The sequence below is a fragment of the Marinobacter sp. genome, assembly GCF_034669625.1.
In the GTDB taxonomy this organism is placed as follows: domain Bacteria; phylum Pseudomonadota; class Gammaproteobacteria; order Pseudomonadales; family Oleiphilaceae; genus Marinobacter.
Window position 1 is genome coordinate 115,344 of record NZ_JAXMOY010000005.1, and the last position, 57,671, is coordinate 173,014.

A 57,671-nucleotide genomic window follows, 5' to 3' on the forward strand; every position below is an offset into this window, starting at 1 on the left:
CATCCTTAGCTTTCAACTCATTTTCATGACATCCGAGTTTCTGACCGTTTTTTTTAAATGGATACTCTTCGACAAGACGAAATCATTCAGCCCCCCCCACAGCTCTTAGACTATGCGTTAAAACGTAGGACGACATATCTTAGACGCCCACTTTCGGATCATTTGAAGCAGTGCGCTTTGCGATTAAGCGTAAATTGAATCTTTGAGGTACTTACAAGTTGGTTATAGTATATCCATTCTTATGCTTCAAATTACCTGTAAACAATAAAAGGAATCATCTACATGTTCACGCTCCGGAACACCGCTTTAATTGTCGCGTTAGCTATTCCCGTCGCGACTACGGCATCTCAAAAGTTTCCATCACAGTACAGCAGCCTTGGCATTGAAGCCGGCTACGTGGACTCTGGAAACTCAGACAACAAATCCGGCGCCACCGACGATCTAAAAAACTACGGGGAATTTGGCCTCAATTTTACCCACCAGTTTAATCCTCGCGTGAGCATGCTCGTCCAGGCCAGTTATTCAGAACCGGAAACCCGCAACTTCGATCAGGATTTAGACATACTCAGAGGTTCGGTCGGGGCCAGGTTCCACCCAAGCTTATATCGACTAGGTAGCTGGCGCCCTTTTGCAGGGATCGGCTACAGCCACGCAGATATTGACCTGGAATCTTACGGCTCGAAAGGTGAGGACATGCTGTATGGCGAGGCTGGTCTGCAGAGAATGATTGCACCACGCTTTATCGCGGAAGCCGGTCTTCGGGGGCGGGTTGAAATCGAAGATCAATTTGTTGATGCACAAGCATTTGTTGGCCTGCACTACGTGTTCGGTCGCGAGTTCCCTGCTGCCCCGGTCAATCGACAGCCATTGGACTTTTCAACCCTCTCTGCTCCGCTAGCCGACTCAGACGGCGACGGAGTTCCGGATCAACAAGATAAATGCCCTGACACCCCCCATGGCGCATTGGTCGATGAAGACGGCTGCGCTCAAGAACTCACCCGAGAGATCAAAGAAACGCTCTACGTAGAGTTCCAGCACGATAAAACAGAAGTCAGACGATCCTTTTACCCAAAGATCGAAGACCTCGCCACAACCCTTAAACAGTACCCAACATCACGCATCCTTTTGGAAGGCCACACTGACAGCACCGGCCCCTCCTCTTACAACCAAAAACTGTCGAAGAGCCGAGCCGATGCCGTCATGAAAGTACTCATCGACCACTTCGGCATCAATGCTGACCGAATCCGCACCACGGGCATGGGCGAATCACAACCCATAGCGTCGAATGAAACCGAAGAAGGTCGCGCACAAAACCGGAGAGTCGAGGCAATCGTTTCCGGTGAACATACGGAAATCCTAAAAAAGACTGGAAAATAAAATCCTAGCCTTTGCATATATCGAAACGGAGTATTCACCATGTTAAAGCTAACCCGAAATCTACTATTAATGTTTCTTGCATCTGCATTGATCGTAGGCTGCCGGAGCGACGATAGCGACGGACGAGTCATCCCTCAAGTAAGCGGATATTCTTTCGACCCGTTCAACCTCAAACCAAACGACAAAGATTTTGACGGCGACGGTGTACTGAACAGTAAAGATGCCTGCCTTTATGTTCCTGGTAACGAACCGGAACTGTGCGGCAGCAAAGTCGACTCTGATGGCGACGGCATTCCCGATAAATACCCGGCCATTGAACCATACATTTTCAAAGATATGGTCAATAAACCCTGGGACAACTGCACTGACGCACCCAACGCAAATCAAGAAGACCTCGACGGTGATGGCGTAGGCGATGCTTGTGACCCCGACATTGACGGGGACGGCACAGTAAACGACCAAGACCTATGCCCTGAAGACGCCAATGATAAGTGCGACCCCGACACAGGCTTTCCGGAATACGACCCAGACAACCTCAATCCCTCAGAAGACGACTTGGACGGGGATGGCGTTAATAATGACGAAGACCCCTGCCCGCGCGTACCTGGGTTTAACCCGGCCCACTGCGATGCAACGGCCGACCCGGATGGCGACGGAATCCCTACCGTTTATCCTTCCATTGAACCCTTCCTATCCGGAAACAAAGCTGGCAACGCATGGGACAACTGCGCTGATACGGCAAACCCGGGGCAAGAAGATTTCAACAATAACGGGATAGGCGACGCTTGCGAAGATAGCGATAGCGATGGCACGAACGACATTAGTGACCCTTGCCCAACTGATCCAACCAATGCATGTTCCGTCGAAGTGCCTGAAGATGTAGTTTTTGCGTGTACGACCGATGGCTCATCCAGCTTTTCACCCATGCTAGCAACCGACAGTGTTGCGCCTGCGGCAACCTACACCCTCTTAGAGAACTGCCTACTGAACGAGGTACTTTGTGGTATTAACAACCCTGCCTATACAATTGACGGAAATTCGAACAGTTCAGCAGAGATCTACAATACGAATCTGCTGGGCATTTCATCGGTCACCCTGGGAGTGCAAGTAGCGCCCTCATCGGATTTCGTATACCCCGGAGCAAACCAGATCGGAATTTTGTTCGAGGACGCGCCTCAGCTGCTTGAACTAGGACTACTTAACAATGGGGGCATTCAAGTCCGCACACTTCTCAACGGCGAGGTTCAGCAAGACAGCGGCGGCGAATTGGGAGTAGCACTTGACCTATTAGGCTTGTCGCAGATCTTTGGAGCGGATGATCCCCAGTATTTGTTGTTTAACACCACAGAGGCGTTTGATGCGATCGAAATCTACAGTGGTGGATTTAAGCTTGTATCACTGTTGGAGCGTTTTAAAGTGACCCAAATTTGCACATCGCAAACACCGCTAGCAACTCCTTAGCCTGCACTCTGACCTCGTGTATGTTTGCACGGGGTCTCACCCACCTGAGCATCCCGGATGCCATTAAAAAACCCGCAACGCTGATGATTACTCACCAGCGCTGCGGGTTTGTTTTTACCGGTTCTACTTAGTTAACGGATTTAAAGATACTAACACCGTCACCACAGGCATCAGCATTCTCGTAGTCGTCGTCAACGACGTTGGCAATCCAGCTATTAAGCAGCGCCACGCCTTCTTCATGCACAACACTCTTGGCGATGGGCGGCATGTTTTTCTGCGGATCATCAGCGCTTCCGACACGGCAGGATACGATTGAGCTATCCGGCTCTCCGGGCACGACCACATGCTGCCTGCCACAAGAACCACCACCCGTCGCGGTGGGCTTCTTGCAAATGCCATAGCCGGCGTCGATTTTACGGTAGTGATCCAGGTAATAACCCGTGTTGGACGCCGCACCCTTGTCGTTATGGCAGTGCTGACAATTCACCTCCAGATAGGCGCGCAGTCGGGCTTCGACGTCGGCATTCGAACCTGCCGCTTCACCACTGTCACCCGGCACACTCCAATGAGGTAGACGCTCAAGATTAGTCGCCACACCATCAACAATGGCGCCGTAGTCAGGAACGTTGGTCAGTAGTCCACGATCGACCCAAGCCTTAAGCTGGTTTTCCGGATTAGCGACACCCTGCCCTTGGTTACCCATAAAGCTGGACTCAGGCTTGTAGTCGCGGTTCATATTTCGTGGCTTTGGCCCAATGGGTGCCGCACCTGCTTCCAAATCATCATTGGAGTGACAGGTTATGCACTGGTTTTGATTGGGGATTGCGTAGCTATCAGAAGAACCCGCCAACACGTTACCCGTATACTGATCCTGGTAGTGCCAACTAACGCTGCGCGTTTCTCCACCCGGGACTAGCGTGGCGACTTTCTTACCAGTCTCATCGGTGCCCCAGCTGTATGCTGGGCCGCTCCAAACGGCTTTTCCACTTTGTGAGATTCGTTTGATGAGCAAACGTGTTTCCACCAACTCCTCGGTACCTTTGCTTTCATCTGTGAACGCGAAGGTTTTGGCGATAACCGTGCCATTCGGGAAGTGGATAGAACCGTTCAGGTTACCGCCGCCCTGGCCGTCCTTATAAACCGCTTTGGTTCCCGGTGGGATAAACGCAACCCGGTATTTGGTGGCATAGTCAGAGAACAACTTGGAGTTAAGCACATACGGGATGCCGCCTTCGTTGGTCTCGCCGCGTGGTTCCTGATCATCCGCAAACAGGTTGTACTGATCCAGACGCGGGCAATCCACAACAAGCGCCTCACGGTTAATTTCACCCGGATTCACAGGCGTTTCGCACAATTGATTGATGTACTCCTGGCTCGGAGCCGGATCAATACCACCACTGCGCTCAAACGGTGGAATCGTCACTCTGGGCAAGCTCGGAAGAGTACAATTGTGATCTTCCAAAGAGGTGTCTCTGACGGTGTCCAAAGAACCTGACACGGTTTGCTCAAGGATATCCTGCAATCCACCGTCCAACAGATCCCCCCAACCATCCAAGGTCGTTAAATCATAATCTGGAAGGGTCAGAAGTCCTGCCAACGGTTTTAGGCCCTGGAAGTTCATGTAAGCCTGACTGTCTGAATCCATCTCATTATTTACAAAGCATGAGCCCCATTCAGGCAATTTACGCTCACCCTCATCATCAAACTTATAAGCGTTGTAATGGCACTCTGGATTCGGATGCTGGTTTGTATGGATCGGTTTACCATTTTCATCTTTAGGTACAGGCTGTCCGTTCGCATCTTCCGGGTACGCACACTCACTGTCGTAGTCATCCAACAAGCCATCCCAGACAATATGGGCGCCCTTACCCGGGTTTTTAAAGTTCTTTAGGCCTATCAATGTCGGCAGGAGCGTTTCGACTTCACCTTCGGCAACCTTTTCCATATTTGGCTTCGGTAAGTCATAGCCCGAGTTTTTCATTACGTTGTTATGGATATGCAGCCCTTCGGTATAGGGGTCCAACTTTTTGTCTGTTGTTTTACCTTTACCGTCCAGCAGCTCATAACTAGTGTAGATAATCGCCGCGGTGCTGTTGTCCTCAAAGACATTATCGTAGATCTCAATATTGTCGTAGCCGAGGGTGATAAACCCTGTACCCCGAGGAATTGCAGACACGATGCCGCTGTGAGCGAAGTTGTAGGTGTTGTTGTTACGAGAGATGTTGTTCAACATCACCGAGGTGTCGCCATACTGGGTAATGTTTTCCAAATCGTAGATCAGGAAACCACCGGTATTACACTCGGCAACGTTGGTGTCGTACTCACCACCCTGAACGTTCTCAATCTCGAAGCCCATAACGTTGTAGGCCGCACGACTGTTCTTGATAATCGCGTTATTGGTCTGGCCAACATAAATACCGGCATCCGAAGCACCGATGGATTCGACGTTATCCACCAAAATATTCTCGGATTCAACCGGATAAATGCCATAGCGGCCGGCCGATGAACTGGGAGTATAATCTGGCGTCGGGTCGCCTTCGTTCATTGGTGGCGCTGTACACTCAACATGAAGACGCGAAGCGTAGTTTTCTTCCGTGATCGGCGCGTCGCCACCGGACCAGATGGCCCTCACGTTCAGCAAGGTGCCCCAATTCACACCTTTCAACTTGAAGGCGTCACCCGGGGAATCGAGAATGGTCAAATCTCTTACGGTAATGCCACGGACGTTCAGGGCCTCAAGACCGGTCACGTTGTCGCTTTCACGGAAGTTCAATACGGTTTCATCTTTACCACAACCGCGTATTTCAACATCCTCCGTGGCCTGAATGAGCAGGCCGTGATACAGCTCGAAATAACCGCAACCAAACTCCAGCGTATCGCCCGGACGAAGCTGAATCATGGCCGTGACCATTTCGTCGGTTGCAAATTCACCGGGGTTTACCTGAAACGTGCGTCCTTCGCTGAATTGATCTACCTGCTCTTGGTCGTCTTTTGAACCCTCCGCTTGGCTCGATGATTTATCCGACCCGCCCGAACCGCCAAAACACCCTGCCATCGAAAGCATGGCCGTCATGCCGAGCACCGCCATCCCACCCCTCCAGGGGGTGGGCATTATATTTATCGTTTTCATAAAGGCTACTTTCCTTCTGGTTGCTAGTTGCCAGGTTTGCTACAGACTACAAAGGAGCACTCTCGATCCGCTCCCACATTCGGAGATAGGCCTCCGCAGAGGTGAACAACTGGTTCACCGCTTCGTCGACACTTTCTTTTGGTCGGTCGGCATTCATAACCATGTCCGCAATCTGGTCCGGGTAGAGTCCGTAGTGGGCAATGCCACGACCGTCATAGAGACCGAACTCACGATCACCGGTTTTTTGCTTGTCGAAGATCACTCGGCCGTCCACAGACTCAAACGGGTACAAGCGAGCATCCTCTTCAGCCGTGCCCGGATTGCCGGGAAGCGTGGCGATGCCGTTAACATCGGAAGCGAAGCCGGCACCACCAAAGGGCCCGACCTTGAAACGGTCAGGGCGCGGACGGTTGCCGTTCTGCAATAACGAATCCACCCAGCCTTCACGGGTGCCACCGAATGAAGCTGCTATGCCGCCCTGTTCAGCAATACGGTCACGCAGTGCTTCAGTACCGCCCCAACCGCCATGACTATTGATCACGGGGTAATCCAGTCGACCTGTGATATCGAGGATACGAGCAGCTGCTTTGCGGCTGATATGATCGGTCTCGATCATCATCTTTCGGCGAACAAGCTCCTGGATCAGAAAGTCACCCAGATCCGTCAGACCGCGTCGATTACACAGATGCTCCGTCCCCCGACGCGGATCCATTTCCTGCATTTCTTCCGGGGTTTCCGGGAAACGGTCACCCAAGTAATCCAGCTGGAAAAGCAACTGATCAATAATTCCGAAGGGTTGCATAGCAGCATTCTGATCCGGTTCATCTCCCACAAATTCTGTGCCTTCCGGGCATTCTTCAAATTCGATGGGGTGACCGGTTTCTATGAAATTACCGGCGTACAGAATGGGGCCAATACCTACACCTGAGCTAAGGTCTGGCAAGTGACCGCCAAAGGCATTGTCGAACTTGTGCACCGGAAAGACGTTGCGCACTCCCAGCAGGTAAAGCTGATCCAGGCGTTCAACAATGTCCTCTTTGGTGCATTCGGCAACCCCAAGAAACTCGCCGCAGCGGAATATCTTGGACATTTCGACCCCGAGCACAACGGCCAGCTTGCCATCGGCAATGACACTCCGCGCCTGGTCAGGGCTGACCACAATCTGGAACCAACCTTCACCCGGGCCACCGTGCTGGGCATCGATGTAATCCTGCATCTCGTACATGCGCTGAATCTGCAACAAGATGGCTTCCATCGGATCGCAGTCGTTCTTCTTCTGGGGATTGATCCGGCAGAGCACTTCGTTATGAACCAGATGGTTGACCAGAATCTTCATGCCGGACAGATGCGCCCGCTCTAGCCAACGGTAATAACTCTGATGGTGTTGCAGTGAGTCGCGGCGTGGCCAGTCATTGAAGCTTGGCCAGCCCTTGGTGTCATGAAGGCCGGCGCCGGATGTGGCTAACTCAACGAATCCAGTCGCGCCCCAGGGGCCATGTACGGCTTCGCAGTCCTCCAGGGCATGGGTGACTCCAAACCGATGAAAGGGGGCACCGTAGTTAACACGCCCACCAATAAACTCGTAGGCGGAGATATGGGAGTGGGTATCGACATAACCGTAGATATCGTCTTTATCGAGACCCTTTACATGCTTGAAGCGGTCGACGTCTTTGAGAAAGATCGCCGGGCCACGCTCATCGACAACATTCAGGTTCAGACCAGCCTCGGGATACGCCTGGCAGCCTTTCGCTTCTTTCAACACAAACGTATTCGATGTGCCGCGCAGGGATGGTGATGTCAGCGTTAAGCCATTTTCAGAAGCCGTGAGCAGCAATCCGGTTACTGCCGAAGCCAGCGTGTACTGATCGGTATCTTCGTGCTTGTTGAGGTTCCAAACGGCAAGATCGCTCGGGCTGTCCACCGCCGCTAACGTGGGCTGCACATCTGTATTCCCCAGCTGACCGCCGGTGAAATCCAGGCTCTCGCCTACGTCACGGAGAATACCGCCGAGAGGCGCAACCGGATCCAGCACCAGATTCAGCGTGTCTCCGAGACCCGACACCAAGTAACTGAGTTCACCAATAAACTGCCCACTGGCATCCAAAAATTCACCCACCGGATCGCTGATACCCAGCAGCTCAAACCGCCCCGTCTCGCCATCGTCACGAGTATAATCCGACATCAAGAGATAAGAGCCGAGCTTGGTAGGCCGCATCGTGAAGCTGGCAGCCTCGGCGGGGTTCGTAGTGACACCGTATTGGCCGCCATCCACGTCTGACACATAAACCCCATCGGATTCGAGGCTGTAACAACCATTTGCAAACTGGTAACGAGTGTTTTGCCACTGATAAACCACGTCACGAGGCTCATCCACTTCAGGCGCCACTTGCTCGTCTATCGGACTATCGCTCGACCCTCCCGCTCCGGCGCTGCGTTCATCACCGCCACACCCGGATAGAGTCAAAGCAAAACTTGCAAACGCAAGACATGCCAGCTTTCGCTGGCGAAAGTTCTCAGCCACTGCACGCTCCTAATTAAGGGAAACCACTTATTGTTTTTATTTAACACTACGAAGTGTCAGCTTTCAGCCCAGTATAATGTGACTAACTTATGTATTCTTTATATTTGTCTATCATTCTTTAGTCATATAGGGCCTTTTTAAGTGAAAGGCCCTGGTTTTTGATAACCAGTCGATAGAAAAACTCTTGAAAATAAGAATTTAAAGCGGGAGGGAGTGCAAAGCAGGTAATGGTGACACGCTCAGGCAGGAGGAATGGCCTGAGCGTGCTAAATCATCGGGCGATGACTTTGTAGACGGGGCGAAGTCGAGGAATCTGCTTGAGAACTACTTGTATAACGGTCATCAGCGGGACAGCGAGAAGAACCCCAACCGGTCCCCACAACCAGCCCCAAAAGAAAATAGAGATGAAAATAATGACCGGATTAATGGCCATACGAAAACCGTGAATCCACGGCTCGAGGAAAAATCCGACAATCGTGGTGAGGAGAATAAAACTCAAAGGAGCCAGCGCCATCATCCACAAGGTATCGAGCGTGACCGCCGAAACCAAGGTTAACAACGCAATGGTCAGCATGTTACCCAAGTATGGAATAAATCTGGCCAGCCCCGCCACCAGCCCCCACATTGCGGGGTCAGGCAAACCAACAACCCAACAAATCAACGCCGTGAGCACTCCAACAGAGGTGTTGCTCACACCCAAAACCGCCAGATACTGAGCAATTTCACGCTGGGAGTAATGGGTAATTCGCAGCACCGTTCTGCGCTGAGGGTTCGGAAGTTGTTTGGCAAAATTCCGAATCAACCGATCGCCACTGACCAGCAGAAAATAGGTTAGAGCCAATGCCAACGCCAACCCTGCGACACCATCTCTGACCTTGGAGACCATTTGACTGCGCCATGAATCTGTCGCCAACACCACGGTTTCGGGTTTTTCTTTACCACTGTCCGACAAGCCTTCTACCGACTTTTCGACCTGCTCGGCAGAGCGATTCACCTTGTCGATCTGGCGCTTGATTTGACTGTCCCCGACCAACAAGCGCGAAATACCTTCCGGTGCTTTCTGCGCCCACTCCAATGCCGGCGTTGCCACAGCAGCGCCAACGCCAACAATACCCGCCAAAACAAGCAGTACCAGGAACAAAGAACTGACGGCTTTCGGTATGTGGAACTTCAGGTAGGCCCGCTGAACAAAAGGAGATAAAAACAAACTGGCAAGCACCGCCAACACAATCGGTAATATGATTTGGTGCGCAATGTACAGCGTGTAAAGAATACCCAGTGCGAACAGCCCATAAATAGGCGTGGACAAACCAACCAAAGCGCTGTTTTTCTGCTGAGGCTCAGCGGCATTGCCCGTATGTGACGACTCCTCCATGAAACACTGTCTCCTGTAGTGGATTCCGGATGAAAAACACAGTCTAACGCCCCCGGTCACTCAGCGCATTGTTGATTTTGGCGAGCGGCCAACTTCTGAAGGGCTGGCACATCTATCCAGAGATTATCACTGCGGAAAGGATGAACTTTCTGTGCTTGGGGACACTTCCGCCGAGTCAGCGTGCGGTGATCATAGGAATGCGGAGCTGCAGTTACTGTGTGGCTAGCAAGCGAATAGCACTGGCTGCAGCAGAGGTTCGGTTTTCAACGCCCAGCTTTCGGAACACTTGCTCCAGATGCTTGTTCACAGTGCGGGGGCTCATCTCCAGAATTTGCGCTATCTCCCGGTTGGTCTTGCCATTAGCTATCCACAACAGCACGTCGGACTCTCTCAGTGTCAGCTGGAAACGCTCTCTCAAGGCTGCGGTAGCGCTGGATTGGTTCTGCGGTGTTTTCAGCCGAAGCAGGTACTCCCGGCCATCCACCAACGCCAGGTACTCTACCGAATGCTGGGCATCCAGAACCTGTAACGGCATCTGATGCCCAGCTTCCAGGTTGTGACTGAGCCATTCTGCGAGTTTGGTGCGGATCGCTTGGAAGTCCGGGTGGCCGATGTCGGGCAGGCATCGACATACATGGGGAGTCCCCCAAAGCAAATTGCCCTCCTGATCCACTGCAAACAGGTTCTGGCCGGCCGTATCCAGCGCAGTCCGCGCGCTTCGTGTCATCCGTGCGTTGGCCAGATGCACATCCATGCGTGCCAGTAGCTCAGTGGTGTTGATGGGTTTGGTGGCGTAGTCGACTCCCCCGGCTTTCAAGCCCATTACCACATGCTCGGTATCACTCAGGCCGGTCATAAAAATGATTGGAATATCGGTGAAAGCCGGATTTTCTTTCAGTCGCCTGCAAGTTTCGAAGCCGTCCATGTGCGGCATGAGTGCATCCATGAGCACGACATCCGGAGTGATGTTCTGACTGATGGTCAGGGCTTGGTTGCCTTCCAGCGCCACCAGCACAGTCATACCCGCTTCCTCAAGCGCATCGCTGATCATTCGGATGGAATCGATCGCGTCATCCACGACCATCACCACGGTTTTCCGGTCATCATGAGATTTCATGTTCGGTTACCTTAAGAAGTTCTAAAATTTTCTCAAACTGGAAATCATTGGTGAGCCCGGCCAGCTCATGAGTAAAACGCTCGTCAGCCTCACCGCTGTGTTTAAGCTCATGCAAGCATTCCAGCAGGCCCTTGCGGTGGCCTATTCGAGCCAGGCTCGCAAGTTTTATTCGGTGCGCTATGTCGGGAAGCGGTAGAACACCATCTTCGGAGAGGGGAATCGGCGCCAGCGGTTCGGCACTTTTTTCAAACCGCCAGTCCAGCCCCAGCACGCGAGCAATAGTCTCCAGTAAAAGGTTCAGACGCACCGGTTTGATAATGTAGCCATCGTGCAGAGGGGTGGATTCCACCGAGTGATGCCCCTCGTTGGCATCGGCAGATACCATAACCACAGGCATCGTATGTTTGTCGGCACGCAACTGTTCCAGTGCCTGCCAACCTGTTTGGCCAGGCATAGAGACATCCATAAGCACTAGGTCCGGTCGTTCTGCTTCAACGGTAGCCAGCACCTTGAGAGCATTGCCGATGTCAATAATCTCGAAGCCCAAGGGCGATAACATGGCGCGGATCACCTGGCGATGTGAAGAGTCGTCGTCGACCAGCAGGACTTTACGCCTGACGCCCTGATAGCCGTATATCCGGCGCGCTGGCGCGGAATTGGAGCGTGGCGGGGAGCTGTGAACACTGGACAGCATAAGACTGACTTTGAACGTGCTGCCATGGCCGAGCTTGCTATCCACGCTGATATCGCCCCCCATGATGTCTGTGAGCAAGCGAGTAATAGTCAGCCCAAGGCCGGTGCCAATACGACTCTCCCCGGGGAGGCGGATACGCTCGAAGGGCCGAAAAATACGCTCCAGATTTTCCTCTGCAACCCCCTCACCTGAATCCCGAACAGTAAATTCCGCTACCTGACTGCGGTAGCGCAATGTCAGCGAAACGCTTCCGCGATCGGTGTACTTAATGGCGTTGGAGAGCAGGTTGATCAGGATCTGGCGCAGGCGCTTTTCATCCGTGGTCACCACTTCCGGCAGTGGATACGGACAATGGTAATCAAAGGCCAAGCCCTTCTCTTCAGCCTGTAACCGGAACATGGTAACCAGTTGTTCCATGAGTAACCCGATACGCACCTGATCCCGATGCAGATCGAGCCGCCCGGCTTCGATCTTGGAAATGTCCAACAGCCCCTCAATCAGATCGGCCAGATATTCGCCGCTATGACGGATCACTCCCACAGCCTCTTTGCGGTGAGCGGGAATGGCCTCATCGTTTTCCATGAGCTGGGCATAGCCCAGAATCGAATTGAGCGGTGACCGTAGTTCGTGGCTGATTCCCGTCAGGTAGCGACTTTTTGCCCCATTAGCGGCTTCCGCCTGCTCTTTGGCCTGCTGCAAAGCCTGATCAGTCCGTTCGTGCGCAACGATTTCTTCCATCAACAGGCGGGTTTGCCGTCTGGATTCTTCCTCAGCCACGACTCGGCTGTCATGGGCCAGCACAAACAGCCAGCAGATCACCCCGGTGACGATCAAAAGAATAAAAAAGACCTTCCACAAGGTCGCAGACAACAGCAGGGCCTCGGGTGTCGAGGCGACGGGAGTCTTAAAGTGGATCAGTGACAGCAGAAGGCCGGACAACCCGTTGATCACGAACAGGAGCGTCAAAAAATGGCCCAGTCGCGAGCGCAGATGATTCAATACCGATTGGGGAATCAGCTTGCCCAGAAACTGCTGAAGCTGTTCCTTATAGCTGGCGCCTGGCTTGCAGGCGTCACCGCAGCGGGCATCAAGTGAGCAGCACAATGAGCAAATGATGCCGGCATAAGCCGGGCAACTGGTAACGTCTTCGGGTTCGAATGCGTACTCACAGATGGTGCACTGCACCAACTGGTGATCTGTGGAGAGAGGCACGAACGGGCGAGCCGTATAAAATCGCCCCCCTGTCTTCCAGGCGATGAATGGCGCGGTTATAAGGGCTATGCCCAGAGCAATGAAGTGAGACAGAGCCTGGGGGTAGTCACCAAGAACACCGGTATGGCAGATGACCCCAACGACGGAGGCGGTGAACATAGCCCCAACACCAACAGGGTTGATGTCGTACAGGTGAGCCCGCTTGAACTCGATATGTCTGGGGCTGAGACCGAGCGGCTTGTTGATCACAAGGTCGGCCGCCAATGCGCCAACCCAGGCGATGGCAATGATGCCGTAGAAACCTAACGTTTCCTCGAGTGCCCGATATACGCCCAACTCCATAACCAGCAACGCAATCGCCACGTTGAAGAACAGCCAGACCACGCGCCCCGGGTGGCTGTGGGTGAGGCGGGAGAAGAAGTTTGACCAGGCAATAGAGCCGGCGTAGGCGTTCGTCACATTGATTTTCAATTGGCATAAAATCACGAAAATGCCCGCCATGGCCAAAGCAACTTCCGGAGAATCCGTGACGTAATTAAATGCCACCAGGTACATCTGAGTTGGGTCGGCCGCCTCTGTTGCGGAAACGCCGTGATTTAGTGCCAATACCGCCAAAAATGAACCGGCCAGAATCTTGATCATCCCGATGACAATCCAACCTGGCCCACCGGCCATGACGGCTAACCACCAGCGACGCTTCTCCTGGGGATTTTTCGGCTCTGGAATAAAACGAAGAAAGTCCACCTGTTCGCCAACCTGTGCGATCAACGAAAAAACAACCGCCGCGGCCGCACCGAACGAGATGATATTGAGCCCTTGTCCGGCGACCGTGTTCAGCCCCTCGAACCGAGTCCAGTCGCTGACGGAGGAGGCGTCTGCATAGATGATGAATACGAACGGCGTCAGTTGTAACAGGATCCATACGGGCTGGGTCCAGACCTGAAATCGGCTGATCGTGGTAATGCCGTGTATGACCAGGGGAATAATTACCACAGCGCAGATCAGATAGCCGAACACCAAGGGAATATCGAACAGCATTTCCAGAGCCATGGCCATGATGGCGGCTTCAATGGCGAAAAATATGAACGTGAAACTGGCGTATATAAGCGATGTGATGGTTGATCCGATATAGCCAAACCCGGCACCCCGAGTGAGCAGGTCAATATCCACCCCGTAGCGTGCCGCGTAGTAGCTGATCGGGATGACCGTCAGAAAGATCACGAGACTGACCGCAAGAATGGCAGCCACCGCATTATCAAAGCCGTAGTACAAGGTGATGGAGCCGCCAATGGCTTCCATGGCCAGGAACGAAATTGCGCCCAGAGCGGTATTGGAGACCCGTGCTGCGGACCAGCGCCGGGCACTCTTGGCGGTAAAGCGCAGAGCGTAGTCCTCGAGGGTCTGATTGGCGACCCATTGGTTGTATCGGCGCCTAACCCGGAAAATATTTTGTCTTGCGGCCATTGGTACCTTGCCCGGTTTTGGTGCGGTTCTGTGGTTCGGTGTGCCGGAACTGAAAGTCACTTCAAGTTCCGTGCCATAGCCTGCTGCACCGAAAAAACGGTCACGTTTGTTTTGCGCACCTGCGTTTTAGCCTGTGTTGTCCGACACCGGAATGCGTCAAATGACGTAGTTCGCTGGGGCGATTGCCGAATGGGCGCTTATAAAGGGGCCAAGCAGAATGTTTGGGGTAGGCGCTGTGCTTCCGAATGGATGCGCAGCACCGGCTTTTCAAACACTGTGAGGATTCACCATGGGTACGACAGATACAACCGCCACCGGGCGGTCAGATGGGAAGGGGTCAGGGTTTCGAAAGAGCCTGATGACACTGGCGGCGTCCGTCATGCTGGCCACATCTGTACAAGCGGCAACTCCAAGCACCGCTGAGGTCAACACCACAGGACTAGCGGTTACGGATGACACGGTCACGGTCGGCATACTGCACTCGATTACCGGCACAATGGCAATCAGCGAGATTGGCTCAGTGCAGGCGGAAAAGCTCGCCATTGACCAGATTAACGCCTCCGGCGGTGTACTCGGTCGCCAGATTGAATTTGTCCAGGAAGACGGGGCCAGTGACTGGCCTACTTTTGCAGAAAAAACCCGTAAGTTGCTGCGTCAGGACAATGTAGCGGCTATTTTCGGTGCTTGGACCTCCGCATCCCGTAAAGCCATCCTGCCAGTGATTGAGCAGTTCAACGGTATGCTGTACTACCCCACTTTCTACGAGGGCCTGGAACAGTCCCCCAACGTTGTCTACACCGGGCAGGAAGCTACTCAGCAGATTCTCGCGAGCATCGACTGGGCAGTTGAAACCAAAGGTGCCAAGACATTCTATCTGTTGGGCTCGGATTATATCTGGCCACGTACCTCCAACAAGATTGCCCGCAAGCACATCGACAAGCTGGGCCTGAAAGTTGTGGGTGAAGAGTATTACCCACTGGGCCACACCCAGTTCAACTCGGTTATCAACAAGATCAAGCTCAAGAAGCCGGACGTTATCTTTGCGTCAGTCGTGGGCGGCTCCAACGTGGCTTTCTACAAGCAAATGAAAGCCGCTGGTGTTGATTTCACCGATGAGAAGCCTCTGCTGCTGACCATCTCTGTGACCGAGGACGAAATCCGCGGTATCGGCGGTGAGAACGTCGAAGGTATCTACGCCTCCATGAAGTACTTCCAGAGCCTGGACAACGCCAACAACAAAGACTTCGTAGCAGCCTTCAAGGAAGCCTACGGCGATGACATGGTGATCGGTGATGTTACCCAGGCAGCTTACCTCGGCCCATGGTTGTGGAAAGCAGCGGTTGAAAAGGCCGGTTCCTTCGATATCGACAAGATCCGCGAAGAGTTCGCTGGCATTGAATTCGACAAGGCGCCAGAAGGCTATGTGCGTATCCACGAGAACCATCACCTATGGTCCAAGACCCGCATCGGTCAGGCCCAGCTTGATGGCCAGTACAAAGTGGTTCACGAGACTGAAGAGCTGATGGAACCCGACCCGTTCCCTGAAGGTTACCAGTAAGTTTGGATAGCCGGCGCCCTTAGGCGCCGGCATCTATTGCCTCTAAAACGTTAAGCATATTGGTTTGATCGGGGAGTAAGCGTCATGTTCGATGGCTACACCAGCAGTGAATTGATGTCGATATTTGCCATGCAGGGGTTTGCCGGGCTCTCCCTGTTTTCAGTGTTCGTGCTGATGGCTTTGGGCCTTGCGATCATCTTTGGACAGATGGGGGTGATCAACATGGCCCACGGGGAGTTCATGATCCTCGGTGCCTACACAACCTATCTGACATCCGGATTTTTCCAATCCTATCTGCCAGGTTTTTTCGGCGGGTACTTCTTTATCGCCATGGTTCTGGCCTTCCTGATTTGTGCCGCATTGGGAGCACTCGTTGAGTGGCTCATGATAAGGCATCTCTACCACCGACCACTCGACACTCTGCTCGCCACATGGGGCCTGAGCCTGATCATGCAGCAGGCTTACCGCTCCATCTTTGGCGCCCGGGAAGTGGGCGTTGATCTACCGGAGTGGATGATGGGTGCTATTCAGGTGACCGACATGGTCGACCTGCCAATTAACGGACTGTTCGTCATGGTCATTGCCCTGTCGGTTGCCGTGGGTGTGTATCTGCTTATGTACCGCTCCGGCTATGGCAAAAAGGTTCGCGCCGTGGTCCAGAATCGGCCGATGGCAGAATCCGTGGGCATCAACAGCGCAGGCATAGACCGGGCCACCTTCGCTCTCGGCTGTGGCATCGCCGGTATTGCCGGTGCCGCATTCACCATGATCGGGTCGACTGGCCCTTCATCAGGCCAGGCTTACATCGTCGATACATTCCTCGTTGTGGTATTTGGCGGCGCCCAAAGCCTGATCGGCACAATCATATCTGCCTTCGGTATCTCACAGGCTCAGTCCACCATGGAGTTCTTCCTCAGTGGTTCCATGGCCAAGGTACTCACCCTGCTGGTTGTGATCGGAATTCTGATGATACGTCCGGAAGGACTCATGGCCTTGAAGGTCCGTCGCTAGGAGATTGTCATGAAGCATTCATCCCTTATGAAGTGGTTTGTTTCCCGAGAGGGGCTGTATTACCTCGCACTGGCTTTCCTGCTGGTGGTTATCCTGCCGCTGGCTCTGGACCCGTTCCGACTGAATATGGTGGGCAAATACCTGACCTACGCCTTCGTCGCGATTGGCCTTGTCATGTGCTGGGGTAAAGCTGGCATCCTCAGTCTTGGCCAGGGTGTGTTCTTTGGCCTGGGCGGATACTGCATGGCCATGTTCCTGAAGCTGGAGGCCTCCACGCCGGAGGCCACGGCTATTCAGTCCACGCCCGGCATTCCGGACTTTATGGACTGGAACCAGCTCACCGAGCTGCCGTGGTTTTGGGAGCCGTTCCACAGCTTCTCGTTCACCTTGTTGGCGGTTATTGGTGTGCCGGTTCTGCTGGCGTTCGTCATCGGCATTGCCATGTTCACCCGGCGGGTGGGCGGCGTTTATTTCGCCATCATCACTCAGGCCATTGCAGCGGTGCTGACCATCCTGATTATCGGGCAACAGGGCTATACCGGTGGCGTGAATGGCATTACCGACTTGCAGACTTTGATGGGCTGGGACATCCGTACCGATGAGGCCAGGAATATTCTGTATTTCGTCTGCGTCGGCATGCTCTTTCTTTGCCTGTTCGCAGCGCGCCTTGTTCAGAACCGGAAGCTGGGCCGCATCCTCGTCGCCATGAACGCACAGGAAATGCGGGTGCGCTTCTCCGGCTATGACGTGGCGGCCTTCAAGATCTTTGTCTTCTGTCTGGCGGCAGCCTTCGCTGGCATCGGCGGCGCGTTGTTCACACTATTGGTGGGCTTCATGTCTCCATCATTCATCGGCATCGTTGCCTCCATCGAGATGGTCATCTTCTGTGCCCTTGGCGGCCGCTTGTCCATCCTGGGTGCTGTCTACGGCGCTCTGCTGGTCAATGCCGCCAAGAGTGGTTTCTCCGAATCCTTCCCAGAGCTTTGGCCTTTTGCCATGGGCGCCCTGTTCATCGGTGTGGTGCTGGCTTTCCCGAACGGCCTGGCGGGGCTCTACAAGAGCTACGTGATGCCTCTGGAAAATAAGGTCTTCAAACGCAGCAAGAGTAAAGCCGCACCTGTGGTGGCCAAGCCGGCTGCTGAACAGGCCGAGGGTTTTAGTCCGATGGCAGGCACCTACAGTCCGGAGAAATCGTGATGAGCACAAGCAAGAGCAACAGCGGGGATTTTCTACTGGCGGTTGAGGGCCTGACCGTCTCCTTCGATGGCTTCAAGGCAGTCGACGACTTGTCCTTCTACCTCGACCCTAAGGAAATCAGGGTCATCATTGGCCCCAACGGCGCGGGCAAGACGACGGTGCTGGATCTGATCTGCGGAAAAACCAAGGCGACGTCCGGTTCCATCAAGTTTGCGGGCAAGGAGCTGACCAAACTCAAAGAGCACCAGATTGTCCATTCGGGCGTGGGCCGGAAATTCCAGACTCCGTCTGTCTTCGAGGACCTGACGGTGTTTGAGAACCTTGAGGTGTCTTATCCCCAAGGCCACAGCGTTATGGGTGCACTGGCTTTTAAGCGGGATGAGGCGGTTATTGAGGCGGTGGAAGATGTGGCGAAAACCATCTTCCTCACCGAAGCCCTACATGAGCCTGCCGCGCTGCTCAGCCACGGCCAGAAACAGTGGCTGGAAATCGGGATGCTACTGATTCAGAAACCGGATTTGTTAATGCTGGATGAACCAGTGGCCGGCATGTCTGTGGCGGAAAGGAAGAAGACGGCGGAACTGCTCCGGGTGATAACCCAGAGCCATACGGTTCTGGTGATTGAGCATGACATGCAGTTTGTCGGCGACATCGCCGACCGGGTCACCGTCATGCATCAGGGCAAGGTTCTCTCGGAAGGGTCCATCGATCATGTGAAATCGGACCCTAAAGTCATCGAAGTCTATCTGGGGCACTGATCATGTTGAGCATCAAACATCATTTGGTGGCTTACGGCCAAAGTACCATCATCCAGGACCTGAACCTGGATGTGAAAAAGAACGAAATTGTGGCTGTGGTTGGCCGCAATGGCATGGGTAAAACCACGCTGATGAAGTCCCTTATTGGCATGACCCCAACCAAAGGTGGCGAAGTCAGCCTGGATGGCACGGATCTGACCCGACTTAAAAGTTATCAGCGTGTACGCGCTGGTCTCGGCTTTGTCCCTCAGGGGCGGATGATCTTCCCGACCCTCACGGTGAGGGAAAACATTGAAACCGGCCTCGCCGCGGTCGGGGAGAAGAAGGTGCCAGAAGATCTGTACGAGATGTTCCCGGTGCTCAAGGAAATGCAAAACCGACGCGGCGGCAACCTGTCTGGTGGCCAGCAGCAACAGCTGGCCATTGCCCGCGCACTGGCCACCCGACCCAAGGTGCTGCTGCTTGATGAACCTACTGAAGGCATTCAGCCCAACATCATCAAGGAAATCGCGCAGACGCTGCGGCGCATCCGCGATGAACGAGGGCTGTCGATTGTGGTGTCAGAGCAGGTATTGAGTTTTGTGATGGATGCTGCGGACCGGATTCTGGTGATCGAGAAAGGCGCCATCGTCCACGAAGAGAGCCGGGCCGAGGCGGATCAGGAGAAGATTGCCAGTTATCTGGCCGTTTAGTTTGATGCATGCCGCTGCGGCCCAAAATTCTGAGTAAAATTTTCGAGAGAGTAACTTATGAGACACGGTGATATTTCCAGCAGTAACGATACCGTCGGCGTGGCGGTAGTGAATTACAAGATGCCCCGGCTACACACCAAAGCCGAGGTGTTAGACAACGCCCGTAATATTGCGGAAATGATCAAGGGTATGAAACTTGGTTTGCCCGGCATGGATTTGGTGGTGTTTCCGGAATACAGCACCATGGGCATCATGTACGACAACGACGAGATGATGGAAACCGCGGCCACGATTCCCGGTGACGAAACGGCCATTTTCTCCGCCGCCTGCCGTGAGGCCAATACCTGGGGCATCTTTTCCCTGACCGGTGAGCGCCATGAGGATCACCCGAACAAGGCGCCTTACAACACTCTGATTCTCATCAATAACGAAGGTGAGATTGTTCAGAAATACCGCAAGTGTGTGCCTTGGTGCCCGATTGAGGGCTGGTATCCGGGTGATACCACTTACGTCAGCGAAGGTCCGAAGGGTATGAAGATCAGCCTGATCATCTGTGATGACGGCAACTACCCGGAAATCTGGCGGGATTGCGCCATGAAGGGTGCCGAGCTGATCGTCCGTTGCCAGGGCTACATGTATCCGGCCAAGGAGCAGCAGGTGCTGATGTCCAAGAGCATGGCTTGGGCGAACAACTGCTACGTAGCTGTAGCAAACGCATCCGGCTTTGACGGGGTTTACTCCTACTTTGGCCACTCCGCAATCATCGGCTTCGACGGTCGCACGCTGGGTGAGTGTGGTGAGGAAGACATGGGGATTCAGTATGCCCAGCTTTCGATCAGCCAGATTCGCGATGCCCGCGCCAATGATCAGTCCCAGAACCACCTGTTCAAACTGCTGCACCGGGGTTACACCGGTGTTCACAACTCCGGTGACGGCGACAAAGGAGTTGCAGACTGCCCGTTTGATTTTTACCGCACTTGGGTGATGGATGCCCAGAAAGCCCAGGAAAATGTCGAGGCGATGACGAGGAAAACCGTCGGCACCGCTGAATGTCCGGTGGGTTCCCTACCGGTCGATGGCAAGGAAAAATCTGCAGGGGCTTAAAGCCGGGAGAAGCTGATGCCGTGTATCAATGATCGGCTGGAAGCCAATCGGGAAGCCATTGACAAGAACCGGGCCGCCTCAGGCCCGGTTCGTGCTTCTCGGTTCCGCTTTGAGCCCGATACTGTTATGTCCCGTTTGCGGGAGAACATTGTGGGCCAGGATGAGGCATTGGCCGCAATGGAATCCATGCTGGTACGGGTAAAAGCCGATATCGGCGAGGAAAACCGACCACTGGCAGTACATCTTTTCCTTGGCCCCACCGGAGTCGGTAAAACCGAAACCGTACGGCTAATCGCCGAAGCCATCCACGGCAACCGGGATGGCCTATGCCGCATCGATATGAACACTCTGGCCCAGGAGCACTACGCTGCCGCACTCACCGGCGCACCGCCCGGCTATGTGGGTAGTAAGGAAGGCCACAGCCTGTTTGACCTGGATAAGGTGCAGGGCTCATTCAGCAAACCGGGCATAGTGCTGTTCGATGAAATCGAGAAAGCCAGCAAAGAGGTGGTCCGCACCCTGCTTAACGTCCTGGACACCGGCCGGCTGGTACTCCCCTCTGGTAATCGGGAGATCGATTTTCGCAACACTCTGATTTTCATGACCAGCAACGCTGGGGCACTGGATGCCGAGGCTCATCAACAACGTTATCAAAAGGGCTGGCGCCGTTGGTTCGGATTATCACCCGGTCAGGGTGAGTCCCTGCGTGATACCGCCCTGCGTCGGCATTTTGATCCTGAGTTTCTGAACCGGATTGATCAGATTCTTACGTTCAACAGTCTTACTGATAACTGGCTAGAAGCTTTGCTGGACATCGAATTGGCGGGTCTTAATCGGCGGTTGGGTAAGAAACACGCGGAGTTGTCTCTTTCGACGGAGCTTCGGACCGAATTGTCCCGTGGCTACGATGCCCGTTACGGCGCCCGGGAGATGTTGCGGGCTTTTCGCCAGCGTCTGGAACCGGCGGTAGCCAGAGCCCTACTGGAGAATCCTGACTGCAAACGATTTGAGGCCAACGTACAGAACAGGAGCGTTACTGTGCACCAATACGTCGAATGACGTAGGCGCTGGGGGCATTTCGCGAATACCACCGCAGGCAGCGATCGCCGATAGTGGATTACGTCAGCGCAGAAGCCATCAGGCACTGCGCATCACCGCTTTGAACCCTGAAGTCAAGAAACTAGGAGCGCCCGTTATGGCCGAAACCCTTATCAAGATCGACAGAAGCAAATCCGCTTACGAGAATGAGCAAATTCATAACCGTTGGCACCCGGACATCCCCATGGCGGCGACGGTCAAGCCGGGGGACGATTTCGTTCTGGAATGCTACGACTGGACGGGTGGGCAGATCAAAAACGACGACTGCGCTGACGACATCCGGGACGTGGACCTGACTCAGGTGCATTTCCTGTCCGGACCTGTTGCCGTCGAAGGGGCTGAGCCGGGCGATTTGTTAGAAGTGGACATTCTGGACATTGGTGCGTTCCAGGACAGCCAATGGGGCTTTAACGGCTTCTTCGCCAAGAAAAATGGTGGAGGCTTCCTGACAGAGCATTTTCCAGAGGCCCAGAAATCCATCTGGGACTTCAACGGCATGTTCACTAAATCCCGCCACATCCCGAATGTGGAATTCGCCGGCATGATCCACCCCGGCCTGATCGGTTGTCTGCCGTCCAAAGAAATGTTGATGGAATGGAACCGTCGGGAGAAAGAACTCTACGACACCGAGCCAAATCGCGTACCCGGTCTGGCCAACATGCCATTCGCCGATACTGCTCACCTGGGCAAACTTGCCGGTGACGCCGCCAAGGAAGCCGCAACCGAAGCCGCCCGTACCGTTCCGCCTCGCGAGCACGGTGGTAACTGTGACATCAAGGATTTGTCCCGGGGCTCCAAGGCCTACTTCCCGGTGTATGTGAAAGGTGCCGGCTTGTCAGTGGGCGATCTGCACTTCAGCCAGGGCGACGGTGAAATTACTTTCTGTGGTGCGATTGAGATGGCCGGCTGGATTCACCTGCGGGTTAATCTGATTAAAGATGGCATGTCCAAGTACGGCATCAAGAACCCGGTATTCAAGCCCAGTACCATCAAGCCCCGCTACGAAGACTATGTCATCTTTGAAGGCATTTCGGTGGATGAGGAAGGCCAGCAGCATTACCTGGATGTGCAGGTAGCCTATCGCCAGGCCTGTCTGAATGCCATCGAATACCTGACCAAATTTGGTTATACACCGGCCCAAGGCTATGCACTGCTCGGCTGCGCACCGGTAGAAGGCCATATCAGTGGTGTGGTGGACGTACCCAATGCCTGTGCAACCTTGTGGCTGCCAACGGAAATCTTCGACTTCGACATCAACCCCACGGCTGAAGGCCCGAAGAAGATGGTTACCCCGGGCACCGACGTACCTCTGTCACCAGACAAGGAGTAATAAACCATGCCGTTGTACGACTACAAATGCCAGGAGCACGGTTTATTCCAGGAACTGGGCACCATGGCAGAAGCCGGACATCCGGCAAACTGTCCTGAATGCAAGGTGCTGTCACCACGGGTGATTGTGTTGCCTCCGGAGATACTGGCCATGGACCCGGCTCGGCGCAAGGCTCAGGCCCGCAATGAGAAAGCCAGTCATGAGCCGATCATCTCCACTGCCGACCAGCGTGCACGGGACGCGGAGCATCGGAAAAGTTGCGGTTGCAAGAAGAAGTCAGACGGCAAACACATGCTATTTTATACCGCTGACGGGAAAAAGATGTTCCCTTCCATGCGCCCCTGGATGATCAGTCACTGATTGATCGCGTGTAATCGACCACTTAATTAGCCCCTTCGGGGGCTTTTTTGCCAGTGGCGGTCGAAACGACGCTGGGTGCTTGTGGCGTTTGTGCAGCGACCGAACTCCCAGCCCCAGCCGACCCACCTGAATTCATCCGCACCAACGGTCCGGACACTGTCACCCCACTCGGGTCCACCTTCACAAAACTGCCTCCAGCCTTCAGCGTCACCTCTGCACCCGCTTCAATCACAATTTTCATACCCGCTTTGTGATGAATCTCGGTACCCGCATCTACAAGCTGACTCTTCCCCTGTTGGCTGTGGTGGCTGCCGTTTACGGTCAGGCTGTAGTCCACGCCGATGCTTTCCCTATGTTCGCCATCAGTAGTGTGGTGGACGTTGCCTTTGGTGTGGCTGAAACGGTTGTTTTCGAGCGCCAGGTGGCTGTCGTTTTTGATGACTTCGGTGCGGTTGTTTTCAGTGAGCAGATCCTGATCTTTCTCGGCGTGAACGTAGACCTGCTCTTCGCCCGCTTCGTCTTCAAAGCGCAATTCGTTGCTGCCCTCACCCTTGTGAGTTTTGGTTTTTAACGTGGAGCGGGTTTTGTGTTCCGGCAGCGTGCGCACAATGGCATCGGTAGTTTGGGTTTGAAAATACGGCTGTTGTGCATCAGGCTCAAGCGCCATACCGGCTGCTGAATCACCACTTCATAATGGGTCCGGGATGGCCGGTGTTGCCCCGAACGAACTCGCTCACCACGCCGGTAAAACGGAGCAAAGGCTGGCAACCACGAAGTGGTCTGAGGGGAATTCGCCAACACGGGCGGTAAACTGCAATCCGCTTGCCTAGGGCATGACTTCGATCCCTGAAGAGTATGATTTTGATCCGGCTCATCCTGAGCACGACGAATTATAACGACAGCAACCACCAAGACCAACCATGCACTCGGCCCATCAAGCATCTTTTGTTAAACACTGTGAACCGTTACTCTTGGGCCAAAACCTTAGAACAAGAGATACAACATGGCTGTTTACAACATTGAGATAAATGAAACCTTTAACGTACCCCGCAAGAAGGTGTTTGAATTATTCGCAGACCACCATCGTTTCGGCAAAATGATGGGTGCACCGGTCAAGCGCATTAAAGACAGCGATCAGGCAGACCCCAATGGGGCGGGTTCGGTTCGCAAGATTGGTTTGGGGCCGTTGAGCCTCGAAGAAACCGTCCTTGAGTTTGAGCCCTATACCCTGATTGAATACGCAATCACTAGCGCTGGCCCGATCAAAAACCATTTGGGCCGCATGCATTTCAGCGACACCAGCGACGGCCAAACACGCCTTCGATACACCATCAGCTTTGAAGATATTGTTCCGTTTTCCGGCAAGCTGATTCGTGCCTCATTGGAGTCTGGTCTTCGCCGTGGGATCCGACGAGTTCCTGAACTGGCATAACAAAGCTGTCGCATTGCTCTCAGGTTCAGTAAAATCACGCTCTTTATAGCAAGCAAGGGGCACAGAACTATGGGCAGAGCCTATCAGAATCGCAAAGAGTCCATGGCCAAAACGGCTGCGGCAAAAACCAAGGTTTACAGTAAGTACGGTCGAGAAATTTACATGGCGGCCAAATCTGGTGGCGTCGACCCTCAGGCCAACCTGTCTCTGCGAGGGCTGATTGAGCGCGCGAAGAAAGACCAGGTTCCCACCCATGTTATTGAAAAGGCCATTGATAAAGCCAAAGGTGGCGCGGGCGAAGACTATTCCACCGCTCGCTACGAAGGTTACGGTCCCGGCAACTGCATGGTTATTGTTGACTGCCTGACCGATAACCCGAACCGCACCTTTGGTGATGTTCGTCTGGCTTTCACCAAAACCAAATGCAAAATCGGCACGCCCGGCGCCGTCGCTCACATGTTCGATCACTGCGCCATTTTCGTATTTAAAGGCCAGGACGAAGAAGCCGTTCTTGAAGCTTTGATGGAAGCGGATGTCGATGTCACCGACATCGAAAATGAAGACGAAACCATCACTGTTTTCACCGCGAACACCGAATACGCTAAAGCCAAGCAAGCCTTGGATGAAGCCTTCGAAGGGATTGAGTTCGAAGTAGACGAAATCCAGTTCCTGCCGAAAACCACCACACCGGTGGAAGGCGATGACATCCCGATGTTCGAAAAGTTTATGGATATGCTGAACGACCTCGACGATGTTCAAAACGTTTTCCACAACGCCGAATTGCCGCAGGAATAATCGGCGCGAGGCTTTAGTATCAAATGAGGTGCCGTATGGCTGGTACAGATGAGGGAGTAAAACCCCGCGTAGTGATCCTGAAAACGGGCACTACCTACCCTCAGATCAGAGATCAGTTTGGAGATTTTGAAGACTGGTTTGTGAGCAAGCTGTCCAGCCAACTGGACCTCACCGTCGCCGACGTTACTCAAGCGCCCCCACCCGGCCGACCGGATGGTTGGCACGGCGTGGTCGTTACCGGTTCTCCCGCCATGGTTAGCGATCGTGAACCTTGGAGTGAGCATGCGGCAGGCTGGTTAAAAGATGCGGTGCAGGCCAACATTCCAACCTTCGGCGTCTGCTATGGCCATCAACTACTTGCCCATGCTCTGGGCGGCAAGGTCGGCTATCATCCGAAGGGACGGGAGACCGGCACGCACAGCGTCACTCTGCTAGAGAGTGCTCAGACAGACCCGCTGTTCCGCCATCTGCCTCAACAGTTTTCGGCGCAATTAACCCACAAACAGTCCGTTCTGGAACTACCTCCCGGAGCCGTGTTGCTCGGCGCGACCGATTTCGAACCTCATCAAGCATTTCGGATTGGCGAGAATGCCTGGGGCGTTCAGTTCCATCCGGAGTTCTCCGATGATGTGATGAGAAGTTATCTTCACGTCCAGCAGCCCGAACTTGAAAAAGAAGGGTGGGAGCTGGGATCACTTCTAAACTTGGTGAAGCCGGCCCCTCAAGCCACCAAGCTTCTTGAACTTTTCTCCGCGTGGGTTCTCGACAAACAACGTCAGTAAACCGCCCGATCGCGGCCTGATTCGACGGATCGAATGAATGATGACGATGAAGTTAGTAGCCTGTGCGTTGCTGTTGATATTGATATTGATCGGCCTCGGGGCTTGGCATACTTACAAACCCCTCCCCGAAGGCATTCGTTACTCCGGAAACCCGGCTCCTCTCGCGTCTCCCCGCATACTGACCGACACCACCCGGCACCTTCCGACTGGTGAAACAACGCTGGACCACGAGATCTTTGATGAAGTCTTCAGGCTGATTTCTCAAGCCAGGCAATTCATCCTCATCGACATGTTTCTGTATAACGGCACAGGCCCGAAAAATGCGGAACTTCGACGCCTATCAAGCCAGCTGACACAGGCACTGATCGAAAAGAAGCGCGACAACCCTGGCATGGATATAGTGGTAATTTCAGACCCACTGAACACGTTTTACGGTGGCACCCGTTCCGCCGCCTTCGAAGCATTGAAAGAAGCCGGAGTTGAATTGGTCATCACAAAGCTGGAGCCTCTTAGGGACAGTAACCCCGCCTGGTCAGCCCTCTGGAGAATATGCTGCCAATGGCTCGGGAACAATCCCGACGGCGGCTGGCTACCAAACGCTCTCGGCACTGAGAAAACCACACTGCGCAGCTATCTGGCACTCCCCAACTTCAAAGCCAATCACCGTAAAATTCTGGTCGCTGACGCAGGCAATCAGTTCCATGCGCTCGTTACCTCTGCCAACCCCCACGATGGCAGCAGCCGACATAGCAACATCGGGCTAACGTTCAGCGGACCGGCTGTAGAAGATGTGATTCGGAGTGAGCGAGCGGTTGCCATGATGTCCGGCGCCAACACCCAAACGTTCGACCGCTGGCTCAACCGAATGGCCAATACCCAACAGCCGGAGCCAGAATCATCAGGCACCATAAAGGTACTCACCGAGTCCGCCATTCGCGATCAAGCACTGGCCATGATCGAACGCAGCCAAACTGGCGAAGCCATAGACATCGCCATGTTCTATTTCTCTCACCGACCGATCATCGAAGCGCTAAAAACCGCGCAGCAGAGAGGTGTTGATATCCGCTTGCTGCTGGACGCGAACAAGGATGCTTTCGGTCATGAAAAAAACGGGATTCCCAATCGCCCTGTAGGCCATGAGCTGCATCAAGCCGGCATTCCCGTTCGTTGGTGTAACACTCAGGGTGAGCAATGTCATAGTAAACTGCTCATCTACACCGCTGAAAACGGGCAACAGGAACTGCTGCTGGGCTCAGCCAACTTCACCCGAAGGAATCTGGACGATCTCAATCTTGAATCCAACGTATGGCTGAAGGTCGCCACCGGAAGCTCTGTTGCCAGAAAAACGTCGGCCTTCTTCAACGAGCACTGGGAAAGCGAACAGACAAGCAGCGTCGCTCTCAGCTTGCCCTATTCCGAATGGGCCGATGACTCGCGCCTGAAGTACTGGCAATACCGACTGATGGAAGCCACCGGCCTATCAACCTTTTGATCGTTACCCGCGTCTCCATGAACGTTTTTTATGTTGAATGATAGGCCTGAGCATTCTAGGTTTACGTTAACTAAACTAACCGAAGAGGAGTCTGCAATGAACGGCATTCGACGTTATGCCAAGCAGTTTTCGCTTGTGATGGCCATCCTGATGGCTTTTGCCACGACATTTTCAGTGTCTGCCAATGCCGGCATGGTCGGGACAGGCGAGCTAATTCAGCAGCAACAGGTCAACCTTGATCGCCAACAGTTACTGAGCATGCTGGAGCAGCAGGAAGTAAAGGAAAAGCTTGCCGAGCTTGGTGTCAGTGAAGACCAAGTAGCTGAACGCATACAGAATCTGACACCTGCCGAACTGGCCGATTTCGAACAGCAGCTGGCTGAAGCCCCCACTGGTGAAGGGGTAGTCGGAATCATCGTATTGTTCCTGTTGGTGTTCATTATCACCGACATGCTGTGTGCAACTAACCTGTTCTCCTTCATCAATTGTATTCGCTAATTCTCTCCGTTTGTCAGACGGCATTTGCACGATGCAGCAGGCTGTCAGCCCTTCTCGGGCTGCTCCTGCTGGTCGGGTGTGCAACCACTCCGCCCTGGCCTGATTCGCCCACCGCTGACCAAACTGACACAGACAGCCAGCAACTGTTGGCTGATGTTCCCTTTTATCCTCAAGAAAAGTACCAGTGTGGCCCGGCGTCATTGGCCACCATGCTGAACAGTCAAGGCCTTAGCACCAAGCCGGAAATTCTGAAAGAACTGGTCTATCTGCCCGGGCGGGAAGGCTCGCTGCAGGTCGAGATGGTTGCCGGTGCGCGGTCACATAACATGGTGGTTTATCCTTTACAGCCAGACATCAAAACACTTCTGGCCGAAGTCTCGGCTGGCAACCCGGTGCTGGTCATGCAGAATCTGGGATTCGATTGGTGGCCGCAGTGGCACTTTGCGGTGGTCGTCGGATACGACAATCAGAACGAAACCCTGATACTCAATACCGACACCCGTAAACATCACCACCAGCCTTATAAAGTGTTCCACACAACCTGGAACCGGGCCGAGCGCTGGGCGATGGTAATCCTGCCCCCCGACAAATTACCGGCAACCGCCGAGCTTTTGCCCTGGCTGCGCGCTGCCCACGATCTGGAGACCACCGGCCACACTCTAGCAGCCAAGACCGCGTATCAGACCGCAGAGCATCACTGGATGGATGAGCCCGCACCGCTTTTAGCTCTGGGCAACCTGGCCTACAGTCAAAACCGTTTTGGCGCGGCTGCCGACCACCTTCGCCGTGCAACCCTTCGGTTTCCAGAGTTTGCTGATGGCTGGAACAACCTGGCTTATGCCCTCTCAGCGAAAGGTTGCCAGCAACAGGCAAATCAGGCGATGACCTGCGCAGCCAGCCTCGCCGGCGACCGTTTCAACGTCGAAAAATTCCTTCCAGACAACAGGTCACTCGACACCTCATCCGTATGCCCGGAACTGCCTGCCTGCCCGGCAGATACAGACTAGCGGCTCAGCGATTCAGAGCGGCTTTCGAAGCAGCACGACATCTTTAGCCGGACTGTCCATCTGCCAGCCATAGCGCTTGGCCAACCACTGAAACGTTGCTTCCCTATAAAAAACCACATGTGTAGGATCGCGCCGATAGTGCCAGTTGTCGAAACGATCATCGTCGGTCTGAAAGCAAGTCATAATGCCTAACACCCCACCGGGGTTCAGAAGGCGGTCAAATTGAGCAAAGACCTTGGCCGGCTGAAACAGATGCTCAACCACCTCGGTGCAGGTCACGAAGTCATAGCTTTGCTCCAGCACAGATGCTTCTGGATAAAAGAACAGATCGTATAGCGCAACCGAAAAACCTGCTTCTTCAAACATCCTGGCCAACGCCGGCCCCGGGCCGCACCCGAAGTCGAGCCCGCCCGCGCCTTGTGGCAGTCTAGCCATCAAGGGGTCCGCGAGCTTCGACAGGAAGCGTCGATAACCGGCATCGTTCGGATCATTATCGTGCAGGTGATAAACCGCACGCTCCTCCTCGGGGGGCAAACGACATTCCGGAGCCATAACGGTCGCTTTGCAGTTGCCACACCGCAGATAACGCTTTTGCTCTATTTCGCGGAACGAACCCAGCTCAGCCAACTCGCACACCGGGCACTTCATGGAACCATTACTCACCAGTACATCCTCAATGGGCGCCGTCATGCTCGACGTTGCCAGGCCCTCATTTATAGGGGAAACCGCTTTAATACGGTATAAACAGAACCGTTTGGCCCTTGGGTACTTTCATACAAAACAAACTCCCGTACAGCCATAACACCAAAGCCAGCGTTATGTACCGACTCGATCAAGGGCCTGACCGACCCTGCATCCCGGCCAAACCGGCTCAGCGTAATGTGCGGTCGAAAATGGCGGTGTTCAACCTTAAAGCCGGCCGCCACCAACAGATCCACTAATTGCCGATGCAGATGAACAACCGAAGCCTCTGGCGAGACACCCGCCCAGAAGATCTTTGGCCGCTCCGGCGAGCCAAAACACCCTAAACCGCTAACGGCAAGCTCAAACGGACTCGCCGACACGCCGCCTGCCGCATCAGACAACCGTACTACTGCGTTTTCAGCAACGTCCCCCAGAAACACCAACGTCAGATGCAGTTGTTCATAACGCTGCCAACGGGCAGACTGAACCGGCGCTTGAACCCTCAACAAACGCTCTTTAATGTCGGGCGCAATCTCAACACCCAAAAACACCTTAGGCATGCACGGCCTCCTTTGGGCAATTGAGCCAATGGCAATACACCGTCACTCTGAAATAGTTGCCATGATAAGAACATAACGCCAGCATAATATGTACCCAAAAACGAGGCACTCAAAAAGGAACGCCCATGCTTTGGATCTTTCTCGCCATCGTTGTACTGCTTGTTGTTGTCACCGTCCTGTTGTTTCGGGTTCAGGACCTTTCGCACTTTGACGGCAACGAGTGGGCCACAAAAGAAGTCACACCACACCCCTCCCATGACGAAGTGCTCTTACGCGTCAAAGAGATGGGCCGCGCATCCAAAGGACTGAAAGGCAAAGCTCGGCTAATGGCCTTACGTAAGCACTTGGACAGTCTGGGTGACGAGGCGACCATCGAGTCGGACATCCAACCTTGCCAGCATCCGAAGGGGGAATGGGTGCTTGCTCCGGGTGCAGACACCAAACGACGGGTGCTCTACATTCATGGTGGTGCCTGGACCGCCGGTAGCCCTAAAAGCCATCGGGCAGTGACCAATCGCTTTTCCCTGCTTGCCAATGCCGCCGTGTTTGCCGTGGATTACCGTTTAATGCCAGAGCATCGTTTCTTGGACGGAATCATCGATTGCCGCGAAGCGTATACCTGGCTGTTAGAAAATGGCCCCGAAGGCGAAGGGGACGCCGATTTCATGGTCGTGGCTGGGGATTCCGCAGGCGGCAGCCATACCCTGTCACTAATTGCCTGGTTGCGTGACCACGGCATTCGACAGCCAGACGCGGCGGTCGCTCTGTCTCCATCCACCGATTTGACACTGACCGCACCCAGCAATCGTGACAACATCCGGAGCGATGCGATGCTGGGCCCCGTATTTGGCGGGCTTTCGAAAATGCCGTTGCCTGTGCTTTGGTGGGGAACGCTGGCGGCGTTCCGGCTTTCTCCGACCAATCCGGTGGCGTCGCCGTTACGCGGCAATCTTGCTAACCTGCCCCCCACGCTAATTCATGCCAGCACCACCGAAATGCTGTTGGATAATGCGGCGCGATACGCCGCCAAAGCAAAAGCAGAGGGGTCACCAGTGGAGCTGCATACCTGGCAGAACATGGTTCATGTCTGGCACATGTTTACCCCACTGTTACCGCAGGCCGAAGAAGCGTTTGACGATATCGCTCAGTTTCTGAAGCAGGTCGAGTCCCCTACCAGCTGATCGTCCTTCGGCAACAAGCGCTCGGATCAGCTATTGGTCCGGGCTTTTTTCTTCCGTACGTAAAGAATCTTGTTCACTTTAGCGACAACCTCACCGGATTCATCGATGATATCCAGCGTCCACTCTGGCAGGCATTTATCACCTTCCGCCGTTGCCAAGCGGATTTCTGCCAGCTTTTCCTCAGTCAGCTCAAAGTGAGCGGTAACACGCCCTTTACCCGGCCGCACGAAATCAATACTCGCCGCCTTGTCCCACACCACGTAATCGTTGCCTAATTTGCGCATGAGCAGCAACATGTATATAGGGTCGACCATGCTGTACAGCGAACCACCAAAGTGGGTTCCCACGTAGTTGGTGTTGTACCAACGCTGCTTCATTTCGACCGACGCTTTGGAGAAATCATCCGCGATATGAGTCACTTTGATGCCCGCACCCAGATAAGGGGCAAAGGTACTCAGGACGTGGCGCATCGAGCTGGCGCTGGCGAACCAGCGGCGTATCGTTGAGTTCATAGAATTCCTAGTGCTATTCAGTGTCTGGCAGGCGTTTGAATTATTCCAAACCGACTAACGCAAGCTGCATCGCAATGGCGAGCATCATCAAACCGATCAAACCATCGATAACGCGCCAGACTTTGGGGCGAGACAACACTGGCGCCATTGATGACCCGAACCACGCCAGCCCGCCGAACCAAAACACCGACGCACTGCTTGCGCCTAGCAAAAAACCGGTGCTACTCGACTGCTGCGCACCTACGGCGGGAACCAGCAACAAGGTATCCAGATAGACCTGCGGATTCAGCAAGGTAACCGCCAGAGTGGTCAGCAAGACGCCTTTCAAACTGCGCCGCTCTTGCTGCTCGGCGGTGAGCCCAGCCCGTCCCCGGAAAACCCGGATGAAGGCCTGAACCGCCAGCCAGCCTAAAAACACAACGCCCAGCCAACGTAGAATCTCCAAGCCCTGCGGCATGGCGGTTAACGCAGCGGATACGCCAAACATGCCGAGTGTGAACAGCACGATGTCCGAGATCATGCACACCCCGGCAGACCACCAATGATGCTCTCGACGGATAGACTGGCTAAGCACATAGGCATTCTGAGCACCGATTGCAACGATAAGGCCACCGCCCACCAGGAAACCGGTCAAATAGCTTTCAAACACGCATTATTCCTAATTCAGATCGTCAGAAGATGGTTATCGGCGAACGCCAAACCATGAAGGGTAATTCAACAGAAAATACAGGGCCAACACATCGTATACAGCGTGCCAGACCATCACCATGATCAGACTGCCACTGAGTTGATAGGCGGTGCCCAAGACCAACCCCAATCCCGTTGCTATGACAAAATAGGTAAACGAAACGTAGTGCACCAACCCGAACAGTAATGAAGCGACAATGACCGCAGTCCACGGCCCTGTGTACTGGAGCAACCCGCCTTGGATGGCGCCTCGAAACAACAGCTCCTCACCCACTCCGGCCAACAGGGATAACAGCAGAAGCACCGGCCAGCGATAACTCGCTGCAAACTTATACAATGCCTGCATTTGCTCACTGAGGTCATCCGGGAAAAGCCTGGCCAGCTTGGTCAGTTGCAACAAAAACAGATAGGTCGCCGTGGCTCCCACGGCGCCATAGACGAACGCGTTGATCCAACCAACATTGCCCGCCAGTACCGGAACATCAAACAACCAGAGCGCAATGGCCCCCACCACACCAATACCACCCTGAAACAACAGGGCGGCGACTGTGGAGATTGAGGAGCCTTGGCGCTTACTCATGAATCAGTTAGAAAACAGATCCTTGACCGGGAACAGGTCGTCGTAGGCCGGCGCTTGTTTCTGAGCTTTGGCCTGGAAAGCTTTCATCATATCGGTCGGGCGAAACATGCCTGCCTGCCAGGTGGCCATGTACTTCAAGCTGTCTTCCACGCTGTGGTCACGGCTGAAATTAAGCATTTCCTTACAACCGGTCACCGCCAGCGGTGAGTTGGCCGCAATTTGTGCGGCAATGGCGAGTACAGCCTCGATCATTTCTTCCTGGCTGTCGTACACGTTATTCACAAATCCCAGGCGCTGAACTTCTTCCGCGCCAAATTTCCGGCCCGTGTAGGCCAGCTCCCGCACAACGCCTTCTGGCATCAGCTTCGGCAACCGTTGCAACGTGCCCACGTCTGCTGTCATGCCCAGCTCGGTTTCCTTAATGGTGAAGTAAGCATCTTTGGTGCAGTAACGGCTGTCTGCCGCACACACCAGATCCAACGCCCCACCGATACAACCGCCATGAATCGCCGCAAGAACCGGCAAACGCACCTTTTCCAAAGAACTCAGCGTGTCTTGCAGTTGCAGCACCACGCGACGCAAGTTCTCCGCCATGCGACCTGGGTCGCCACTCATAGGCACAGATTTAGGATCAGAGAAAACCGCCAGATCCATACCGGCAGAGAAATGCTTACCGGTGGAAGAGATAACGATAGCCCGGGCGTTGGTGTTGGCTTCAATATCCTGCACGCAGCGAGGCAGCTCCAGCCAGAAGGCCTTGTTCATGGAGTTCATGGCCTCGGGCCGGCTGAACTGCACGTGGGCAACGTGCTCTTTGACTTCGATATTAAAGCTTTCGTAGTTTGCGAGGTCCGACACGGTGTGACTCCTTTAACGGTATGTCCTTATGATTTTTTTATTACTGGCTGGTATACAGCTCTGTATTCGGTAGCATGCACATTACCTCGAAATGAGTTCCGAGGGAACGCCCTTCCAACTTGCGGATCATGGGGGTCATGGTCCAGACTCATTATCAACAGTTCAAATTTTGAACAACCGGAGATCGAGCCATGTACCAGAACATTCTCGTTCCAGTTGATCTGGCCCATCTGGCCAAGATGGCAAAAACGCTCAATACCGCCATCGACATGGCCAAGCACTATGGGGCGAGTCTCTGTTACGTCACCGTGACCAACAGCACCCCGGGTGCCGCCGCGCACAACCCCAAGGAGCTGGCGAGCAAGCTCAAGGAATTTGCAGAGGAGCAGGGAAAATCTCACGGCATTCAGACTGATGCCAAGGTGCTGGAATCTGTCGACACCGCAGTTGAACTCGATGACAAGCTGCTGAGCGCTATAAAGGAGACCGGGATCGATCTCGTGGTCATGGCGTCACACACTCCGGGTATAGGTGATGCCTTGCACTTACTTCGCTCCAACGCAGCGGAAATCGTCAAACACAGCAAAGTATCGGTTTTTGTGGTGCGCTGAGCTAACGCCCGTCGCCTTTAACACCGAGCCGATCCAGATACAGGTGCAACTCCTGCTCACTGATGTTCACGTATTCCAGCACACGGCCATAGAGCATCACCGTAGGTACGTCGCGCCCACCTAATTCCTTTTGGGTTTCACTGAGGACGTACAGTATCGTCCTCTCTGTTTTTGTGAGACCATCCCGCGCATCGGGGATAACCTCGTCAATTCCGCGTAAACTGCTCATATTTCTGAATCCGGTAAGCTGCCCATGGAAATCAAAGTCAATTATCTCGACAACCTGAGGCTTGAGGCCAAATTCGACGATTTCACCGTCGTCTCGGACCAACCTGTTCGCTATAAAGGGGATGGTTCGGCGCCCGGCCCGTTCGATTACTTTCTGGCGTCCTCAGCCATGTGTGCCGCTTACTTTGTAAAGGTTTACTGCAACGCTCGGGACATTCCGACCGACAACATTCGTCTGTCGCAAAACAATATTGTAGACCCGGAAAACCGTTACAAACAGATCTTCAAAATCCAGGTGGAGTTGCCGGAAGACATTTCCGACAAAGACCGCCAGGGTATTATCCGTTCCATCGACCGCTGCACCGTGAAAAAAGTGGTGCAAACCGGCCCAGACTTCCAGATCGAAGTGGTGGAAAACCTGGATGAAGATGCTCAGGCCTTGCTCAACGTCGGGTCCGGCGAAAACACAAGCACCTATATTGAAGGTAAAGATCTGCCCCTGGAGCAGACCATTGCCAACATGACCGGGATCCTTGCTGATCTGGGCATGAAGATCGAGATCGCCTCCTGGCGCAACATTGTGCCCCACGTCTGGTCACTGCATGTTCGCGATACCGCTGCGCACATGTGTTTCACCAACGGCAAAGGGGCCACCAAGGAAGCTGCGCTGGCTTCAGCACTGGGTGAGTTCATCGAGCGCCTGAACTGCAACTTCTTCTATAACGATCAGTACTTCGGTCAGGACATCGCCAACAGCGAATTCGTGCATTACCCGAATGAGAAGTGGTTCCAGCCAGGTCCCGAAGGTGAGCTGCCCGAAGGTATTCTGGATGACTACAGCCTTGGCATCTACAACCCCGACGGCGAACTGCTGGGCACTCATCTGTTTGACACCAACTCAGGTACCCCTGAGCGAGGCATCTGCAGCATCCCTTACGTGCGCCAGTCCGATGGGGAAACCGTGTACTTCCCCTCTAACCTGATCGAAAACCTGTTCCTCAGCAACGGCATGAGCGCCGGTAACACACTGCAGGAAGCTCAGGTTCAATGCCTGTCAGAAATCCTCGAACGGGCGGTCAAGAAAGAAATCATCGAGAACGAAATTGCCCTGCCGGACGTGCCGGACGAAGTGCTGGCCAAATACCCGGACATCGTGGAAGGCCTGAACGCCTTGGAAGAACAGGGTTTCCCGGTGCTGGTCAAAGACGCCTCATTGGGCGGCCAGTTCCCGGTCATCTCGGTCACCGTGATGAACCCTAAAACCGGCGGCGTATTTGCTTGCTTCGGTGCCCACCCCAGCTTCCAGGTGGCGCTGGAGCGCAGCCTGACCGAGCTGATGCAGGGCCGCAGCTTCGAAGGCCTGAACGACCTGCCCGCTCCTACATTCAACACCATGGCAGTGACAGAGCCCAACAACTACGTTGAGCACTTTATTGATTCCAGCGGTGTGGTGTCCTGGCGTTTCTTCAGCTCCAAATCCGACTACGACTTTGTGGAATGGGATTTCCCCGGCACCACAGAGGAAGAGGCCGAAGCGCTGTTTGGCATCTTCTCGGACATGGGCAAGGAATGCTATATGGCGATCTTTGAAGATCTCGGCGCACCGGTTTGCCGAATTCTGGTACCAGGCTATTCCGAAGTGTACCCGGTGGAAGACCTCGTTTGGGACAACACCAATATGGCGCTGGCCTTCCGGGAAGACATCCTCAACCTGCATCGTCTGAACGAAGACGAACTGGCGAGTCTGGTTGAGCGCCTGGAAGAAGCCGAGCTTGATGTGTACATGACGATCGTCACGCTGATCGGCATTGAGTTTGATGAGAACACCGTGTGGGGTCAGCTCACCATTCTGGAGCTGAAACTACTCATTTATCTGGCCTTGGGCGAGCTTGAAGAAGCTCTGGAACTGGTCGAAATGTTCCGGCAGTTTAACGACAACACTGTCGAGCGTGGTCTTTTCTATCAGGCGATGCAAGCTTCTCTGGAGGCCACGCTGGACGAAGAACTCGAGCTGGAAGACTATCTTTACAACTTCCGCCGGATGTTCGGCAACGAAGTTATGGATGCCGTTGTCGGCTCCCTCGATGGCTCAGTGCGCTTCTATGGACTTGAAGAAACCAGCACGAATCTGGAAGGCCTGGACAGGCACCTGAAGATGATCGAGAGCTACAAGAAGCTCCACGCCGCCCGAGCTAAAGTAGCCGGCCTGTAACTCGACGCCTCGACCTAAAACCGGAAGGGCGAATCACATTGCCCTTCCGGCCTGCACGACTTCCCGGCCAATAACCCTCAGAACGCCCTTCTTGCAGACTGCCTCAAAGGGTGTGGTACCGGCCTCGTCACCATCAACCGTCACCGGTTTAGGCTGGTTGGTGCGCACCTGACATACCGGGCTTTTCACCTGCACGATAGTACTGGTTCGCCGAGGTGTCTCGCCGTTCAGCCGTACCATCAAAAACGCAAACAGCAACTGCAGCAATGGCCTGGGCTTCACCGCAACAACATTCAACTGTCCATCGTTGGCTGAGGCTTCCGGAATTTCGTGCCCACCGCCAAAAAAGGCACCAGAGGCGATCGCAACCGACAACCAACGCCCTTTCATCGCCGACTCTTCGGTTTGTATTTCGGCATGAAAGCCACGCTGTTCACCGATCTGCCGAAACAGCGTGGCCACGTAACTGAATTGCCCCAACCACTTTTTCGTCGGCCCATCTGCTTCACGGGCAGGCAGCGTTCCAAGCCCGATGTGAGCGACGTTCAAAAAAATCCGCTCTCCGGCAACCGCAACATCAATGTTTTGCACGGTGCCTTCCGCGACAAGCTGGGCAATCTGTTGTGGCTCATCGGGGATATTGAGATTACGAGCAAAGTCGTTGGCGGTACCGGACGGTAAAACAGCCAGAATCGCATCGTTTTCAAGACAGATTTCAGCCACACCGTTCACTGTGCCATCCCCCCCGGCCGCCATCAGGCAATCGTCTTTTGCCACCCTTTCGCGCCATTGACCCTGTTCATCCAGATGACAGACTTCAACATCCGTTATGCCCTGCTCCTGCAAGTGTCCGAGCCAGAAGTCTGCATTCCGGGTACCATCACCAGACCCTGGGCTGTCCACAAGCCAATAGGTCATCATGCCTCCTCGACAAAGAATTCACCTTGCTTATTTGATAGCATGATTCACTCATTTAGTCCTGCAGGAAGTATTACCGTATGGCAACGCGCATCACTCTGCACTACTGCACTGGCTGTAACTGGCTATTGCGTTCTGCCTGGATGGCCCAGGAACTGCTGACCACCTTTGACGGCATGATCGACGAGCTAACCCTGAAACCGGGCGATGGCGGGATTTTCGAGGTGTACGTTAACAGTACTCGGATATGGTCGCGCAAAGAACAAGGCGGGTTTCCTGAAATCAAACAGCTAAAACAGCTGGTTCGGGATGAAATTGCCCCTGATCATTCGCTAGGGCACTCGGATTCCCATACCCAGGAATCTGACCGCAATTCCTGAGCGTAGGAATCCCCCGCCCATCAATGATCCATTTCTGAATGATCCATGTGATGCGAGTGGTCCATGCCCATGCCATCCAGCGATTGAACAACCAGTTTGATCGTCACGTCTTCGGCACCGTTAAAATCCAGCCGAACCGGAATCATCTCACCTTCCATCAGGGGCTCTTTCAGCTGCTCCAGCATCAGGTGGTAACTTCGGGGTCTCAACTCCACGGTGCCGCCTGCAGGGATAGCCAAGCCACCGGACAGTGGCTGCATCCGCATCATCCCTTCATGCATGGAAGTTTCGTGGATCGAGACACGGCTGGCTCTCGGACTTTCGGCCGCAACCAGCGACACATCTTCAGCTCCGTTATTGGTTATGGTCAGATAACCCACGCCCATCGCCGCACCCGGCGGTGTAGGCCGACTCCAGGCATTGTGAATCTGAACGGCACCCATTTCATGGTGGTCGTTATGGTGTTGAAGATCTGCCGCCCATGCTGTAGTACCCAGAGTGGAACAGGACAGTAAAAAAACGGTTGTCAGGCTCTTAAGTTGATTCATGATGTCTCGCACAGTCAGAGGTATCTATCTTTGTGGCCCCTAGTGTTGTTGCCACAAGGCCATTTGGCAAGACACTGATACGATCCGGCGGGATTTCCCCGCCGGATCATCATTTCCCTTTTTTCAATGCATCAACCAACGCACCCAAGAACCGCGAGGCCTCCCCGCCAGTCGCTGCCCGGTGATCGAAGGTCAGCGACAAGGGCAGAATGCGACGAATGGTCGCAGCACCCTCATAGGGAACGACCTTTTCCCGTATGCGACCTGCTCCGACAATCGCCACCTGTGGAGGACTGACAATGGGGTTGGCATATTGCCCCGTCATGGTGCCGAAATTGGACAAAGTGATGGTCGCGCCCTGCATTTCCTTGGGGGGAATTTTCCGAGAGGCCACCGACTCTCTCAGATTTTCCAAACCCTGCCTCAAGTCCTTTAGGCTTCGGTGTGTAATATCCCTGAGCACCGGCACAAACAAACCCTCCGGCGTATCTACCGCAATTCCCACATGAACTTCATCGAGCAATTGACGGCTGAGGTTATCGCCGTCAAACCAACAATTGAGTTCCGGTACGGCGGCACAGGCTTTGCCGATGCCCTGAACCAGCCTCATGGTGGTGTCAGCCCCCTTTTTCCAGTCACCAACATCCACATCCTCGAAAATAGAGACTGGCACAACCTGAGCGTGTGAGAGCGCCATGTTCTTCGCCATAGTCCGGCGAGTGCCTCGCAACGCTTCTGCATCGCCCAACTGCTTCTGGTGGCTGGCCTGTTTATGCACGTCATCGGTGGAGATCAGCCCACCGGGACCACTGCCTTTGATGCTTTCCAGATTGACCCCGAGCTGCTGGGCCAGTGCCCGAACGCCCGGAGTTGCACGATTAGACCGTGCCCGCTTACTGGAGGCTGCCGCACCTACGATGAACGTATCTTGCTGAGCGGCTTTGCCCTCGCCTTTACCAGACGATTCAAGCTTGCCCACGACGGTTCCGGAGTCCTCGTCCTCGCCTTCATAAGCGAGCAAGGGTTCACCGGTATGAATGATATCGCCCGCTTCGCCATAGAGTTTGGCAATAACACCCGCTTGCGGCGATGGCACCTCTACAATGGCTTTCGCCGTCTCTACACTGACCAATACTTGGTCCACTTCCACGCTATCACCCACCTTCACATGCCACTCAACAATTTCGGCTTCCGGTAGGCCTTCACCCAGATCTGGGAGTCTGAAATTTTTCATTATTATTACTCCTACAACCCAATAACCTGCTCGACGGCGTGCACGATGTTTTCGACCTGCGGCAGATAATTCTGCTCGTTCCGGTAATACGGCATCACCGTGTCATAACCCGTTACTCGGATCACCGGCGCCTGCAAGTCCAAAAATGCCGATTCGGCAATAGACGCCACGATCTCTGCGCCGACACCGCCATTGCGGCAAGCTTCATGGACGATCACCGCTCTGCCTGTTTTGGCCACAGAACATAGCAAGGTCTCCCGATCCAACGGACTAACGGTCGCTACGTCGATCACCTCACACCCTACCCCTTGTTCGGCCAGCCTATCCGCCGCTTGCAGGGTTTCCTTGACGCAAGCGCCCCAGGTAATGAGGGTGACATCATCGCCTTCACGCAAGGTAAAGCAGGTATCCAAAGGCAGCGCCTCGCCATTGTTGTCGACCCGTTGAGTAACGGCTCGATAAATGCGCTTGGGCTCCAGGAAGATCACCGGGTCCGGGTCCCGGATAGCCGCCAACAGCAGACCGTAGGCACGCTGCGGAGAGCTGGGAATCACCACTCGCAATCCCGGAATATGAGCGAACAAAGCTTCGGTACTTTCGGAATGATGTTCTGGCGCATGGATACCTCCGCCAAATGGGGCTCGAAACACCAGAGGGCAATGCAGCCGACCTCGAGTGCGATTGCGCATACGGCTTGCGTGACAAACAATCTGCTCCATCGCGGGATAAATGAACCCCATAAACTGAAATTCCGCCACCGGTCTCAAGCCCTGCGTCGACATGCCGATCGCCGTGCCAGCAATCAGATTCTCCGCCAACGGCGTGTCCATCACCCGCTTGAACCCGAAGGTGTCTTTCAGGCCCAACGTTGCCCGAAACACCCCGCCATTCGCTGCGATGTCTTCGCCCAGGACCACAACGTTGTCGTCTTGTGCCATTTCCCAATGCAGGGCCATGTTGACCGCTTCTACCAAAGTCACATCACGAACGTCTGACTGGCTCATGCCGGACCTCCACGATACTTGTTGGCGATCTGTTCGCGCTGACCCTGCAGCGCGGCGGGAAGGCTTTCAAACAGGTAGTCGAGCATCGCCGTGGGTGGTTCGGCCTCTGTCGCCAAGTACGTTTCTACAGACTCATCAACCGTCTTCTTGGACTCCGCCTGCAACGTTTTTTCCTGATCAGGACTCCAAAGATCGTTGTTGTACAGCCAATTTTGCAGCCGCTTTACCCCGTCCTTTTCCCACGCCTGCTTGAGTTCTTCAGCGGAGCGGTAGCGGGTAGCGTCATCGGCGGTGGTATGGTCTCCAAGCCGGTAGGTTACGGCTTCAATGACTGTCGCCCCTTTACCTTGGTGAGCCCGATCAAGTGCATTGTCCAAGGCTTCGGCGCAGGCGAAATAATCATTACCATCAACAATGTGCCCGGGCAGACCCGCACCAATGGCTTTTTGAGCGATGGTTTCTGCGCCGCTTTGCAGACTGCGAGGGGTGGAGATGGCCCATTGGTTATTGATCACCACGAATACCACTGGCAAATGCCAAGCGCCAGCAAGGTTCAGGCTTTCCATAAAGTCGCCTTTCGAGGTACCGCCATCACCTATGCAGCACACAACGGCCCTGTCCTCACCTCGAATCCGAAACGCCGAGGCCACCCCTACAGCGTGACCGCACTGGGTGGCAATGGGCACCGCAATCGGCAGGTCTTCCCGGCAATGCTGCCAGGCACAACCGCGCTCATCGCCGCCCCAATACAGCAGTAACTCCGCCAAGGATACGCCTCGAAGAATATGAGCGGCCTGGTCGCGATAATAAGGCACAAAAACATCGGATTTTGCCATGCTCTGACCAATAGCCGTGCCGACCACTTCATGGCCCAGGACAGAGGGATAAGTACCACATTTACCGGTACGTTGAAGTGCGATGGCTTTGGAGTCTAAGGTGCGGGCGAGCACCATATTGCGGTAGGCAGCCAGAACCCGAACGGTGTTCTCGGCTTGGCGCGGCAATTCACCCAGCGGTTTGCCGTCATCATCCAGATAGCGGGTGCTATCCACATGAAACTCATGGAGTTCTCTCATCCCATCCTCCTGCCCCCGGCTGTGCGATATAAGCCTGACTGGAGCAAGGCCTGCTTGTGGCGGGCACTGCCAGCGTTGGGGTGTTCGTCTTGTTGTTAGCGTGGGTTGCACGCTGCGGGATTAAACAGAGTGCCAGCTGGCACTCTGTTTAATATTTAGACGACGGGATGCAATAGATCAAATGGGGGGGCGATCAGGCTTTCTTAACGAACTCGGATTTCAACTTCATGGGACCAATGCCATCAATTTTGCAGTCGATATCGTGATCGCCATCAACCAGACGGATGTTTTTCACCTTCGTGCCTACTTTAACAACAGCACTGGATCCTTTAACTTTCAGGTCTTTGATCACCGTGACCGTATCGCCATCCTGAAGCTCATTACCATTAGAATCCCGAATCACCTTTCCGGCTTCAGCTTCCGCCTGCTCGGCTTCCGTCCATTCGTGAGCGCACTCAGGGCAAACCAACTGAACGCCGTCTTCGTAGGTAAACTCCGAGTTACATTTGGGGCACGGTGGTAATTGAGACATTATCATTTCCTGTTAATTGAATGAGACCCGCATTATAACACCACCCCCAAACTTGTTCTTACAGGCTCGGCAAGAACGGGTAAACTGCCGCTTTAGCCATTGAACGAAAGGAAACTGACATGCCTATCTGGGTCGACGCTGATGCCTGCCCCGTGCCGGTCAGGGAAATCATCTGCCGCGCAGCCACTCGCTGGAAGGTTCAGACTACCTTCATCGCAAACCATGTCATTACACTGCCGCCAAGCCCCTTTATCAGCCGCCGTCAGGTGGCTCAAGGCTTCGACGTTGCCGATAATGAAATAATGGATCAGATGACAAAAGGGGATCTGGTGATCACACAAGATATCCCCCTGGCGGCAGAAGCCATCGAAAAAGGGGCAACCGTGTTTAATCCCCGTGGGCAGGCATTCACCCAAGAGAACATTCGGCAACGCTTGGCAATGCGGAATTTTATGGAAGAAATGCGCAGTGCCGGACAAGTCACCGGAGGCCCAGCGCCGTTCGGCCAAGCAGACCGCAAAGAGTTTGCGAACAAGCTGGATCGGTGGCTGCAGAAGAATGCTCGCAAGTGAAAATCATTCTCTTTTAAATAAAAACAGAATCCGCTACCCTTCCCGACTTTGAAAACCAGACACCGAGAAGGAAGCAAATCATGACCACGCGTGCCCGCCACCCCAGCAGTTTCGCCGCCCTCGGCCGCCTGCTTCGATACGCGCGTGGCTATCGCCGGAACATCATTGCAGCGACCACCTGCTCCATTATCAACAAGCTCTTTGACATTGCTCCGGAGATTCTCATTGGCGTTGCCATTGATGTGGTGGTGAACCAGGAGGAAAGCTTTGTTGCCGGATTGGGCTTCGAGACCGCCCAAGAGCAGATCACAATTCTGGCAACGCTCACCTTCTTTATCTGGGCCGGGGAATCGCTGTTTGAATACCTCTACCAGATCCTGTGGCGCAATCTGGCCCAGCGCCTGCAGTCTGATCTCAGGCAGGATGCCTATGAACACGCTCAGCGCCTGGATATGAGTTTCTTTGAAGCCAACAGTTCCGGGCAATTGGTCGCCACCATGAACGACGACGTGAACCAGCTGGAGCGTTTTCTGGATGGCGGCGCCAATGCCATGATCCAGGTGGGCGTAACGGTTGTGGCCGTAGGCGCTGTGTTCTTCGTGCTGTCACCACTGATTGCCCTGCTGGCATTCACACCCATCCCTCTGATTATCTGGGGGGCTTTCTATTTTCAACGCAAGGCCGGTCCTCTGTACGCCGATGTGCGGGAAAAGGTAGGAGATCTGTCCAGCCGGCTGGCCAACAATCTGGGCGGCATCGCCACCATCAAAAGTTTCACCGCCGAGCAGCGGGAAGCCAAGCGCCTGAAAGACGCCAGTGAAGCCTACGTGGAAGCTAACCGCCGCGCCATTCGGATCAGTTCAGCCTTCATCCCTGTGATTCGCATGGCGATTCTCGCCGGTTTTCTCGCCACCTTCACCGTTGGTGGCATGATGGCACTGGAAGGCAGCCTAAATGTGGGTGCCTACGGAGTGTTGGTATTCCTGACTCAACGCTTACTGTGGCCACTGACCGGTCTGGCGGAAGTGATCGATCTGTTCGAACGAGCCATGGCCAGTACCCGGCGAATTCTCGACCTACTAGCTGAGCCGGTGAACGTGCAGGATGAAGCGAGTACCCCCCTGCAGCAACCCGTGCGAGGAGAGGTTTCGTTCAATCAAGTATGCTTCCGCTACGCAGGCAGTGGCGCGGGCGTTCAGGATATCACCCTGAATCTACCCGCAGGCAACACACTGGCGCTGGTGGGCGCGACCGGTTCCGGCAAATCAACGCTGATCAAGCTGCTGCTAAGGTTTTACGATCCTTCCGGCGGCGATATTCGCATTGATGGCCAGCCCATTCGCAAGATCAACTTAAAATCGCTGCGAGATGCCATCGGACTGGTCAGCCAGGATGTCTATTTGTTTGAAGGAAGCATTCGCAATAATCTGGCTTATGGAAAGCCCGAGGCTACCGAAGACGAGATTATCGAGGCTGCGCGAACGGCAGAGGCTTGGTCGTTTATTGACGCCCTGCCTGACGGTTTAGCCACACAAGTGGGGGAGCGGGGTATTCGTCTTTCCGGTGGCCAGCGTCAGCGGCTTTCTCTGGCCCGGGCGCTACTAAAAAACCCGCCCATTCTGGTACTGGACGAAGCAACCAGTGCGGTCGATAACGAAACCGAAGCCGCCATCCAGCGCTCACTCAAGCGCATAGGTCATAACCGTACCGTTATTATGATCGCTCACCGGCTTTCCACGATCGTGGACGCAGACACCATTGCCGTGGTCGAGAATGGACGGATTATTGAAGCCGGCGACCACAACAGCCTGATCGCTCATGATGGATCTTATGCCGCTCAGTGGCGAGTTCAAACCGGACAGATTTAAGAACTCTTCCCAAAACACATTGATAGCAATTATCATTTAGATTACCCTCCCATTCACACGAACAGGGGGATCTGAATGCCTGCATTTTTTGATGTCCGAAACCTTGGCGTCCGCATTGGCGACACCGCAATTCTCCACGGAATCGACCTGGCTTTTGACGAAGGCCAGGTCACCGCTTTGCTTGGCCATAACGGCTCGGGCAAATCCACCTTGCTGAAAACACTGGCAAGACAGATCCCGGCTGATATCGGTGAGATCATGCTGGAGGGGCACATTGCCAAAAGTCTCGGAGCCCGAGCCTTTGCACGGATTGTCGGTTACCTTCCCCAGCACCCGCCGAGCACCGATGGTCTGACGGTAAGAGAACTGGTCGCACTGGGTCGCTACCCCTGGCGAGGCCCATTAGGCCGTTTCAGCGAGGAAGACCACGCTCTGATTGATCAGGCCATTGCCGACACGGATCTTAAACCCTTCGAACACCGTTCCGTGGATACCCTTTCCGGCGGGGAGCGTCAGCGAGCCTGGATTGCCATGTTACTGGCTCAACAAACCCGTTGTTTGCTGCTGGACGAACCTATTTCAGCTCTGGACGTAAAGCACCAGGTGGAAACCTTGCGACTGGTGCAACGGTTGGCCAGTCAACGAGCATTGACCGTCATTGTTGTCCTGCACGACGTTGATCTCGCGTCGCGTTTCTGTGACCGCCTGGTTGCTCTAAAGGCCGGCGTGGTGGTGGCAGACGGAATACCTGCCAGAGTTATGAACAGCCAAGTTCTGGAATCCATCTACAGCGTACCCATGGGTGTCATGGAACGTGCTCCGGGGCAATGGGTTTCTTATGTTTATTAATCCGAAAACAATGCTGCTCGGGGTGTTCCTGTTCGCACTGCCGGCCTTGGGGATAGCCCAAACGTGGACTCACGAAGGCGGCACGCTGAATTTGGACGAGGCCCCAAAACGCATTGTGGCACTGAACTGGGCTGCCACAGAGACCCTGCTTCTATTGGGGATCACGCCGGTTGGCGTAGCAGATATGAGTGGTTACAACGCCTGGGTGAAAGAACCGGAACTTCCAGACGACGCAACCAACGTGGGCACGCGGGTTGCCCCCAATCTGGAGGCCATTGCCGAACTGGAGCCGGATCTGATTGTAACCAGCACGGAAATGGCACCGGCCACGGAGCTGTTGGAGCAGATTGCCCCCACCTACGTCATCAGCGTATACAAGCCTGACATCCGGCCCTTCGATAAAGCCCGAGAAATGCTCGTGACCCTCGGCGACATGGTCGACCGGAAAGACCAGGCAGAAGCCGTTTTGACCGATATCGAGCTGACACTTAAGCAACAGCGGGATCGATTGGAGCATGCCGAATTAACGGACACCCCGGTTGCACTCGTCAGCTTTCAAGACCACCGTCATGTCCGGATCTACACCGAAAGCAGCCTGTACCAAGCCGCTCTGGAAAGCCTAGGGCTGACCAATGCCTGGCCGAACTTGGGAAACTATTGGGGATTCTCGTCCATTGGCCTTGAGTCCGTAGCCCAGATCCCGGACAGCCGCCTGGTGGTCATTGAACCTCTCGTGCCGGGACTCGCTGGTAGCCTAGAAAACAGCCCGTTCTGGACCTACCTTCCGCCAGTACGAAGCCAACAGATTTACCAGATCCCCCGCGCCTGGCCATTCGGTGGCGTGTATCCGGTCAAACGCCTGGCAGTAGCACTCACCGACGCTCTGCTAGAAGGAGGCAGCAACAATGTCCGGTGAATCAACTCTAATACCCGCTGCCCGCCCGAAACTTCCGACCCGACTTCCGGTGGCAGTCATCCTGCTATGTTTCTTTGCCTTTATGGCCAGTGCATTGCCGTGGCTTCAGCAACTCTCGCCCCTTCAACTTCTATCCGCTTTCTGGGCCTACGACGGCGATCAGTACGCCTCGGTCCTGGCGCATTTTTCCTGGGCACCCCGAGTATCCATGGCATTGCTGATCGGCTGCGCACTCGGGCTCGCGGGTGCAATTACCCAGCAAGTCCTAGGCAACCCCCTCGCTTCGCCAACTACGCTGGGCGTGGAATCCGGAGGCCAGTTCGGCATAACAATCGCCACGTTGTTTGCCCCTGGTTTTCTGGCTTTCAGCCCGGATCTTGCCGCAGTGGCTGGCGGCCTGCTCGCCATCGGTCTGGTCATCCTGCTCACCTGGCGACTGGGCTTCTCGCCGGTGACCGTCATTCTGGCCGGACTGGTTGTTACTTTCTTTCTGGGTGCCATCAACATGGCACTGCTTCTGCTCAAAGGTGAATGGCTGGGCAACCTGTTTATCTGGGGGGCGGGTTCACTGGCCCAGAATAACTGGGCCCCCTTCTTTGATCTTTTGCCCAAGGTGCTGATGATCGCCGTGCTGATGCTCGCACTGATCCGTCCGCTGCAATTACTGCAACTCGGCCAGACGTCTGCAAACGCGCTGGGGGCGAAAGTGTCACTGCTCCGCGCGACAGCCCTGTTTCTGGTGGTGGCCATGACATCGGTGGTGGTCAGCCGGGTGGGCGTAGTCGCATTTGTGGGACTAGCCGCGCCCGTACTGGCCCGCCTGTTGGGAGCTCGAACGCTCACTGAGCGCCTGTTCTGGAGCACGCTGGCCGGTGCCGGTATTCTACTGGCAGCCGACACCCTCGCATATTGGGCAACGTCTCTCAGTGGCGGCTCGCTGGTACCCACTGGCACCACTACAGCGCTGATTGGAGGCCCGATCATTCTTCTGGCGCTTCAGGGATTCCGAAACACCCACCATATGCCGGGTCATGAGACCAGTCCCTCCGGTTTTCTACCCCCTCGCCGCAATCCGTTTCAGGTCGCCGGACTGCTATGTACCCTGCTGGCACTAACGATCATTCTTTCCATGAGTTGGTCACCGGGACTGGAGGGCTGGCACTGGACACCCGTTTCGCAGTGGACGGACGCCTGGGTCTGGCGCGGCCCCCGATTAATGGCAGCCATTCTGGCTGGCATGGCACTGGGAATGGCCGGCACGCTGATCCAGCGCATGACGGGCAATCCCATGGGCAGCCCTGAATTGCTTGGCATCAGCGGTGGCGCCGCTCTGGTCATGGTTGCGCTAGTGCTCACCGGACTGGATCTTGGCCGCGCTGGCCAGCTAGCGGCTGCCACGGCCGGCGCTTGCGGAGCTCTGGGCCTGTTGCTGCTGTTGGCCCGAAAACACCGCTTTGCGGGTAACCAACTGTTGCTGGGCGGTCTGGCATTGTATGTTTTTATGGATGCAGGTTTACGCCTCGTCATGGCCACCGGTGGTACCGTCGCCTCGCAATTGCTGAACTGGATGTATGGCTCCACCTGGTTAGTTTCAGAAACCGAGGCGCTCGGACTATTAGCCCTGGTCGTCGGACTTGGCGCCATGATGCTTCTTACTCTGCGTCCCCTCACCCTGTTGCCTCTGGGTGAAACCTCCGCTTCAGCCCTTGGCCTTCAGGTACCCCGCGCGCGGCTTTTACTGTTGTTGCTTGCCGCGGCACTGACAGCGGCCTCAACCGTCGTCATCGGTCCCTTGAGTTTCGTGGGGCTGATCGCTCCCCACCTGGCCCGGGTACTAGGGCAACAAACCGTCGGCAGGCAATTGGTGACCGCGGCTCTGGCCGGAGGTTTGTTGCTCGCGATCGCGGATTACCTTGCTCGGCTGCTGGTTTACCCGAACCAGTTACCAGCCGGACTACTGGCTGCCTTAGTAGGCGGCTTATACTTTCTATGGGGGTTGGCGCGTCATGGCAGAAACTGAAACGGGCCAGCAGTGGCTGACGGATTATCACCGTCTCGCCGCCAGCCAGGGTCTTAAACCGCACGCACTGTTGAACAACCCACCGGCACCGGACACTCGCCAGCAGCCAGTGCTGTTTTCTCTGGCACAACTGCTTGAAGACCCGGAGCTTATTTGGCAGGAAATCCAGAACAATTATCCAGACGCCGACCACCCGCGGATTCTGAAAGCCCGGGTTTCTGTACTGCAGCAAAACCTTTCTCTGCAGATTATCGGACCACTGGTTATGAGGCTGTTTCGCGACGGCTCCAGTATTGCCTTAAACCCGGGCCAGGTGTTCCTGAGGTGGGAAGAAAATTGCTTAGGCTGGCACCATCTTGCCAACGACCCCACGCCGCTGCAGGTGAATGATTTTATTCATACCCTGAATGAGCAGATGCAAAACTGGTACCCCGTTTTCCGACAACAGCTAGGCGTCAGCCCCGGCGCATATTGGAGCAGCGTCGGGCTGGCACTTGGTGCCCCCTACTCGGTGGTGTGGAATCAGGTCAATCCGGAAGCACTGTGTCAGCAAGCCAACAACTGGCTGGCGCAGTTTACCTGCGAAGCCAACCGGCATATCGACTGGATTCCGGCGGAATTCAGCCAGCAGCGGTGCGCCATTCCCCAGCGTCGGGGATGCTGTCTGAAATATCTGCTGCCAGACGAAGGATATTGCGGAACCTGTGGCGTCCACCGCAAGGAGCGAATGGCTCAAATCGAGGCCCGACAATCAATCTCTCAGGCTGCAGAAAATGCACAACAATGCTGAACACTACTGCTACCGCATTCGTGATTTTCAGGCAATTGGTGAAAAATTCGACATCGACTATCGCTTTCCCAATATCTCGCGGACCAGGGCCGATGCGGATCAAACAATCATTGCCGAAGGCAAAATCTCCGAGCACGCCCTGAGCTCCGGCTTCCGGTATACCTTTTCCCGTCTTAGTATCCGTAAACCCTACGAATCGGTGTCGCTAGGGCACGCTCCATTGTTGATCCTGTTGGTCCTGGAGGGTCGTGTTCGCCTGAAAATCGGGGCGCTGGAAAAGGAATTGGAACCCGGCAGCGCGGTGACCATGCAGCTGCACCCTGAATATCCATTGCAAGCTACGCAGATGTCGCAGCAAAGCCTTAACACCGTGACACTTGCGTTCGATCCGAAAGGAACCGATGTTGGGCGTGCAGCCCCTCCGACACTTCTTCGGCTGCTCTCTCAAGTCCAAGAACCGATCCACACTTGGCGCCTACCAGACTTTCTTATAGAACAGCTCTCAAACGGATTTCCTTCAGAGCTGCCGGGGTTACAGCAGTCGCTGCTTCTGGAAGGCTTGGCACTGCAGTTGACCGGCATGGGCATACCGGAAGATAGCGCTCGGGAGCATGGGGCTGAGCCCATTTCCAGCCCGCAGCGTGAACGCCTAGAACTGGTGCGTCAGAAACTAGAATTCGCTCCGCACCACAGTTACCGTTTTTCGGAGCTGGCCAGGATAGCGGCTATGAGCCCCAGCAGCCTGAGAACCAAGTTCCGTGCTACTTACGGACTCTCTCCTTTCGATTATCTCCGCCGTTACCGCCTGGAACTGGCGCGCCAATACCTCAGTCAGGGATTTAGTGTTCAGCAAACCGCTCACAAAGTGGGTTACCGCCATTCCACCAACTTTGCCACCGCTTTTCGCCGAGAGTTTGGGATTTCACCGAAAAACAGAGCGTGACTCGAAGAATTACGCTCGATCATAGTTTTTTTGTTGTTCGTCATACCAAAGCGGGCGCCCAAACGACAATAATTCTCATTATTAAATGATGCTCACATGAGGTACAGCATGCTTGCCCGCTCACGATTGTCGTTATCCATTGCACTATGTCTTTCCAGTCTGGCCGGCGCGACACCGGCGCTCGCTCAGGTTTCAGACGAACAATCTGTCCAGCAACTGGAGGCCTTGTCAGTCACTGCAACTCGTGGTGCCACCAAGACAGAGACACCGGTTATGGAAACCCCGCAAACCGTTAATGTCATTAGCAGCGAAGAATGGCAAAAACGGGGTGCAAAATCGGTCCAGCGGGCGGCCAGCTACACGCCAGGCGCAAGTACCAACCAAGTCGGCTCATCAAACCGCTACGATTACTTGGTTCTACGAGGTTTCTCCAGTGGCAGCATCAATAACACCTATCTAGATGGTCTTAAGGTGATGAACGATGGCGGATCGTTCAGCTCTTTCGCCATTGATCCGTGGTTTCTGGAACGGATAGAGATCGTCAAAGGCCCTACCTCAGTACTTTACGGACAGAGCTCGCCAGGCGGCATTGTCGCCCTCACCAGCAAAAAACCGGAATTTCAGGCCAGCGGCGAAGTTCAAGCCACGCTCGGCAACAATGCCCAGCGCGGCTTTGCTTTCGACGTTACCGGCCCACTGGATGACGATAGCCGAGTGGCGTACCGGTTGACGGGCAAAATGTCAGCCGCCGATGCTCAACAGGACCAGGTTGAAGAGGAGCGGCGGGTTATCGCCCCATCACTGACCTGGGATATAACCGACCATACCTCTCTGACATTGCTGGCCTACCTGCAAAGGGACCCAGAAGGCGGCTACCATAATGCGCTTCCCTATGAGGGTACGGTCGAATCCCGTAACGGCCAGAAAATCAGCAACAATTTTTTTGACGGTGAGCCGGGGTATGAGAAATTCTCACGTGACATGACGATGGCCGGCTATGATCTGGAACATGAGTTCGGCTCTGGCTGGACTGCTCGGCAGAGATTTCGTTTTCTCGAGTCTGATGTCACTCTCAAGCAAGTCTATGCTGCGGGCTGGGCCAGTGACACTGAGTTAGCCCGTTATTACTCCGGCGCAGAGGAAGACCTTGAAGCGATAACGATCGACAACCAGGTAGAAGGATCATTTTTTACCGGCAATGCCGAACACCGTGTACTGGTGGGACTGGATTACCAGCAAAGAGAAAATGATGTGGAGTGGCTCTCTGCCGCATTCCCGGCGATCGACGCCTTTAACCCCGTCTATGGCGCGGAGCCGAGTGCAACGTATCCTGCAGTACGAAACCTTCGTGAGGTCAAGCAGGCCGGGATCTATATGCAGGATCAGGTTAATCTGGGAGGCTGGCACCTGAGCCTGGGTGGCCGATACGACCGATTGAACATCGAAAACACCGACCTTGAAAACGGTGGATCAAACGAGCTGGATGAAACCCATTTCACTGGTCGGGCCGGACTGCTTTACCAATTTAGAACGGGTGTGGCGCCTTACCTGTCCTATTCGACCTCATTCTCTCCTAACGCTGTGGTTGGAGAGGACGGAGATCTACTTGATCCGAGCACGGGCAAACAGATTGAAACCGGCCTGAAATACCAACCAGTCGGGACGAACGACCTGTATACCTTCTCACTATTCCGGATTAATCAGGAGGATCTGGCAACCAAGCTTCCAAATGAAAGCTTCAGCCGCGCGATCGGTGAACTCCAGTCTCAAGGCGTGGAACTGGAAGCTAAGACACAGCTAACCGACAACCTGGATGTCCAAGCCGGGTACGCATACACCGAGGTGACTTTCGAAAAATCGGAGCCTTATCGGGAAGGGAACCAGGCCAGCCAATCGCCCAAGCATCAGCTGACACTCTGGACTGGCTATAGCTTCGACCAAGGCATGCTGAATGGTGCCCGTGCGGGTCTGGGTATTCGACACCTACGAGACATTCAGGCAGATGACGCCAATACCAAAGAAGTTCCGGCTTACACTTTGGTGGACATGGCTCTGTCGTATAATTTTTCCCGCCTGGGGGCTCCCGGCGTTACCGCTCAACTCAACGTGAACAACCTGCTGGACAAAGAATACGTAGCCTCTTGCTACAACAGCCTGAATTACTGCTACTACGGCGCGGAACGTGATGTAACAGCCTCTGTCTCGTATAAATTCTGAGTTATTCACTAGCCCCAAACAAGATCGGGCCCGGTAAGTACGGGCCCGATCTTGTTTGGATTATGGCGAAAGGCCCAATCAAAATGATAGCTGTCACGCATTCAACGCCCACAACACCACCAGTGCCAGAGCGAACGTAACCGCAAACACTGCCAGCTTGATGCCTTCCAACGCTTCATGATTCATATCGACCCTCCCAAGCTCTATTATACATCATATGATAATGATTTTTATTTGCAAAACGAGATGATTATTTAAGTGTTACGTTGCAAATAGAAAGCTCAAGCAAGGATCGCGAATAACTCGTCAGAACGGATCGTTGGTTCGCTCTGTTTTTTCAAACTGCGGAAGCTCGTCGGTGATGTCGAACCATTCCGCTTTTGAACCGACATAGATATGGCGGGCAGGCTTGGCAGTAATGGGCTCGTTGATCACACCGATTCTCAGACGCAGAATGCCCGAAATGGCATCCAGCCGACTGTAAAGATGGCTCCCGCAACGGCTGCAAAAAGCGCGATATTTACCCGGCCTGGATTCATACTCTTTGACGTTTTCTTCGCCGGCAACGTAACGAAAACGCACTTTCTGAACCGGAGCACTAGCCGAGAAAGCACTACCATGGGCCCGGCGACATTGACTGCAATGGCACAGGGAAATCGGGCCAAGGGCGCCTTCATACTCAAACCGGATGTCGCCACACAAGCACCGACCTGTATACATCACATTCTCCCAAAACAGCTGAAATGACCGGCGGAGATCATACCGGCTCGGAGACGAATTACTACCCCAAAGCCGGCTCAATACCGGAATTTACAGTGCGTACTCTTTCTCCAGATAGTCAACAATACGCTTGGACTCAAACATCTTCACACCAGTGTTCGGGTCTTCCAGATACGGCACCTGAACACGGCCATGCTCCTGAAAGAAAGCATCACGCTTACCGCCTGGCTGCGGCCTGTACGGCCCCGGTTTGATACGTTGGAATGCCGGACCGAATTCGGTCCAGTGCTCTTTACCCAGATTGTGCAAGGTATACGGGAGTTCGAATTCGCACAGCTTTTCACGAACCAGACGCGAAAAAGGGCTGCCTTCAAAGCTCCACAGATGCAAGCTCTGCTCCACGCGCTTGGCACGTTCCACACGCATCCCTCTCATTTCACTACTCGCTGATCCAGCCGCACCCCATAAAAACTGCCCCGTTTTGGTTTCATAGAAACCCGGCACCGGTCGGCCACCGTATTGGCTGAACAGGTACTCGATAATCTGTTCGGATTCGTACATCACCTGGTCGGTATTCGGATCTATCAGCAACGGAAACTGCTGTTTCCCCCCTAAGGTCTCGGCCTCGCCCCGGAATACCTGTCCGCCTTTCGGGCACGGCCGTATATCCACATCCAGATGGAGTGCGGTGAAAGCTTCACGCACCTTGCGGCAATAGGGGCAGGCTTCAATGTCGTAGAGAACCATGGGCTTTACCGGCTGAATAGCGGGTTTAACCACTAAGCATCCACGCCAAGCAGAAAACGAAGACGTCGCAACAGATTCCAGCACGTTAACGGAATGTTTGAGAGCTCGAAGCATGGTGTATTCCCTTAAAAACGAAGATTTCAGGCATTGTCACACAATTACCTCTCGTACCATTGGCCCCTGAGGCCATCAACCAAAGCCACTGTAACCCACTGATTCAAAAAACCTTGCTGACCTACCTTACAAAAACCTTCAGAAACAACACACATAACGTCATTTTTTAACGTCATGTGTAATGTTTTTGCGTAGTAGAAATCTGCGGAATAAGCTATGGTTAGAAAAAACACTACTCACGGGTTCAAGGTATGCGGTGGCTGCATTCACAGGCTAAGACTCGCCTGCAAGGGTTACTCTCAACCCCCAAAAACCTGCTTGCTGCGGTAACCGTACTCGGTTCGCTGACCACGCCGGTCTTCGCACAAGATAGCAACACCACAGATGCCTTCGCCAATGCTCGCCTCTGGGCTTCAGAAATCCGCGCCTACGCTGAAAAATCGCTTAACAATGACGACGCGCTGAGTGTTGCTGTCGTCCCGCTAAACGGCCCGGGCATTGAACAGTATGTGAACGCTGACCAACTGATGAGCCCTGGTTCCATCATGAAGCTGGTCACCACCTATGCTGCTCTGGAACTACTGGGGCCAACCCATCACTGGAACACTGACTTTCTGACTGACGGCCAAATGGTCGGAGACACTCTGGAAGGTAACTTGTTCGTTCGCTTCGGAGGCGACCCAAAGCTGACCCTTGAGCGCTTGTGGCGCACGTTGCACGAACTCAAGGATATGGGCATTCGGCAAATCGCAGGCGATCTAATTCTGGATGGCAGCTATTTCCGGGTCGATGGCGGGCTTCCGGTCTTTCACGACAATGGCGACAATCCTTATGCGCCCTTTCTTGTTGAGCCGTCTGGCTATCTGACCAACCTCAATCTGTTACATTTTCAGGTTCGCGCGGATGAGCGTGGCACTCAGGCCTGGGCGACACCAGCTTTAACCGAAATAACCATTGATAATCGGGTAACCGCGGTGGCTGAGGGGTCCTGCCCGTCCCGACGAAACTTTGAATGGCAACCAGTGTTTCACGGTGATCAGAAAGTGACCGTACGGGTAACCGGTGAACTGCCTAAAGGGTGTCGGACCACCGGTTACATGTCTCTGCTTCCTCATGACCGATACTCCGCATCAACCATTCGCTCGGTGTTTTCAGAGCTGGGTATTGCTATCCGAGGCGGGAACCGATTTGAGAAGACTCCCGAAAACGCCAATCTGGTCATGCGCACAACCTCACCTGACTTAGTAACCATGGTGCGCGATATCAATAAGTGGAGCAGCAATGTCATGGCGCGACAAATGCTGCTCACGATCGGATCAAAGCAACGCAAAGACGATGAGCGTGACGATCGCGTAGCGGGTATTCGTGCCATCTATGAATGGCTTGAGGAAAAAGGCATCAACACCAATGGCATGGTGATCGACAATGGCGCCGGTCTCACTCGCCATGGGCGCATTTCTGCACGCCAAGGTGCACAGATCCTTCAGCATGCCTGGAACAGTCCCTACGCTTCTGACCTGATGACCTCAATGCCAATCATCGCGATGGACGGCACCATGGCGCGGCGGCTGAGAAATACTGGAATGGCCGGTGAAGGCCGTATCAAAACCGGATATCTTCAAGATGTTCGCTCAATTGCCGGTTTTACCCGAGACAGCAACAATACCACCTGGGCCGTAGTTGGTATGGTTAACAACGATCCGGCCTGGAATGGCGGGGCGGTACTCGATCGAGTGCTGCATTCATTGCATTTCCGGCCACCACTGGGTACTTCGTTGTCGCAATCGCCTATTAACGACCGCTCTTCCTCTATTCAGTAACCTGACTCTCTGATCACCACAAAGTAAGCAGCCCCGATGACCGGGGCGGCTTTTACTGGAAGTAACGCTGGATTACGGCGTGGCGAAGTCATCCAACAAGGTCAGCCCCGCGACTGCGCTGCTCATTTCGATCGACGTGGCCAGGCGGGCAACGGCCGTATACACCCCTCCATTCACCAAAGAAATGGTGCCGGACTTGAACAGCACCGAGGCACCATCAGCCGAGGTGATGAAGACCACATAATCCCCCTCTGTCACACTCAAATAGCCAGAAGAATCACCGTACTCGAAATCATCCAGCGCGGGTACTGCGTTGCCCTGATTGCTACCCGCATTGGCTGCCGGAACCAGAAACACGTCCACAACCTGAGCTTCGACCGCCGCGTGAATCACTCTGAACTTCGCTTCAGTCGCTATCCGGCGATTGTCGTCAGCAAAAACCAGCGCATCCAGGCCGCTCGCAAGCGCCCCTGCCGCAATCACCGTTTTGAGGTCGCCGTTGGCTAAGGCCAGTGTTGCATCGATGGCAATCGGCGTAATTGCGAGTGCCGGAGTTACCGCTATCCGAGTATCGCCAGCCGCCGCCTCGATATAGCTTCCCGTTGTCGCTTTGCTCGGCACCGTCTGGGTATAAGACACACTGCCGGCCGCCGGACTTCCGTTCGGGTCCACGTTCAGATAAATGTCGACATTGGGTGTTGGTGCCGAAGAATTATGCACAGCACGAAAACCAGCGCCCGCCTCTCTATCCAGAATTTCCGACGTTTCACTTCCGTTGATAACCAACAGGCTAACCGGAGATTCACCATAAACGGTGTTATCGAT

The 57,671-nt window shown here is 54.4% G+C and carries 51 protein-coding genes and 1 pseudogene (1 of these 52 only partly in view); 30 read left to right on the top strand and 22 right to left on the bottom strand.

Features of this window, described 5'->3' with window-relative positions; all coding sequences use genetic code 11:
- Nucleotides 1-282 precede the first annotated feature (282 nt).
- Nucleotides 283-1,377, top strand: coding sequence for an OmpA family protein (locus tag VOI14_RS06295; RefSeq protein ID WP_323751184.1), 1,095 nt, complete (start codon nt 283-285; stop codon nt 1,375-1,377).
- Between the two features lie 39 nt (nt 1,378-1,416).
- A complete protein-coding gene (locus tag VOI14_RS06300; protein ID WP_323751185.1) occupies nt 1,417-2,838 on the top strand; it encodes a thrombospondin type 3 repeat-containing protein in 1,422 nt (473 codons plus the stop codon).
- Nucleotides 2,839-2,965: 127 nt separating this feature from the next.
- On the opposite strand, the gene VOI14_RS06305 is transcribed toward VOI14_RS06300, so the two are convergent.
- The 5 genes from VOI14_RS06305 to VOI14_RS06325 form a co-directional block, all read right to left on the bottom strand.
- Nucleotides 2,966-5,968 carry a parallel beta-helix domain-containing protein gene (locus VOI14_RS06305; protein WP_323751186.1) on the bottom strand — a complete coding sequence of 1,001 codons (3,003 nt, stop codon included), beginning with the start codon at nt 5,966-5,968 and terminating at the stop codon, nt 2,966-2,968.
- Nucleotides 5,969-6,014: 46 nt separating this feature from the next.
- Complete coding sequence (locus VOI14_RS06310) at nt 6,015-8,489, bottom strand: hypothetical protein (RefSeq protein ID WP_323751187.1); 2,475 nt, start codon at nt 8,487-8,489, stop codon at nt 6,015-6,017.
- Between the two features lie 271 nt (nt 8,490-8,760).
- Nucleotides 8,761-9,864 carry an AI-2E family transporter gene (locus VOI14_RS06315; protein WP_323751188.1) on the bottom strand — a complete coding sequence of 368 codons (1,104 nt, stop codon included), beginning with the start codon at nt 9,862-9,864 and terminating at the stop codon, nt 8,761-8,763.
- A 211-nt stretch (nt 9,865-10,075) separates the two neighbouring features.
- Nucleotides 10,076-10,981 carry a response regulator gene (locus VOI14_RS06320; RefSeq protein WP_323751189.1) on the bottom strand — a complete coding sequence of 302 codons (906 nt, stop codon included), beginning with the start codon at nt 10,979-10,981 and terminating at the stop codon, nt 10,076-10,078.
- Nucleotides 10,968-14,351 (bottom strand): ATP-binding protein, encoded by a 3,384-nt coding sequence (locus VOI14_RS06325; protein WP_323751190.1) that lies wholly within the window; start codon nt 14,349-14,351, stop codon nt 10,968-10,970. Before VOI14_RS06325 ends, VOI14_RS06320 begins: the two co-directional genes overlap by 14 nt.
- A gap of 379 nt (nt 14,352-14,730) precedes the next feature.
- On the opposite strand from VOI14_RS06325, the gene urtA reads away from it, so the two are divergent.
- From urtA to VOI14_RS06370, 9 genes are all read left to right on the top strand, one after another.
- On the top strand, nt 14,731-15,909 hold the full coding sequence (gene urtA / locus VOI14_RS06330; protein ID WP_323751287.1) for an urea ABC transporter substrate-binding protein: 1,179 nt from the start codon (nt 14,731-14,733) through the stop codon (nt 15,907-15,909).
- An 84-nt stretch (nt 15,910-15,993) separates the two neighbouring features.
- On the top strand, nt 15,994-16,920 hold the full coding sequence (gene urtB, locus VOI14_RS06335) for an urea ABC transporter permease subunit UrtB (protein ID WP_133006177.1): 927 nt from the start codon (nt 15,994-15,996) through the stop codon (nt 16,918-16,920).
- 9 nt (nt 16,921-16,929) lie between these two features.
- Nucleotides 16,930-18,117: an urea ABC transporter permease subunit UrtC gene (gene urtC / locus VOI14_RS06340; protein WP_133006178.1), complete on the top strand. Its 1,188-nt coding sequence runs from the start codon at nt 16,930-16,932 to the stop codon at nt 18,115-18,117.
- Nucleotides 18,117-18,875, top strand: coding sequence for an urea ABC transporter ATP-binding protein UrtD (gene urtD, locus VOI14_RS06345; RefSeq protein ID WP_323751191.1), 759 nt, complete (start codon nt 18,117-18,119; stop codon nt 18,873-18,875). Before urtC ends, urtD begins: the two co-directional genes overlap by 1 nt.
- Before the next feature lie 2 nt (nt 18,876-18,877).
- Nucleotides 18,878-19,567 (top strand): urea ABC transporter ATP-binding subunit UrtE, encoded by a 690-nt coding sequence (gene urtE / locus VOI14_RS06350; RefSeq protein ID WP_305897428.1) that lies wholly within the window; start codon nt 18,878-18,880, stop codon nt 19,565-19,567.
- 57 nt (nt 19,568-19,624) lie between these two features.
- Nucleotides 19,625-20,671 carry an aliphatic amidase gene (locus VOI14_RS06355; RefSeq protein WP_323751192.1) on the top strand — a complete coding sequence of 349 codons (1,047 nt, stop codon included), beginning with the start codon at nt 19,625-19,627 and terminating at the stop codon, nt 20,669-20,671.
- 15 nt (nt 20,672-20,686) lie between these two features.
- Complete coding sequence (locus VOI14_RS06360; protein WP_323751193.1) at nt 20,687-21,730, top strand: AAA family ATPase; 1,044 nt, start codon at nt 20,687-20,689, stop codon at nt 21,728-21,730.
- A gap of 136 nt (nt 21,731-21,866) precedes the next feature.
- On the top strand, nt 21,867-23,099 hold the full coding sequence (gene fmdA / locus VOI14_RS06365) for a formamidase (RefSeq protein WP_305897425.1): 1,233 nt from the start codon (nt 21,867-21,869) through the stop codon (nt 23,097-23,099).
- Nucleotides 23,100-23,105: 6 nt separating this feature from the next.
- On the top strand, nt 23,106-23,459 hold the full coding sequence (locus VOI14_RS06370) for a zinc ribbon domain-containing protein (protein ID WP_323751194.1): 354 nt from the start codon (nt 23,106-23,108) through the stop codon (nt 23,457-23,459).
- A 37-nt stretch (nt 23,460-23,496) separates the two neighbouring features.
- Here the strand turns inward: VOI14_RS06370 and VOI14_RS06375 are convergent.
- Nucleotides 23,497-24,120, bottom strand: a pseudogene (locus VOI14_RS06375) (bacteriophage T4 gp5 trimerisation domain-containing protein); the annotation flags it as partial.
- A gap of 342 nt (nt 24,121-24,462) precedes the next feature.
- On the opposite strand from VOI14_RS06375, the gene VOI14_RS06380 reads away from it, so the two are divergent.
- The 6 genes from VOI14_RS06380 to VOI14_RS06405 all read left to right on the top strand — a co-directional run bounded on the left by VOI14_RS06380 (nt 24,463) and on the right by VOI14_RS06405 (nt 29,465).
- On the top strand, nt 24,463-24,891 hold the full coding sequence (locus VOI14_RS06380) for an SRPBCC family protein (protein WP_323751195.1): 429 nt from the start codon (nt 24,463-24,465) through the stop codon (nt 24,889-24,891).
- Between the two features lie 69 nt (nt 24,892-24,960).
- Complete coding sequence (locus VOI14_RS06385) at nt 24,961-25,686, top strand: YebC/PmpR family DNA-binding transcriptional regulator (RefSeq protein WP_323751196.1); 726 nt, start codon at nt 24,961-24,963, stop codon at nt 25,684-25,686.
- 35 nt (nt 25,687-25,721) lie between these two features.
- Nucleotides 25,722-26,468: a glutamine amidotransferase gene (locus VOI14_RS06390; protein WP_323751197.1), complete on the top strand. Its 747-nt coding sequence runs from the start codon at nt 25,722-25,724 to the stop codon at nt 26,466-26,468.
- A 37-nt stretch (nt 26,469-26,505) separates the two neighbouring features.
- Complete coding sequence (locus VOI14_RS06395) at nt 26,506-27,960, top strand: phospholipase D family protein (protein WP_323751198.1); 1,455 nt, start codon at nt 26,506-26,508, stop codon at nt 27,958-27,960.
- A 96-nt stretch (nt 27,961-28,056) separates the two neighbouring features.
- Complete coding sequence (locus tag VOI14_RS06400; RefSeq protein ID WP_323751199.1) at nt 28,057-28,458, top strand: PA2779 family protein; 402 nt, start codon at nt 28,057-28,059, stop codon at nt 28,456-28,458.
- A 146-nt stretch (nt 28,459-28,604) separates the two neighbouring features.
- Nucleotides 28,605-29,465: a PA2778 family cysteine peptidase gene (locus VOI14_RS06405; protein ID WP_323751200.1), complete on the top strand. Its 861-nt coding sequence runs from the start codon at nt 28,605-28,607 to the stop codon at nt 29,463-29,465.
- A gap of 12 nt (nt 29,466-29,477) precedes the next feature.
- On the opposite strand, the gene VOI14_RS06410 is transcribed toward VOI14_RS06405, so the two are convergent.
- Nucleotides 29,478-30,155 (bottom strand): class I SAM-dependent methyltransferase, encoded by a 678-nt coding sequence (locus VOI14_RS06410; protein WP_323751201.1) that lies wholly within the window; start codon nt 30,153-30,155, stop codon nt 29,478-29,480.
- A gap of 23 nt (nt 30,156-30,178) precedes the next feature.
- Nucleotides 30,179-30,709 carry an RNA 2',3'-cyclic phosphodiesterase gene (gene thpR, locus VOI14_RS06415; RefSeq protein WP_323751202.1) on the bottom strand — a complete coding sequence of 177 codons (531 nt, stop codon included), beginning with the start codon at nt 30,707-30,709 and terminating at the stop codon, nt 30,179-30,181.
- 125 nt (nt 30,710-30,834) lie between these two features.
- Between thpR and VOI14_RS06420 the strand changes: the two genes are divergently transcribed.
- Nucleotides 30,835-31,890: an alpha/beta hydrolase gene (locus VOI14_RS06420; RefSeq protein ID WP_323751203.1), complete on the top strand. Its 1,056-nt coding sequence runs from the start codon at nt 30,835-30,837 to the stop codon at nt 31,888-31,890.
- Between the two features lie 26 nt (nt 31,891-31,916).
- Here VOI14_RS06420 and VOI14_RS06425 read toward each other — a convergent pair whose 3' ends face one another.
- From VOI14_RS06425 to VOI14_RS06440, 4 genes are read right to left on the bottom strand one after another with little or no spacing between them, the layout of a single operon-like run.
- The gene (locus VOI14_RS06425) at nt 31,917-32,402 is read right to left on the bottom strand and encodes a DUF4442 domain-containing protein (RefSeq protein WP_323751204.1); all 486 of its coding nucleotides are present in this window, start codon (nt 32,400-32,402) and stop codon (nt 31,917-31,919) included.
- A gap of 40 nt (nt 32,403-32,442) precedes the next feature.
- Complete coding sequence (locus tag VOI14_RS06430) at nt 32,443-33,051, bottom strand: LysE/ArgO family amino acid transporter (RefSeq protein WP_323751205.1); 609 nt, start codon at nt 33,049-33,051, stop codon at nt 32,443-32,445.
- Nucleotides 33,052-33,084: 33 nt separating this feature from the next.
- Entirely contained in the window at nt 33,085-33,669 is a 585-nt protein-coding gene (locus VOI14_RS06435; RefSeq protein ID WP_323751206.1) for a CPBP family intramembrane glutamic endopeptidase, read from the bottom strand.
- 3 nt (nt 33,670-33,672) lie between these two features.
- Complete coding sequence (locus VOI14_RS06440) at nt 33,673-34,527, bottom strand: crotonase/enoyl-CoA hydratase family protein (RefSeq protein ID WP_323751207.1); 855 nt, start codon at nt 34,525-34,527, stop codon at nt 33,673-33,675.
- A gap of 191 nt (nt 34,528-34,718) precedes the next feature.
- Between VOI14_RS06440 and VOI14_RS06445 the strand changes: the two genes are divergently transcribed.
- Nucleotides 34,719-35,138 carry a universal stress protein gene (locus VOI14_RS06445; protein ID WP_323751208.1) on the top strand — a complete coding sequence of 140 codons (420 nt, stop codon included), beginning with the start codon at nt 34,719-34,721 and terminating at the stop codon, nt 35,136-35,138.
- A gap of 1 nt (nt 35,139) precedes the next feature.
- On the opposite strand, the gene VOI14_RS06450 is transcribed toward VOI14_RS06445, so the two are convergent.
- A complete protein-coding gene (locus VOI14_RS06450) occupies nt 35,140-35,367 on the bottom strand; it encodes a hypothetical protein (RefSeq protein WP_323751209.1) in 228 nt (75 codons plus the stop codon).
- 24 nt (nt 35,368-35,391) lie between these two features.
- On the opposite strand from VOI14_RS06450, the gene VOI14_RS06455 reads away from it, so the two are divergent.
- On the top strand, nt 35,392-37,578 hold the full coding sequence (locus VOI14_RS06455; RefSeq protein ID WP_323751210.1) for an OsmC domain/YcaO domain-containing protein: 2,187 nt from the start codon (nt 35,392-35,394) through the stop codon (nt 37,576-37,578).
- Between the two features lie 33 nt (nt 37,579-37,611).
- On the opposite strand, the gene VOI14_RS06460 is transcribed toward VOI14_RS06455, so the two are convergent.
- Entirely contained in the window at nt 37,612-38,496 is an 885-nt protein-coding gene (locus tag VOI14_RS06460) for a diacylglycerol/lipid kinase family protein (protein WP_323751211.1), read from the bottom strand.
- Nucleotides 38,497-38,576: 80 nt separating this feature from the next.
- On the opposite strand from VOI14_RS06460, the gene VOI14_RS06465 reads away from it, so the two are divergent.
- Complete coding sequence (locus VOI14_RS06465) at nt 38,577-38,876, top strand: SelT/SelW/SelH family protein (RefSeq protein WP_323751212.1); 300 nt, start codon at nt 38,577-38,579, stop codon at nt 38,874-38,876.
- Between the two features lie 20 nt (nt 38,877-38,896).
- On the opposite strand, the gene VOI14_RS06470 is transcribed toward VOI14_RS06465, so the two are convergent.
- The 5 genes from VOI14_RS06470 to VOI14_RS06490 all read right to left on the bottom strand — a co-directional run bounded on the left by VOI14_RS06470 (nt 38,897) and on the right by VOI14_RS06490 (nt 43,270).
- Nucleotides 38,897-39,424, bottom strand: coding sequence for a copper chaperone PCu(A)C (locus VOI14_RS06470; protein WP_323751213.1), 528 nt, complete (start codon nt 39,422-39,424; stop codon nt 38,897-38,899).
- Nucleotides 39,425-39,533: 109 nt separating this feature from the next.
- Nucleotides 39,534-40,658: a dihydrolipoamide acetyltransferase family protein gene (locus VOI14_RS06475; RefSeq protein WP_323751214.1), complete on the bottom strand. Its 1,125-nt coding sequence runs from the start codon at nt 40,656-40,658 to the stop codon at nt 39,534-39,536.
- Between the two features lie 11 nt (nt 40,659-40,669).
- On the bottom strand, nt 40,670-41,662 hold the full coding sequence (locus tag VOI14_RS06480) for an alpha-ketoacid dehydrogenase subunit beta (protein WP_323751215.1): 993 nt from the start codon (nt 41,660-41,662) through the stop codon (nt 40,670-40,672).
- A complete protein-coding gene (pdhA, locus tag VOI14_RS06485; protein ID WP_323751216.1) occupies nt 41,659-42,738 on the bottom strand; it encodes a pyruvate dehydrogenase (acetyl-transferring) E1 component subunit alpha in 1,080 nt (359 codons plus the stop codon). The genes VOI14_RS06480 and pdhA overlap by 4 nt, the downstream gene beginning before the upstream one ends.
- Nucleotides 42,739-42,931: 193 nt before the next feature.
- Complete coding sequence (locus VOI14_RS06490; protein ID WP_323751217.1) at nt 42,932-43,270, bottom strand: zinc ribbon domain-containing protein YjdM; 339 nt, start codon at nt 43,268-43,270, stop codon at nt 42,932-42,934.
- 119 nt (nt 43,271-43,389) lie between these two features.
- Between VOI14_RS06490 and VOI14_RS06495 the strand changes: the two genes are divergently transcribed.
- The 8 genes from VOI14_RS06495 (at nt 43,390) to VOI14_RS06530 (ending at nt 53,445) form a co-directional block, all read left to right on the top strand.
- Entirely contained in the window at nt 43,390-43,842 is a 453-nt protein-coding gene (locus VOI14_RS06495; protein ID WP_323751218.1) for a YaiI/YqxD family protein, read from the top strand.
- 80 nt (nt 43,843-43,922) lie between these two features.
- Entirely contained in the window at nt 43,923-45,710 is a 1,788-nt protein-coding gene (locus VOI14_RS06500; RefSeq protein ID WP_323751219.1) for an ABC transporter ATP-binding protein, read from the top strand.
- Between the two features lie 75 nt (nt 45,711-45,785).
- Nucleotides 45,786-46,559 (top strand): ABC transporter ATP-binding protein, encoded by a 774-nt coding sequence (locus VOI14_RS06505; protein ID WP_323751220.1) that lies wholly within the window; start codon nt 45,786-45,788, stop codon nt 46,557-46,559.
- Nucleotides 46,549-47,475 carry an iron-siderophore ABC transporter substrate-binding protein gene (locus VOI14_RS06510; protein ID WP_323751221.1) on the top strand — a complete coding sequence of 309 codons (927 nt, stop codon included), beginning with the start codon at nt 46,549-46,551 and terminating at the stop codon, nt 47,473-47,475. The genes VOI14_RS06505 and VOI14_RS06510 overlap by 11 nt, the downstream gene beginning before the upstream one ends.
- Nucleotides 47,465-49,495, top strand: a complete 2,031-nt coding sequence (gene fhuB, locus VOI14_RS06515; protein ID WP_323751222.1) for a Fe(3+)-hydroxamate ABC transporter permease FhuB — start codon at nt 47,465-47,467, stop codon at nt 49,493-49,495. The genes VOI14_RS06510 and fhuB overlap by 11 nt, the downstream gene beginning before the upstream one ends.
- A complete protein-coding gene (locus VOI14_RS06520; protein WP_323751223.1) occupies nt 49,482-50,285 on the top strand; it encodes a (2Fe-2S)-binding protein in 804 nt (267 codons plus the stop codon). Before fhuB ends, VOI14_RS06520 begins: the two co-directional genes overlap by 14 nt.
- Nucleotides 50,269-51,228, top strand: a complete 960-nt coding sequence (locus VOI14_RS06525; RefSeq protein ID WP_323751224.1) for a helix-turn-helix transcriptional regulator — start codon at nt 50,269-50,271, stop codon at nt 51,226-51,228. Before VOI14_RS06520 ends, VOI14_RS06525 begins: the two co-directional genes overlap by 17 nt.
- A 108-nt stretch (nt 51,229-51,336) precedes the next feature.
- A complete protein-coding gene (locus VOI14_RS06530) occupies nt 51,337-53,445 on the top strand; it encodes a TonB-dependent siderophore receptor (protein WP_323751225.1) in 2,109 nt (702 codons plus the stop codon).
- Between the two features lie 306 nt (nt 53,446-53,751).
- On the opposite strand, the gene VOI14_RS06535 is transcribed toward VOI14_RS06530, so the two are convergent.
- Complete coding sequence (locus VOI14_RS06535) at nt 53,752-54,165, bottom strand: GFA family protein (RefSeq protein ID WP_323751226.1); 414 nt, start codon at nt 54,163-54,165, stop codon at nt 53,752-53,754.
- A 90-nt stretch (nt 54,166-54,255) separates the two neighbouring features.
- The gene (locus tag VOI14_RS06540) at nt 54,256-55,026 is read right to left on the bottom strand and encodes a glutathione S-transferase N-terminal domain-containing protein (RefSeq protein WP_323751227.1); all 771 of its coding nucleotides are present in this window, start codon (nt 55,024-55,026) and stop codon (nt 54,256-54,258) included.
- Between the two features lie 251 nt (nt 55,027-55,277).
- On the opposite strand from VOI14_RS06540, the gene dacB reads away from it, so the two are divergent.
- A complete protein-coding gene (gene dacB, locus VOI14_RS06545) occupies nt 55,278-56,846 on the top strand; it encodes a D-alanyl-D-alanine carboxypeptidase/D-alanyl-D-alanine-endopeptidase (RefSeq protein WP_323751228.1) in 1,569 nt (522 codons plus the stop codon).
- Nucleotides 56,847-56,918: 72 nt separating this feature from the next.
- Here dacB and VOI14_RS06550 read toward each other — a convergent pair whose 3' ends face one another.
- Nucleotides 56,919-57,671 carry the 3' portion of a DUF4397 domain-containing protein gene (locus tag VOI14_RS06550; RefSeq protein ID WP_323751229.1) on the bottom strand. Its footprint extends 645 nt past the window's final position, so 753 of the gene's 1,398 nt are visible here — the last part of the coding sequence; the start codon falls outside the window, past its right edge; the stop codon is at nt 56,919-56,921.

Bases quoted from the DNA above. Each gene is read 5' to 3' on its own strand.
- VOI14_RS06295 (WP_323751184.1), top strand. From the start codon at position 283: ATGTTCACGCTCCGGAACACCGCTTTAATTGTCGCGTTAGCTATTCCC.
- VOI14_RS06300 (WP_323751185.1), top strand. From the start codon at position 1,417: ATGTTAAAGCTAACCCGAAATCTACTATTAATGTTTCTTGCATCTGCA.
- VOI14_RS06305 (WP_323751186.1), bottom strand. From the start codon at position 5,968: ATGAAAACGATAAATATAATGCCCACCCCCTGGAGGGGTGGGATGGCG.
- VOI14_RS06315 (WP_323751188.1), bottom strand. From the start codon at position 9,864: ATGGAGGAGTCGTCACATACGGGCAATGCCGCTGAGCCTCAGCAGAAA.
- VOI14_RS06320 (WP_323751189.1), bottom strand. From the start codon at position 10,981: ATGAAATCTCATGATGACCGGAAAACCGTGGTGATGGTCGTGGATGAC.
- VOI14_RS06325 (WP_323751190.1), bottom strand. From the start codon at position 14,351: ATGGCCGCAAGACAAAATATTTTCCGGGTTAGGCGCCGATACAACCAA.
- urtA (WP_323751287.1), top strand. From the start codon at position 14,731: ATGCTGGCCACATCTGTACAAGCGGCAACTCCAAGCACCGCTGAGGTC.
- urtB (WP_133006177.1), top strand. From the start codon at position 15,994: ATGTTCGATGGCTACACCAGCAGTGAATTGATGTCGATATTTGCCATG.
- urtC (WP_133006178.1), top strand. From the start codon at position 16,930: ATGAAGCATTCATCCCTTATGAAGTGGTTTGTTTCCCGAGAGGGGCTG.
- urtD (WP_323751191.1), top strand. From the start codon at position 18,117: ATGAGCACAAGCAAGAGCAACAGCGGGGATTTTCTACTGGCGGTTGAG.
- urtE (WP_305897428.1), top strand. From the start codon at position 18,878: ATGTTGAGCATCAAACATCATTTGGTGGCTTACGGCCAAAGTACCATC.
- VOI14_RS06355 (WP_323751192.1), top strand. From the start codon at position 19,625: ATGAGACACGGTGATATTTCCAGCAGTAACGATACCGTCGGCGTGGCG.
- VOI14_RS06360 (WP_323751193.1), top strand. From the start codon at position 20,687: ATGCCGTGTATCAATGATCGGCTGGAAGCCAATCGGGAAGCCATTGAC.
- fmdA (WP_305897425.1), top strand. From the start codon at position 21,867: ATGGCCGAAACCCTTATCAAGATCGACAGAAGCAAATCCGCTTACGAG.
- VOI14_RS06370 (WP_323751194.1), top strand. From the start codon at position 23,106: ATGCCGTTGTACGACTACAAATGCCAGGAGCACGGTTTATTCCAGGAA.
- VOI14_RS06380 (WP_323751195.1), top strand. From the start codon at position 24,463: ATGGCTGTTTACAACATTGAGATAAATGAAACCTTTAACGTACCCCGC.
- VOI14_RS06385 (WP_323751196.1), top strand. From the start codon at position 24,961: ATGGGCAGAGCCTATCAGAATCGCAAAGAGTCCATGGCCAAAACGGCT.
- VOI14_RS06390 (WP_323751197.1), top strand. From the start codon at position 25,722: ATGGCTGGTACAGATGAGGGAGTAAAACCCCGCGTAGTGATCCTGAAA.
- VOI14_RS06395 (WP_323751198.1), top strand. From the start codon at position 26,506: ATGATGACGATGAAGTTAGTAGCCTGTGCGTTGCTGTTGATATTGATA.
- VOI14_RS06400 (WP_323751199.1), top strand. From the start codon at position 28,057: ATGAACGGCATTCGACGTTATGCCAAGCAGTTTTCGCTTGTGATGGCC.
- VOI14_RS06410 (WP_323751201.1), bottom strand. From the start codon at position 30,155: ATGACGGCGCCCATTGAGGATGTACTGGTGAGTAATGGTTCCATGAAG.
- thpR (WP_323751202.1), bottom strand. From the start codon at position 30,709: ATGCCTAAGGTGTTTTTGGGTGTTGAGATTGCGCCCGACATTAAAGAG.
- VOI14_RS06420 (WP_323751203.1), top strand. From the start codon at position 30,835: ATGCTTTGGATCTTTCTCGCCATCGTTGTACTGCTTGTTGTTGTCACC.
- VOI14_RS06425 (WP_323751204.1), bottom strand. From the start codon at position 32,402: ATGAACTCAACGATACGCCGCTGGTTCGCCAGCGCCAGCTCGATGCGC.
- VOI14_RS06435 (WP_323751206.1), bottom strand. From the start codon at position 33,669: ATGAGTAAGCGCCAAGGCTCCTCAATCTCCACAGTCGCCGCCCTGTTG.
- VOI14_RS06445 (WP_323751208.1), top strand. From the start codon at position 34,719: ATGTACCAGAACATTCTCGTTCCAGTTGATCTGGCCCATCTGGCCAAG.
- VOI14_RS06450 (WP_323751209.1), bottom strand. From the start codon at position 35,367: ATGAGCAGTTTACGCGGAATTGACGAGGTTATCCCCGATGCGCGGGAT.
- VOI14_RS06455 (WP_323751210.1), top strand. From the start codon at position 35,392: ATGGAAATCAAAGTCAATTATCTCGACAACCTGAGGCTTGAGGCCAAA.
- VOI14_RS06460 (WP_323751211.1), bottom strand. From the start codon at position 38,496: ATGACCTATTGGCTTGTGGACAGCCCAGGGTCTGGTGATGGTACCCGG.
- VOI14_RS06465 (WP_323751212.1), top strand. From the start codon at position 38,577: ATGGCAACGCGCATCACTCTGCACTACTGCACTGGCTGTAACTGGCTA.
- VOI14_RS06470 (WP_323751213.1), bottom strand. From the start codon at position 39,424: ATGAATCAACTTAAGAGCCTGACAACCGTTTTTTTACTGTCCTGTTCC.
- VOI14_RS06475 (WP_323751214.1), bottom strand. From the start codon at position 40,658: ATGAAAAATTTCAGACTCCCAGATCTGGGTGAAGGCCTACCGGAAGCC.
- VOI14_RS06480 (WP_323751215.1), bottom strand. From the start codon at position 41,662: ATGAGCCAGTCAGACGTTCGTGATGTGACTTTGGTAGAAGCGGTCAAC.
- pdhA (WP_323751216.1), bottom strand. From the start codon at position 42,738: ATGAGAGAACTCCATGAGTTTCATGTGGATAGCACCCGCTATCTGGAT.
- VOI14_RS06490 (WP_323751217.1), bottom strand. From the start codon at position 43,270: ATGTCTCAATTACCACCGTGCCCCAAATGTAACTCGGAGTTTACCTAC.
- VOI14_RS06495 (WP_323751218.1), top strand. From the start codon at position 43,390: ATGCCTATCTGGGTCGACGCTGATGCCTGCCCCGTGCCGGTCAGGGAA.
- VOI14_RS06500 (WP_323751219.1), top strand. From the start codon at position 43,923: ATGACCACGCGTGCCCGCCACCCCAGCAGTTTCGCCGCCCTCGGCCGC.
- VOI14_RS06505 (WP_323751220.1), top strand. From the start codon at position 45,786: ATGCCTGCATTTTTTGATGTCCGAAACCTTGGCGTCCGCATTGGCGAC.
- VOI14_RS06510 (WP_323751221.1), top strand. From the start codon at position 46,549: ATGTTTATTAATCCGAAAACAATGCTGCTCGGGGTGTTCCTGTTCGCA.
- fhuB (WP_323751222.1), top strand. From the start codon at position 47,465: ATGTCCGGTGAATCAACTCTAATACCCGCTGCCCGCCCGAAACTTCCG.
- VOI14_RS06520 (WP_323751223.1), top strand. From the start codon at position 49,482: ATGGCAGAAACTGAAACGGGCCAGCAGTGGCTGACGGATTATCACCGT.
- VOI14_RS06525 (WP_323751224.1), top strand. From the start codon at position 50,269: ATGCACAACAATGCTGAACACTACTGCTACCGCATTCGTGATTTTCAG.
- VOI14_RS06530 (WP_323751225.1), top strand. From the start codon at position 51,337: ATGCTTGCCCGCTCACGATTGTCGTTATCCATTGCACTATGTCTTTCC.
- VOI14_RS06535 (WP_323751226.1), bottom strand. From the start codon at position 54,165: ATGTATACAGGTCGGTGCTTGTGTGGCGACATCCGGTTTGAGTATGAA.
- VOI14_RS06540 (WP_323751227.1), bottom strand. From the start codon at position 55,026: ATGCTTCGAGCTCTCAAACATTCCGTTAACGTGCTGGAATCTGTTGCG.
- dacB (WP_323751228.1), top strand. From the start codon at position 55,278: ATGCGGTGGCTGCATTCACAGGCTAAGACTCGCCTGCAAGGGTTACTC.